General features: G+C 57.2%; 46 protein-coding genes and 5 pseudogenes (2 of these 51 cut by a window edge). 26 read left to right on the forward strand and 25 right to left on the reverse strand.

Translation table 11 applies throughout. The annotated features are described in order from the left end of the window. Positions 1-435: the 3' portion of a HupE/UreJ family protein gene (locus THL1_RS20350; RefSeq protein WP_069084928.1), read on the forward strand. Its footprint begins 303 nt before the window's first position; 435 of the gene's 738 nt are visible here — the last part of the coding sequence; its start codon lies beyond the left edge, outside the window; its stop codon occupies positions 433-435. A gap of 12 nt (positions 436-447) precedes the next feature. Beyond that, a complete protein-coding gene (locus tag THL1_RS20355; protein WP_069084929.1) occupies positions 448-1,158 on the forward strand; it encodes a transmembrane anchor protein in 711 nt (236 codons plus the stop codon). A 259-nt stretch (positions 1,159-1,417) separates the two neighbouring features. Here the strand turns inward: THL1_RS20355 and THL1_RS20360 are convergent, their stop codons facing one another. Both THL1_RS20360 and THL1_RS20365 read right to left on the reverse strand, forming a co-directional pair. Beyond that, positions 1,418-2,077 carry an SCO family protein gene (locus THL1_RS20360; RefSeq protein WP_069084930.1) on the reverse strand — a complete coding sequence of 220 codons (660 nt, stop codon included), beginning with the start codon at positions 2,075-2,077 and terminating at the stop codon, positions 1,418-1,420. A gap of 12 nt (positions 2,078-2,089) precedes the next feature. Next, positions 2,090-3,943: a multicopper oxidase family protein gene (locus THL1_RS20365; protein ID WP_069084931.1), complete on the reverse strand. Its 1,854-nt coding sequence runs from the start codon at positions 3,941-3,943 to the stop codon at positions 2,090-2,092. Between the two features lie 418 nt (positions 3,944-4,361). Between THL1_RS20365 and THL1_RS20370 the strand changes: the two genes are divergently transcribed. Together THL1_RS20370 and THL1_RS20375 are read left to right on the forward strand one after the other, a co-directional pair. Beyond that, positions 4,362-4,679 carry a hypothetical protein gene (locus tag THL1_RS20370; RefSeq protein WP_069084932.1) on the forward strand — a complete coding sequence of 106 codons (318 nt, stop codon included), beginning with the start codon at positions 4,362-4,364 and terminating at the stop codon, positions 4,677-4,679. Between the two features lie 260 nt (positions 4,680-4,939). After that, complete coding sequence (locus THL1_RS20375; protein WP_069084933.1) at positions 4,940-6,151, forward strand: site-specific integrase; 1,212 nt, start codon at positions 4,940-4,942, stop codon at positions 6,149-6,151. Positions 6,152-6,420: 269 nt separating this feature from the next. Here THL1_RS20375 and THL1_RS20380 read toward each other — a convergent pair whose 3' ends face one another. The 3 genes from THL1_RS20380 to THL1_RS20390 form a co-directional block, all read right to left on the reverse strand. Next, positions 6,421-7,773 carry a hypothetical protein gene (locus tag THL1_RS20380; protein WP_069084934.1) on the reverse strand — a complete coding sequence of 451 codons (1,353 nt, stop codon included), beginning with the start codon at positions 7,771-7,773 and terminating at the stop codon, positions 6,421-6,423. A 246-nt stretch (positions 7,774-8,019) separates the two neighbouring features. Then, entirely contained in the window at positions 8,020-8,562 is a 543-nt protein-coding gene (locus THL1_RS20385) for a hypothetical protein (RefSeq protein ID WP_069084935.1), read from the reverse strand. Between the two features lie 64 nt (positions 8,563-8,626). After that, positions 8,627-8,821: a Cro/CI family transcriptional regulator gene (locus THL1_RS20390; RefSeq protein WP_069084936.1), complete on the reverse strand. Its 195-nt coding sequence runs from the start codon at positions 8,819-8,821 to the stop codon at positions 8,627-8,629. A gap of 109 nt (positions 8,822-8,930) precedes the next feature. Here THL1_RS20390 and THL1_RS20395 point away from each other — a divergent pair, with 109 nt between their 5' ends. From THL1_RS20395 to THL1_RS20410, 4 genes and pseudogenes are all read left to right on the forward strand, one after another. Next, complete coding sequence (locus THL1_RS20395) at positions 8,931-9,605, forward strand: LexA family transcriptional regulator (protein WP_069086579.1); 675 nt, start codon at positions 8,931-8,933, stop codon at positions 9,603-9,605. Positions 9,606-10,196: 591 nt separating this feature from the next. After that, positions 10,197-10,430 (forward strand): annotated as a pseudogene (locus tag THL1_RS20400) (transposase); the annotation flags it as partial. A gap of 219 nt (positions 10,431-10,649) precedes the next feature. Beyond that, the gene (locus tag THL1_RS20405) at positions 10,650-12,467 is read left to right on the forward strand and encodes a putative bifunctional diguanylate cyclase/phosphodiesterase (RefSeq protein ID WP_145928351.1); all 1,818 of its coding nucleotides are present in this window, start codon (positions 10,650-10,652) and stop codon (positions 12,465-12,467) included. Positions 12,468-12,518: 51 nt separating this feature from the next. After that, a pseudogene (locus THL1_RS20410) lies at positions 12,519-13,084 on the forward strand (IS3 family transposase); the annotation flags it as partial. Positions 13,085-13,111: 27 nt separating this feature from the next. Here the strand turns inward: THL1_RS20410 and THL1_RS20415 are convergent. Continuing rightward, positions 13,112-14,248, reverse strand: coding sequence for an LLM class flavin-dependent oxidoreductase (locus THL1_RS20415; RefSeq protein WP_069084939.1), 1,137 nt, complete (start codon positions 14,246-14,248; stop codon positions 13,112-13,114). Positions 14,249-14,545: 297 nt separating this feature from the next. Here THL1_RS20415 and THL1_RS20420 point away from each other — a divergent pair, with 297 nt between their 5' ends. Next, positions 14,546-15,151 (forward strand): TetR/AcrR family transcriptional regulator, encoded by a 606-nt coding sequence (locus THL1_RS20420; RefSeq protein WP_069084940.1) that lies wholly within the window; start codon positions 14,546-14,548, stop codon positions 15,149-15,151. Positions 15,152-15,373: 222 nt separating this feature from the next. Here the strand turns inward: THL1_RS20420 and THL1_RS29185 are convergent. Continuing rightward, a pseudogene (locus THL1_RS29185) lies at positions 15,374-16,225 on the reverse strand (IS5 family transposase). A 714-nt stretch (positions 16,226-16,939) separates the two neighbouring features. Here THL1_RS29185 and THL1_RS20430 point away from each other — a divergent pair. The 10 genes and pseudogenes from THL1_RS20430 to THL1_RS20465 all read left to right on the forward strand — a co-directional run bounded on the left by THL1_RS20430 (position 16,940) and on the right by THL1_RS20465 (position 26,646). Continuing rightward, positions 16,940-17,683, forward strand: a complete 744-nt coding sequence (locus THL1_RS20430; protein ID WP_069086580.1) for a dienelactone hydrolase family protein — start codon at positions 16,940-16,942, stop codon at positions 17,681-17,683. A 315-nt stretch (positions 17,684-17,998) separates the two neighbouring features. Then, a pseudogene (locus THL1_RS29190) lies at positions 17,999-18,994 on the forward strand (PAS domain-containing protein); the annotation flags it as partial. A 99-nt stretch (positions 18,995-19,093) separates the two neighbouring features. After that, positions 19,094-19,235 (forward strand): annotated as a pseudogene (locus tag THL1_RS31445) (methyl-accepting chemotaxis protein); the annotation flags it as partial. A gap of 496 nt (positions 19,236-19,731) precedes the next feature. Next, complete coding sequence (locus tag THL1_RS29830; protein ID WP_145928352.1) at positions 19,732-20,298, forward strand: MHS family MFS transporter; 567 nt, start codon at positions 19,732-19,734, stop codon at positions 20,296-20,298. Beyond that, a complete protein-coding gene (locus tag THL1_RS20440; protein ID WP_069084943.1) occupies positions 20,279-21,784 on the forward strand; it encodes a CoA-acylating methylmalonate-semialdehyde dehydrogenase in 1,506 nt (501 codons plus the stop codon). Before THL1_RS29830 ends, THL1_RS20440 begins: the two co-directional genes overlap by 20 nt. Positions 21,785-21,832: 48 nt before the next feature. Then, positions 21,833-22,606, forward strand: coding sequence for an enoyl-CoA hydratase (locus THL1_RS20445; protein ID WP_069084944.1), 774 nt, complete (start codon positions 21,833-21,835; stop codon positions 22,604-22,606). A gap of 32 nt (positions 22,607-22,638) precedes the next feature. Continuing rightward, the gene (mmsB, locus tag THL1_RS20450; RefSeq protein ID WP_069084945.1) at positions 22,639-23,529 is read left to right on the forward strand and encodes a 3-hydroxyisobutyrate dehydrogenase; all 891 of its coding nucleotides are present in this window, start codon (positions 22,639-22,641) and stop codon (positions 23,527-23,529) included. A gap of 2 nt (positions 23,530-23,531) precedes the next feature. Beyond that, complete coding sequence (locus THL1_RS20455) at positions 23,532-24,635, forward strand: enoyl-CoA hydratase/isomerase family protein (protein ID WP_069084946.1); 1,104 nt, start codon at positions 23,532-23,534, stop codon at positions 24,633-24,635. A 33-nt stretch (positions 24,636-24,668) separates the two neighbouring features. Then, entirely contained in the window at positions 24,669-25,820 is a 1,152-nt protein-coding gene (locus THL1_RS20460) for an acyl-CoA dehydrogenase family protein (RefSeq protein WP_069084947.1), read from the forward strand. Between the two features lie 142 nt (positions 25,821-25,962). Then, entirely contained in the window at positions 25,963-26,646 is a 684-nt protein-coding gene (locus THL1_RS20465) for a TetR/AcrR family transcriptional regulator (RefSeq protein ID WP_237234736.1), read from the forward strand. Here the strand turns inward: THL1_RS20465 and THL1_RS20470 are convergent. From THL1_RS20470 to THL1_RS20505, 8 genes are all read right to left on the reverse strand, one after another. Continuing rightward, on the reverse strand, positions 26,628-27,578 hold the full coding sequence (locus THL1_RS20470; RefSeq protein ID WP_069084948.1) for a LysR family transcriptional regulator: 951 nt from the start codon (positions 27,576-27,578) through the stop codon (positions 26,628-26,630). The two genes, THL1_RS20465 and THL1_RS20470, sit on opposite strands and share 19 nt — an antisense overlap. Positions 27,579-27,889: 311 nt before the next feature. Continuing rightward, positions 27,890-28,684, reverse strand: a complete 795-nt coding sequence (locus THL1_RS20475; RefSeq protein WP_069084949.1) for an SDR family oxidoreductase — start codon at positions 28,682-28,684, stop codon at positions 27,890-27,892. Between the two features lie 175 nt (positions 28,685-28,859). Beyond that, a complete protein-coding gene (locus THL1_RS20480; protein ID WP_069084950.1) occupies positions 28,860-29,951 on the reverse strand; it encodes an LLM class flavin-dependent oxidoreductase in 1,092 nt (363 codons plus the stop codon). A 68-nt stretch (positions 29,952-30,019) separates the two neighbouring features. Further along, positions 30,020-31,174: an LLM class flavin-dependent oxidoreductase gene (locus THL1_RS20485; RefSeq protein WP_069084951.1), complete on the reverse strand. Its 1,155-nt coding sequence runs from the start codon at positions 31,172-31,174 to the stop codon at positions 30,020-30,022. A 216-nt stretch (positions 31,175-31,390) separates the two neighbouring features. Next, positions 31,391-33,844: an efflux RND transporter permease subunit gene (locus THL1_RS20490; RefSeq protein WP_069084952.1), complete on the reverse strand. Its 2,454-nt coding sequence runs from the start codon at positions 33,842-33,844 to the stop codon at positions 31,391-31,393. Positions 33,845-33,850: 6 nt separating this feature from the next. Beyond that, the gene (locus THL1_RS20495; protein ID WP_069084953.1) at positions 33,851-34,960 is read right to left on the reverse strand and encodes a WD40/YVTN/BNR-like repeat-containing protein; all 1,110 of its coding nucleotides are present in this window, start codon (positions 34,958-34,960) and stop codon (positions 33,851-33,853) included. 154 nt (positions 34,961-35,114) lie between these two features. Continuing rightward, complete coding sequence (locus THL1_RS20500) at positions 35,115-36,518, reverse strand: DUF1329 domain-containing protein (RefSeq protein ID WP_069084954.1); 1,404 nt, start codon at positions 36,516-36,518, stop codon at positions 35,115-35,117. Between the two features lie 92 nt (positions 36,519-36,610). Continuing rightward, positions 36,611-38,251: a DUF1302 domain-containing protein gene (locus THL1_RS20505; protein ID WP_069084955.1), complete on the reverse strand. Its 1,641-nt coding sequence runs from the start codon at positions 38,249-38,251 to the stop codon at positions 36,611-36,613. 1,333 nt (positions 38,252-39,584) lie between these two features. On the opposite strand from THL1_RS20505, the gene THL1_RS20510 reads away from it, so the two are divergent. The 4 genes from THL1_RS20510 (at position 39,585) to THL1_RS20525 (ending at position 45,048) form a co-directional block, all read left to right on the forward strand. Then, positions 39,585-40,046 carry a nuclear transport factor 2 family protein gene (locus THL1_RS20510; protein ID WP_069084956.1) on the forward strand — a complete coding sequence of 154 codons (462 nt, stop codon included), beginning with the start codon at positions 39,585-39,587 and terminating at the stop codon, positions 40,044-40,046. A 1-nt stretch (position 40,047) separates the two neighbouring features. Then, complete coding sequence (locus THL1_RS20515) at positions 40,048-40,914, forward strand: enoyl-CoA hydratase-related protein (protein WP_069084957.1); 867 nt, start codon at positions 40,048-40,050, stop codon at positions 40,912-40,914. Between the two features lie 5 nt (positions 40,915-40,919). Beyond that, the gene (locus THL1_RS20520) at positions 40,920-41,690 is read left to right on the forward strand and encodes an enoyl-CoA hydratase-related protein (protein ID WP_069084958.1); all 771 of its coding nucleotides are present in this window, start codon (positions 40,920-40,922) and stop codon (positions 41,688-41,690) included. 67 nt (positions 41,691-41,757) lie between these two features. Then, positions 41,758-45,048, forward strand: a complete 3,291-nt coding sequence (locus THL1_RS20525) for a carboxyl transferase domain-containing protein (protein WP_069084959.1) — start codon at positions 41,758-41,760, stop codon at positions 45,046-45,048. Between the two features lie 1,030 nt (positions 45,049-46,078). Here the strand turns inward: THL1_RS20525 and THL1_RS20530 are convergent. From THL1_RS20530 to THL1_RS20570, 9 genes are all read right to left on the reverse strand, one after another. Then, positions 46,079-46,732, reverse strand: coding sequence for a hypothetical protein (locus THL1_RS20530; RefSeq protein WP_069084960.1), 654 nt, complete (start codon positions 46,730-46,732; stop codon positions 46,079-46,081). 83 nt (positions 46,733-46,815) lie between these two features. Further along, positions 46,816-48,450, reverse strand: coding sequence for a class I adenylate-forming enzyme family protein (locus THL1_RS20535; protein WP_069084961.1), 1,635 nt, complete (start codon positions 48,448-48,450; stop codon positions 46,816-46,818). Between the two features lie 289 nt (positions 48,451-48,739). Further along, positions 48,740-49,222 carry a 6,7-dimethyl-8-ribityllumazine synthase gene (gene ribE, locus THL1_RS20540; RefSeq protein ID WP_069084962.1) on the reverse strand — a complete coding sequence of 161 codons (483 nt, stop codon included), beginning with the start codon at positions 49,220-49,222 and terminating at the stop codon, positions 48,740-48,742. Between the two features lie 98 nt (positions 49,223-49,320). Beyond that, a complete protein-coding gene (locus tag THL1_RS20545; protein ID WP_083245964.1) occupies positions 49,321-49,950 on the reverse strand; it encodes a riboflavin synthase in 630 nt (209 codons plus the stop codon). A gap of 103 nt (positions 49,951-50,053) precedes the next feature. Next, positions 50,054-50,566, reverse strand: a complete 513-nt coding sequence (locus THL1_RS20550; protein WP_069084963.1) for a flavin reductase family protein — start codon at positions 50,564-50,566, stop codon at positions 50,054-50,056. A 130-nt stretch (positions 50,567-50,696) separates the two neighbouring features. Beyond that, entirely contained in the window at positions 50,697-51,851 is a 1,155-nt protein-coding gene (locus THL1_RS20555; RefSeq protein ID WP_069084951.1) for an LLM class flavin-dependent oxidoreductase, read from the reverse strand. A 277-nt stretch (positions 51,852-52,128) separates the two neighbouring features. Continuing rightward, a complete protein-coding gene (gene ribA / locus THL1_RS20560) occupies positions 52,129-52,731 on the reverse strand; it encodes a GTP cyclohydrolase II (RefSeq protein WP_069084964.1) in 603 nt (200 codons plus the stop codon). 140 nt (positions 52,732-52,871) lie between these two features. Further along, positions 52,872-53,975: a bifunctional 3,4-dihydroxy-2-butanone-4-phosphate synthase/GTP cyclohydrolase II gene (gene ribBA / locus THL1_RS20565; RefSeq protein WP_069084965.1), complete on the reverse strand. Its 1,104-nt coding sequence runs from the start codon at positions 53,973-53,975 to the stop codon at positions 52,872-52,874. A gap of 40 nt (positions 53,976-54,015) precedes the next feature. Continuing rightward, positions 54,016-54,534: a nuclear transport factor 2 family protein gene (locus THL1_RS20570; RefSeq protein ID WP_069084966.1), complete on the reverse strand. Its 519-nt coding sequence runs from the start codon at positions 54,532-54,534 to the stop codon at positions 54,016-54,018. 268 nt (positions 54,535-54,802) lie between these two features. Here THL1_RS20570 and THL1_RS20575 point away from each other — a divergent pair, with 268 nt between their 5' ends. Next, positions 54,803-55,801: an NADPH:quinone oxidoreductase family protein gene (locus THL1_RS20575; RefSeq protein ID WP_069084967.1), complete on the forward strand. Its 999-nt coding sequence runs from the start codon at positions 54,803-54,805 to the stop codon at positions 55,799-55,801. Between the two features lie 28 nt (positions 55,802-55,829). Here THL1_RS20575 and THL1_RS20580 read toward each other — a convergent pair whose 3' ends face one another. Beyond that, positions 55,830-56,357, reverse strand: coding sequence for a nuclear transport factor 2 family protein (locus THL1_RS20580; RefSeq protein ID WP_069084968.1), 528 nt, complete (start codon positions 56,355-56,357; stop codon positions 55,830-55,832). A 248-nt stretch (positions 56,358-56,605) separates the two neighbouring features. Here THL1_RS20580 and THL1_RS20585 point away from each other — a divergent pair, with 248 nt between their 5' ends. Both THL1_RS20585 and THL1_RS20590 read left to right on the forward strand, forming a co-directional pair. Further along, complete coding sequence (locus tag THL1_RS20585) at positions 56,606-57,022, forward strand: nuclear transport factor 2 family protein (RefSeq protein WP_202969609.1); 417 nt, start codon at positions 56,606-56,608, stop codon at positions 57,020-57,022. A gap of 60 nt (positions 57,023-57,082) precedes the next feature. Further along, on the forward strand, positions 57,083-57,671 hold the 5' portion of the coding sequence (locus tag THL1_RS20590; RefSeq protein WP_069084970.1) for an SDR family NAD(P)-dependent oxidoreductase. 158 nt of this gene lie beyond the right edge of the window; the window shows 589 of its 747 coding nt (coding positions 1-589); its start codon is at positions 57,083-57,085; its stop codon lies beyond the right edge, outside the window.

A 57,671-nucleotide genomic window follows, 5' to 3' on the forward strand; every position in this document is an offset into this window, starting at 1 on the left:
GGCCACTCGATCACCCTGCTGTTCGGCGTGCTGACCAGCGTCAGCATCAGTGCCTACGTCATCGACGCCATCATTGGTTTCTCGGTGGTCTACAAGGCACTCGACAATCTGGGCGCCTTCCAGCGCTGGTTCGGCTACCAGCCGGATACGCGAGCGGCCACGCTGATCTTCGGCCTGCTCCACGGCTTCGGCCTGGCCACCAAGATCCAGGAGTTCGAGATCTCCCCGGATGGCCTGGTTGCCAACCTGATCGCCTTCAACGTCGGCGTCGAGATCGGCCAGCTGCTGGCCCTCGGCGCCATCCTCATTCTCATGGGCTACTGGCGGCGTACGGCCAGCTTCTGGCGCCACGCCTACACCACCAACGTCGCCATGATGAGCGCCGGTTTCCTCCTGATGGGCTACCAGCTCACCGGCCTCATCGTCTCCCAGTAAGGACTCCTGATCATGTTCAATACCCAGCTTCCGACCCTCAACGAACTTCCCTCTTCGGTCCAACTGCTGCGCTCCACGGTGATCGCGCTGATCACCGCTGGTGCGCTGCTGGTCACCGTGGTCATGCCCTCGGAATACGCCATTGACCCCACCGGGGTCGGCCGCGTCCTGGGCTTGACCCAGATGGGTGAGATCAAGCTGCAACTGGCTGAAGAAGCCGTTGCCGACGAAGCAGCCGCCGCCAGCACCGAACGGGCACCTGCAGTCACGGCCCCGGCAGCGGTGGCTGTCGCCCCGGCGGCTCCGGCTCCCGAGCCTGCTCAAGCCAAACCCGCCGTGGTCGAGCCCCAGACTGCTACACCGACCGAACCGGCGCCCTCCAAACCAGAAGTCGCCGGGCAACAGCATGAAATGAGCATCACCCTGAAGCCGAACCAGGGGGCCGAGATCAAGCTGGAAATGAAGAAAGGGGCCAAGGTGAACTACCTCTGGACCGCCAACGGCAGCGTGGTGAACTACGATACCCACGGCGACCCATACGGCGCTCCGCGCGACTTCTACCATGGCTACGGCAAGGGCCGCGCTACCCCCGAAGACTCAGGCATGCTGGAAGCCGCCTTCGACGGCAAGCACGGCTGGTTCTGGCGCAACCGCACCAACAAGCCGGTTACCGTCACCCTGCGCACCCAAGGCGACTACATCAGCATCAAGCGGGTGATCTAAAAGCAAGACCGGCCCCGCAAGGGGCCGGTCTCTTTCTCACTGTCGCATCCGAGATCCTCAGTTCAAACAACATTACAACTGCGGGCCGGACGGCACAGGCGCCGCACAGGAAAAACCGAGCCGCCGAAAGAGTGTTGTTCGCCCGACATCTGGACAAAGTGACCGCAAAGGCCTCCCATGAGAAAGCCCTGGAGGACTGTCGCCAAGGCCTCAAGAGTCGGCGCTGCCCGCGAGTGCCACGCCGCGGGCAGTTCCATGCCTAGACAAAGGGCGTAGGTGCAGAATGCCGCTTCACCTGATGTCGATAGGAAAACGCCGGGTCTACATGGTCGATGGTACCCAGGATCTGCTCAGGTGAACCCAGTGCCGGCGCCATGGTCCAGCGCTCGTAGAGGTCGTTGCCGATACGCAGCATGCCGGAGTGCGAGTTCTTGTCCCGATCCACTTCGGGCTCCGGATCGTAGAAACCCAGGCTGAAACGCACCCGTTCAATGTCTGCTGGAACACCCGTCAGGAACAACCAGCCAGGCCCCACGCCGTGTCGCTCGGCATACGCCCGAAGGGTTTGCGGGGTATCCAGTTCGGGGGCCAGAGTGATGGAGTACAGGTGCACCTGTCGTCCAAGACGCGCTCCCAAAAGCCGCTGCACCTTCAGCAGGTTCGCAGTGGCGGTTGGGCAGATGCCGGCGCAGGAGGTGTACATCATGTTGATCGCCACAACCTTGCCGCGAATCAGATCATCGTAGAAACGCACGGACTTGCCGTACTGGTCGGTGAGCAGCACGTTGGGCAATTGGCTGGCGGTGCGGTTGGGACGATCCGTCCGCCCGCCGCTGGACGCGCCCAATCCGAGCGCCGCCCCTACTCCAACCACGCCCAGCAGGCCGGCACCTACCAACAGATTTCTTCTCGTGTTCATGAGGCGGCACTCCTAGGCATTTGGCTCTTCGTCGTCGTCCTGGTCGTCTTCAATGTCCCAGCGGACCATCATCGCGTGGTCCTCATGGATCACGTTGTGACAATGCATGACGTACTTGCCTGTGAAGTCTCGGAAGCGGAACAGCACGACCATCGTCATCGTCTGATCGAGCACGAAGACATCCTTGCGCCCTCGCTCGTGCGGCGGAATCGGGACTTCGACGTCATCGACCAGCTTCTTCAGAATGATCCCTTCCTCGAAGTGCGAGTGGATGGGGTGCGACCAGCCCCCTCCCGTACTGGCGAACTCCCAGATCTCCGCACCGCCCTGGCGAACTCGCGCCCGCGGTCGGTTGACATCCGCCAGTTGCCGATTGACCTGCCACAGCCCATTGCGCCGATCAAACTCCCACCGCCGCACAGGCAACGTCTCCAGCTCCTCGGGCGTCGGCAGGTCCGGCAACGGCCGGAGGAACCTCGGCACCTGGCTCAGGTCCTGTTCCGGCGGCTCTCGGTCGATGACCAGCTTCAGCACGCGGGTACCGGGGGCTCTGGAATCCCCGGGCTTGCGCGTGCTGTCCTGCCGCAGCCGATTGACCAGATAAAGCTCGGTGCCGAGCGAGTACTTGGCAAAGTCCACGACAATGTCGGCGCGCTCGGCCACGCCTAGCCGGACGTGGGTCTGATTGAGCAGCGCTTCGGGCAGCAGGTTGCCGTCGTTGGCGATATAGGTGAACCGCTGCACGCGGTTGCGCGCGTCCACCAGATAGAAGTCGTAGAAGCGGCTGGGGCCGCTGTTGAGCAGGCGCAAGCGGTATTTGCGTCGGGCTACCCGCAGCACCGGCTCGATCTTGCCGTTGACCACCACCTTGTCGCCCAGCACGCCTTCGGCGTGGAGCTGGTCGTAAAACAGCTGCCCGTCCGGCATCGGCGTGAAGCGGCGGTCGCCAAATGCCAATGGATAGTCGTAAGGATGGCTGGGCAGTCTCAAAGCACTGGGACGTGGATCGCGCTCATCGCCTGAATCGATGTGATCGAACAGCAGGTAGAAGCCGATCAGCCCGCGATAGACGTTGGGGGCGGTGTAGTCCAGGGTGTGGTCGTGATAGAACAGCGTGCCCAGAGCTTCGCGCTCGTCGCCAATGCCATTTTGCAACTGGTCGTAGCCGGCATAGATGTTGGGGTAGAAATGATCCTTGAACTGCCCACACCCCTGGTTCGGACCCGATCTGTCCAGGGTCGGTCCCGCCTCGTTGACACTGTAGAAGTCGCCGGGAAACCCATCGCTCTCCGAGGGAGTGTGGGCGTTGTGCAGGTGCGTGGATATCTCCGGCGTACCGAAGCCGACATGATCCTGGGGTAGATCGTTATGGATGCGACAGATCACCGGATGCCCATAGGTGGCGAAGATGGTTGCGGGAACGGTCGCATCAGCATTGCTTCCCCGATACGCCCAGACTTTCTGCCTGGGCAAATCGGGGTGAGTCACCCACTCCGTATTCTGTACGACACGAAGCTCGTACAACTCGGGAGCCCCTAGCACACCGGTCAATTCCTCGTAGCGCTGGTGCGCATCGCGCCCCGCTTCACCTGCCTCGATGTTGGGCTCGAGGGTCGGCGCAGGATTGAATGCCTCGGTATGCGCCACCGGGACGATGACCGGCGGCAGCGCTTCCATCCAGGGGCGGGTAGCCGGGCTGGGCGGAAAGATCGGTTGCGGCGTGGTAACCCATTCGACTGCTTGACCAGGCTGGCTTGCAGGGAGCCACGGAGCCGCCAGGCTAGTTGCTGATAACTTGAGAAAAGTTCTCCGTGTGGTGTCGCTATTGTTCTGCTGTCTCGAAAAATTGCCCTTGCTGGTTCGCATTTGGTCGTTCCATCACCCCATCCTCAACGCACGCCCTCTCTTTCCGCCCTAGCCACGGTTTGTTGAATATCCTCTCCCCGGCGCCAAATCTGACTACTGCATGATCGCTTCTTGTTGAGCGAATGATGTCGCTTCCTTCATTAAAAGCAGCTTTTCCGGAGCTAGAGAGCCGTTTGTCTGGCAATGCGCCATACAGCAATATCCAGCAACAAATCAACGAGTTATAGAAAAATAAATGACAGAGAAATTAAATAGTCAATTTAATGACGAGCCATTATCCCAGCTAATGGCCCTGAAAAATTTTCGGAAGACGAGAGAGCAAACACACGACTTCGGTGTCTGAAATTGCACTTGGCCAGCACCATCGAAATGAACCTGATGGCGGCCGTTCAGAAGCGATATCAGCCGAGGTTATGACATGAAAGTCGGTTCACTCGTGGGGGCGTTGATGCTGATTACCGCCGCTAGCGGAGCAGGCAGTGTTTTGGCGGATCATCAGTGGGATCGCGATGAGGACTGGGAGGACGAATACCGAGACGGGCCGTGCCGGGTCAAGGAAGTCTCCGATGACGGCGAGTACAAGAAGGAGATCAAGTGCCCGGATGGTAGGGGCAAGACCTGGAGGCGCGGCGAGTGGAAACGCGAGTTCTGGGATGGCCCGTGCCGCGTCAAGATCGAAGCCAAGCGCGATGAGTACAAGGAAGAGGTGAAATGCGAGGGGCAAGATGACGACTAGCCGAGCGGGAAGCAGTAACCGACGTCGTTGCAGGAGTCGGCACTCCAACCTGGCAGGACACATGGAAAATCCATGAAAGCCACGAAAACAATGGCGTCCCAGAGTGGGTTCGAACCACCAACCTTCCCCTTAGGAGGGCCATTTACAGCCCTACCTGCACTAGCCATCCTCAGAAAAACCAAGCTCTAGAGCCCTGTTCTACCCAACCGGATAAAACGATATAGTTCTTTTTGCACCCACAATGCACCCACGAGGGAACGGTGAAAGAGAAACTGACGATCCGGCGACTCGCATCCCTTGAGGTCACAGGGACGGAGTACGAGATTCACGATACTACGGTACCGGGCTTGTTCGTCCGCGTGACCAAGGCAGGTGCCAAGTCGTTCCTAGTGACCTGGGGTCGAGCCAGGAAGAAGACCCTTGGCCGCGTGGGCATCATGACCCTCGATCAGGCGCGCGAAGAAGCCCTCCTCTACCTAAATGAGGCCCGAAAGCATGGTGAGCCTCTGGCGATTACCCAAGGGCGCACGGCGGCGACCTCTCCTACCCTGCACAACTTTGTAGAAAATACCTACCTGCCGTGGTTCAAGGCCCACCACCGCGGCCACGACAAGACCGCTCACACCTTGTCGACCAGCTTTGAACCGATATTGGCCCTGCGCCTGGCGGAGATCACTGGCCGCGAGCTGGAACAGATCCGAACCAACTGGCTCAGCTCTGGTAACAAACCCGCCACCGCCAATCGCAAGATGGGAACCATCAGCGGTGTCTTCAGCCGAGCCGTGGACTGGGGTTATCTGGAATCCTCGCCACTAGATAAGGTGAAGGCCCTGAAAGTCGACGCCAAGGGACGCATCCGCTACCTGTCCAAGGATGAAACCAAGGCGCTCAAAGACGCTTTGGACAGGCGGGAGGAACGGATGCGGGCCGAGCGCACGAGTGCCAACCAATGGCGTTCAGAGCGCAAGATGAAGCTACTGCCGGACCTGCATGCAGTCGCCTTCACCGACCACCTCAAGCCCATGGTCGTTCTCACCCTGAACACCGGACTGCGTCGCGGAGAACTGTTCAACCTGCGCTGGCAAGACGTGAACCTGCAGGGGAAGAACATCACTGTCGCCGCCGAAGGAACCAAGACGGCGGAGACGCGGCACATCCCGCTGAATACCGAAGCCCTGGCCACGCTGAAGGCGTGGAAGAAACAGGGCGACGGCACCGGCTATACCTTCCCCGGTCAGGATGGCGAGCGTATCACAGACGTGAAAACAGCCTGGTTGGAGTTGCTCAAAAATGCCGGGATCGACGATTTCCGCTGGCATGATTTGCGACACGACTTCGCGTCACGCTTGGTGATGGCCGGAGTTCCGCTGAACACCGTTCGCGAACTGCTGGGGCACAGCGACATCAAGATGACGCTTCGCTATGCGCATCTGGCGCCGGAAAGCAAAGCAGCGGCAGTGGAATTGATCTAGTGATGGACTGGACCGACATTAAGCAATATCCCTTTAAGATCAAGGTCTTACAAACAGCAAATTCATTGCTTTAGCAAAATTCAAGCAACTCCTGGATTCGCACAGTCAGGTTCGGTGAGATTGGCCTTGGCGAGGAAGAGTGATGAGCTGGAACGTCCGATCCCCCGCGGCTATTCCCACGTTCCAGCCCTGAACAGCGCTCGGCAAAACCCGACACTCCTCGCGCGAGTGCCGGGCGTGCCACTGCTGTAGACGACAGCCGTCGACGGCTAATCCAAAATTGACCTCGAGGCTGCCATGGCCGGATGGGTACCAAAGATCTCGTCGATTGCGTCGGCCACATCGAAACCGCTGCGGACCAATTCGGTGAATCTGAGCATCACATTGGCGCCCACATCGTGGGACAAGGCCGCCGCCATAAAACGGCGTACCGGTTGAGCGAGCCTGGCCTCAACCTCGCTGGCAGGCGCCCGGAGCGCGTCCCGCAGGGAAAACACAGCCATCACATCTGAGCCGAGCGAGTCCTCATCCAAGCCGAAGAGTTCGTAAAAGAGCTGCCCCAACGTACCGGCAGGCTGACGTTCCGGCCGATCCCACTGTTTAACCGGCTTCATGTCTTTCCGGATCGACTCCAAATGCCGCCGAAGCTTGCCCGGAAGCGTCGTTGCTGCTCTACGTTTGTTGTAATACTCACGACTGGCCAGACTGGATGCATCCTTGATCACTTTCCACGCCAGCGACCAGACCTGCGAAATGCTGTAAGTCCCCAACGCTACCCTGATGATGCTTTTTATTTCGCCCTCATCTTCCGCTGAGATGCTCAGACCATACACATCACACTGGCCAAAGAAGTAACACATGCAATCAGCCACCGCATAATCCAACCAAAGCTGCAGCAGGCTGGAATGATCGCCATAAGTTCTTCCCAGCAATTTCTTAAGAGCATCTTCCCCTGCCCCTACTCCCCCATCAGGGACTAAAAAGAAAGTGGCAAGGCTGTTTTTCAACCGCAGCTCTTCATTCCTCAAGAAATAAGCGCCCGGCGGCGACCTGCCAGGATCATCAAGAATCACGCCCGCCTGCCAAAGCTGATCGATAAAATTATCCACGTAGTACGGCGAAAGGCCGCGGCAGTCACCACGTGTGAACGTGCCGTTGCTCAAGCGCGGTTCGATCGCTCGGCCCAAGGCCCGCAACAGTAATGCTATTTCATCGGAAATGGCCCCATAGTCAACGGTCCAGGACGCCACTGCCGCAGTACGTTTTCGCAATTGGCTTTGAAGCTCGGCTTCCATTTCGGCCTGCGCCGCACGCTTAACTTCGTCGAGCGCATACTGACAAGCCGCACACGGCTTGGTCGCTATCAGGGGAAACTTTTTCGTCTCTGAACGGTTGTTGATGACGATACCTTCTCCACACTGCGGGCAGCGATGATTTTCATCTACGGCCTGACAGTGTTGCCTGACAAAGCCGGCTAACACGGCGCTTTTGGTTATATTTCGAAACGGCAAGAGCGCATTGACCTTTTCGACGAATCCACCAATTTCATCCTGCGCCCAGTACCGCTCAATCAGCCGGACCTCTTCGGGATCGGCGGATGAAATTTTCAGTTTGATTGCCACGTCTTACCCAACTCTCCGGCCCGGACGATAAATGTTCAGTTTCATTATTGGAGCGGCCAGTCATTCCAAGGCAGCGCCAATGAACATCCCTGAACCACCTGAGTGACTGTGGCACTCCTACCTAATGACGCGTGAGCACGGCTTATTGCCTGTGGCGAACCACTCGCGGGGCCACAGGCTGCTGCGAGAGAGGCAACAACTCGCCAAAACCATTGGACGTCAGCCGGCATCGCCCCGCGCAGCCGTTCATTGCGCAACTAACCTCTTCTTGATTGCCGCCGATGCGGACTGGCTCCAAGCGATGAGTGCCTCCCGAGCTTTCGCTCGCGACACGGACTGCTCGATTGCACCAATCGAACAAAGCATCTCGACAAGATCAAGGTCAGAAGGAGTCGACTTGGTCCACGTTACCCCCGCGCTCCTCAGATGGTCTTTAGCCAGCCGGCGGGCTACTGCGTCTGCACGGGACGAAAGTCCCTTGCCCTTCTTCGCCGATGCAACGCCCGCGTAGCGTTCTGCAGCCGAATCAGTTATCCAGTGTTTCTGGGATAACCGCAGCTTGTGAAGAATCCTCAAGCCGAACTTCCCCTGCGCCGAGGTCAGGGTGAAGTCCTTGTCGGCCTCAACCGCCGCCAGCATGTCATACACAAAGTACATTTCCCGGGGGCTCACCATCTGTGTCCAGGGAAATGCTCCATCCTTGCTCTTCACAAGCTGCTGAAATTGTGCAATCACCGGGCTATGGGTGGCCGAGGTAAAAACCCGGTCACCTGACTTCTTCTTCGCCATTCTTGCTCACATTGACTCGCCGTTCTGGCGGCAGATATTGGGGGGCATCAGGCGCAGTGAGCTGTCACTGCGCGTCATCCATGGCTGTCTTGGGGGGCGGGCCCGCCTTCAGGGCTCCACTGGTAAGGACTTCGATCTGGTACTGACGTGCCCACGGGACCTCCTCGCCCCACTGGGTAACGGCGCTCGGCTGAATGTGCAGCGCCTCCGCCAGTTTTTTCTTACTGCCGAAGTAGTCGGCGGCATCTTGAGTGCGCATGGAGAGCTCCTCTGGGATACAACGGAATTTCAGCACACTTAAATAAAGCCTGCAAGAGAAGGGATGACTAATTCAGCACGCTTAAATTAAGCTCGCTTAATCTATGGACATGCAGCAGAACGAACGAATCAGCCGGGCCATTCAGCTCTCAGGCAAGCGGAAGCGAGAGATTGCCGACGAGTGCGGAGTCGCCCCATCCGCGATTACTCAGTGGATAAATGGCGAGACCAAAGCCCTGAAAGCGGAAAGCGTGTTTGCGCTGGCCAAGGCAACCGGCTTCCGCGCTGAGTGGCTAGCGAATGGGACCGGGCCAGAGCGAGAAGACGAACCCTCAGCAGCATCACCTGGGCCATCTAGCGATTCGATGCAGGTAAGGACAGGAAGCGTTCCAGTTGTGGGCAAGGCCATGCTCAGCCCGGAAGGCTACTTCGAGGATGTGGGGTACCCCGTCGAGTGCAACATGGGTTTCCTGAACATCGACAGCTCGGATCTGGAAGCCTACGGGCTGATGGTTGTAGGCAATAGCATGAATCCCAGGATCAAGAATAACGAGTTCGTCTTGGTCGAGCCCAGCAAGGACTATGTCGCCGGCGATGAAGTCCTAGTGAAAACCACCAAGGGCCGGGCCATGATCAAGGAGTTCATATACTACCGCGATGGACAGTACCGATTCGACAGCGTCAACACCGACTGTGAGCCGATCTTTATCCGTGAAGATGAAGTGGTCGCAGTGCAGTACGTTGGCGCAATCGTGAAGAGCTCTCGATTCATCCCAGCAACATAAGCGCAGCGGCCAGGGAAGCGAGTACCTGAAGACCTAGGGAGTGTGTTGGGACTACCGCGGAGAAGACATATGCTCGCTCCACTAGGTCATGCGGTGTACTGGGCCATGAACGCCGCGATGATGGTCTTAATCGACCGCCGCCCCACCTAGATCACCTACCTGAAAAAGTAATACGAGGGTGCCATCAACTCGCCCCCCTAGATGTCCCAAGGTCCTCAAGAAAGAGAAGAACTTCTTCTAAACGCGCGTGATCGAGTAGCAAAGCGGCGCGCTGAGCTGGCGTAGTTTTTCAACAAACACTGAAACTTTTTCACTGAATGTTGAAACGGATGCACCGAGAAGGTGCAGAACCGCTGCCCTGGGGAGGGCAGCGGCGCCAGCCATCCAAGGCTGGCTGTAGCAACAGGGCAAGGCCATTAGCCCCAAAGGAACTGGGGTAGAAGGGAGTAAACAAAAGGGCCGGCGAGCAATGCTCACCGGCCCTTTTTCATTGCTGGGTAGTTCCGCTTTGGGCCGATTCTGTTGAAAAAGTAGCTGCCACTCCATGCCGCCGGCAAAATCACGCCGTCAGCGAGCATGGGGGCAGGCAGCATGATGGGACGGTTACCGGGTGGGCAGCAGCGCCTGTTTTACTCGTTCAATCTGGAAGACCACGTCCCGCCCCAACACCTCCTGCGCAGCATCGACCAGTGCCTGGATCTCAGCGACCTGCGGGCCCACCTGGCCGACTTCTATAGCCCCATCGGGCGCCCGTCGATTGATCCGGAGTTGATGGTGCGCATGCTGGTCGTCGGTTACTGCTACGGCATCCGTTCCGAGCAGCGCTATGCGAGCATTAGCTCTTAGCTACCTGTCCACCAGCTCCGGGACAGACCACACATCCAGGGCTAACCTGAGTGTATTCCTCTCGGACCAAGCTCAATGACTTCCCCTCGCAACGCCCCTCGCGCAGATAGGGCTTCCATGGTAACTGAGGCAGGCTGCAGTCTTCGGGAGCTGGAGCGACTAAACCGGACGCTCAAGACCCTTAGTGCAGGTAATCGTATGCTCCTGCGCTGCTCAGATGAGCAAGAGTTACTGAACGGAATGTGCCGAGTGATAGTGGTAAAAGGCCATTATCGCTACGCCGGTGTTTGGTATTCGCTAAACGACGATGGCTATTCCCTAGTCCATATGGCGTATGCACTCAGCTCTACACATAGCCATCAGGAGGCTGATTTTTTTAGAAGCATTTCGCTTTCGTGGGCTAATTCAGAAGAGGGAGGTGCCGCAGCTATCGCTGTTATTACAGGTAAAGCCTGTGTCGGCCGTAATCTTCTCACCGACCCTGACCACGCTAAATGGCGCGAAGACATGGTTCGCCTTGGCTATGGATCGGTTACTGCCTTTCCATTACGGGTAGGTTCAGTTGTCGTAGGCTCTCTGTGCATTACTGCTACCGAGCCTGACGCATTTAATGAGTCTGAAGTTTCTCTTTTAGGTGAACTGGCTGATGATTTGACGTTTGGAATAGAAAATCTACGCATACGCGCAAAGCATCAGGCTGCAGAGGAAAGAATTCATCAAATAGCTTACTACGACTCACTTACTGGACTACCTAATCGAGAGATGTTTTATACAAAAGCCAAGTCAGTCATTACAGAACTCAGAGAGCAACACCGTCCGCTAGCAGTACTGCTTCTTAAGGCCGAAAATCATCACGAAATCAACGACACCCTTGGATACCTACAGGGCGACAAATTACTACAAGAGATTGCGAGCCTACTCTGCGCAACAATTCTCTCCAGCGGAGTTATTTTTCGCGCAGGCGAGGCCGAATTCGCAATTCTTTATGCAAATGCAGACGCAGACGCTGCTGTCCAAATGGCGCAAAGACTGAGTTCTTTATTTCATGGTGCGACTGACTCTTCTGGGCTAAACCACTATGCAAGGATGACGATAGGAGTTGCGTTATTCCCCGGCCATGGTGTTGAGCCGGACACATTATTTAGGCATGCACGGGCTGCCATGTCTGAGGCGAGGCGTACAGGACGCGACTTTTTGGTATTCGCTCCTAGCCTTGAAGAGGCGTGCACCAACCGACTATTACTGACGGCGGATTTGCGCGATGCGATCAAACTCGACCAGTTAATTCTCCATTGCCAGCCTCAGCTCAGCTTAATCTCCTCGCATATATGTGGCGCCGAGGCACTATTGCGTTGGCGGCATCCGGTTCGAAATATGGTGCCTCCCAGTGAGTTTGTAGCGCTTGCCGAATTTACCGGACTAATTACTCCGCTAACATTTTGGGTTCTTGAAGCTGCATTTAGACAACGCTTTGCGTGGAATGAATCAGGCTTAAACGTGCCTTTATCCATAAATCTTTCGGCACAAGACTTACGCGATGCTAGGCTAGTCACCAAGATCGAAGGGCTGATCGCGACTTGGGGGGCGGCGTCGAATTGGATTCAGTTTGAGGTTACTGAAAGTGCGCTCATGGAAGACCCAGCAAGTGCATTAGAAACACTGCGAAAATTGAAAGATGCCGGGATTCAACTAGCTATCGATGATTTTGGAATTGGCTATTCCAGCTTGAGCTATCTCCAGAACCTACCGGTAGATGCAATCAAGATCGATCAGTCCTTCGTTAAGCAAATAACCGAGCACCCAAAGCCAGCTGCCATTGTTCACTCTACAATTGAGCTAGCTCACAGATTAAATTTAAAGGTAGTTGCTGAGGGAATTGAAAACCAGGAGGTCCTGGGGCGCCTAATGGAGATGGGATGTGATATAGCTCAAGGATATCTGATAGGAGCGCCAATGCCGACAGAAGATTTTGTAGATTGGCTGCAGTGCTCTAGCTGGAAGTTATTGGAGAAGTGAGTCCCCAGTCGCTTATATCTGACACGGTCTACCCACCAAAACTAGTGCGCCATGAAATGCCGCGTGCGCCTCAAGAAATACCGCGCCTACAGAGGTGAAGTAGGCCAGGTAGCGCCGAATTTGCTGGAGCGAAAATTCGATGCCAAGCGACCGAACCAGAAGTTGGTAACCGATGTGACGGAGTTTAAAGTCGGAGGCGAAAATCTTTACCTTTCACCGATACGTGACCTCTACAACGGCGAAATCATTGCCTACGAAACATCCAGGCGTCCTCTGTTCGACATGGTCGATGCGATTCTACGGAAAGCATTTTCGCGGCTACGGCCGCGAGACAAACTGATCTTGCATTCCGATCAGGGATGGCAGTATCGGATGCCCATCTACCGTCGCGTCCGTAACGAACATGCAGTGAAACCAAGCATCTCCGCAAAGGTAACTGCTATGACATTGCGGCTATGGAAAGCTTTTTCGGCACGTTGAAATCCGAATTCTTTTACCTGAGCAAATTCAACAGCCCCAATGAGCTTGAAGCAGGGCCGCGGGACTACATCCACTACTACAATCATTCGCGCATCAGGCTGAAACAAAGCGGCCTGAGCCCTGTTGAATACAGGACTCCAGCCGCCGGGCCCGCTTACCTATGTTCAGCGATTAGGAAGCGCAATCTTGGGAGCGACCTCTTTAGCGATCAACTCTAGAGACTGAAACCAGGGCGCAGGATCATCATAGTAATCATGTGCTTCTACCTGCAGCGTACCCCAACCACCTGTTGCCTCAAAAAGCGCATTGATCTTCTCCTTCACGGTATCGGGCGAACCGACCAAAAAGACGCGATCCACCAGGAACTCGAGATCAGCATCAGCCGGATCAATACCTGCATCCTTGGCATAGCCGTCCATCATGCCAAAACGACGCCAGATCGGGATCAGGTAGTGCTGGAAGCAGTAGCCGATCGGCCCCTCCATGACCAAGCGCTTGGCTTCCTTGTCAGTTTCAGCACAAAATACGGTGTGGGATACCGCATGACGCGAACGGTCCGGGGAATGGCCCGCTTGAATGGCTGCTTCGGAATAGACTTCCCAGTGTTTCTTCAGCGCATCTAGACCAGAGAAGATCGAAACCGGCTTGAAGTTGCGCTCACCTGCCAAACGCATGGACGGCGAGTTGTAGCTGAAACCGGTCACCGCAATCTCAGGTGCCTTGCTCCCCCAAGGGCTGAAATCAGCCAACTTATGCTGCTCATCACCCTCTGCGCCTTCAATCTCTTCCGGATAACCCGCGTCCCAGTACTTACCTTCATAGAAGAATGGCTCACGCTTCCAGATCTTCTCCATGATGTACAGGGACTCTCGCACCATGTCGTTCAGGTTCTTGGTTTCGTCCCCACCGTCAGCCGTGTTGGACTGACCGGCGTTGCGAATTCCGTGCATGTAGGAGGCCTGCGGATAGGCGCCAGCACCAATACCGAGGAAATAGCGGCCTTCCAGAATCTGTGACAACCAGCCGATCATGGTCGCCAGCTTGGCCGGATGCTGATGCGGCAGCAGGTGGGCCATGGGCGCGAACTTGATGTTCTTGGTTTGCAGGGCTGCCGCGGCGATTAACAGTTCAGGGTTGGGAATGTTTTCCCAGATCTGCGAGGCGTGCTCGGAGATCATCATCGAATCGATACCGACGCTGTCCGCCTGCACGGCACTCTGGATGCCCCAATCAAAGGTTTGCTTGGCTGTCCGACCAGGACGCATGTAGGGATGAAAGATCAAACCAGTTTCCATTGCCATGATTGTTATCTCCTCTAGATGGGTAATAGGCAAGGGAGGCATTAGCCTGTGTCTGCGGGCAGATGCCAGCAGTGGTGAATATAACGGCGTTATAGAGATCGGTCAACCCATGCGTTGATAGATTTTTGATGCTTGTCATCCCGACATTCGCTAAGCTGGAGCCCTGTCGCTCCTAGAATGTGCTTGGTGCCAAATGCCGCACGAGCAGGGGGAGAGCCCTCAAGATGCCTTTTATCCACAAGGATTGACCCAAATCGGCTCAGGGAGCCTATTGAATTTTATGAACAGGTTGGTCAGATGAAATCGATGGCTTCTCGCAGCATGAAGGATCGCGGCAGCGACACTCTCGAGGTAAAGAAGCGCTTGCTGCAGGTAGCTCGGCACCTACTGAGTACCGAGGGACGTGAGGGAGCAAGCTCACGCGCAATCTGCGCCCTTGCAGGGGTCGGCGCACCAACGATCTATCATTACTTCGGCGATCTGACAGGACTGCACCGGGCTGCCATTGATGAAACCTATGAACAAGTGGCTGAAGCCTATCAACAGGGAGCGAAAGAGCGCGGCCCCCAACAAGGATTGAGAAACGGCTGGGGCGCTTTTAATCACTTTGCTCATCAAGAGCCACTTATGTGCAGGATAGTTATCCAACAAATCCTAGCTGGCGAGCCACCTGCCACCGTTGCGGAAACGCTACGCACGGTAGAGAGCGACCTATCGCGACTATATGACGAAGGCGTCCTGAACTGCCCCGCTCATGAAGCAGTCCAGTTGCTTTGGATAGGCACGTTGGGCACCGCTTGTTTTACATCGAGCAAAAGAAATGACGAGCAGGAAAGGTATCCAGCATTACAAGAAAGGATGGTGGGTATAGTACTTAACGCTTTGTTTTCAAATGAAGACTAATCGATTTTTATTTTTATGAACTAGGGATGTCCTGAATTACCCCAACCTTTCCAGCCTGATAGCTCAGTTGCCTCAAAAACAGTTTACGCAGCAGGCGGCAGCACTAACTGCCTCGAGTTCCGTCCCATACGTTGGCTCGGCTTGGGGCACTTTCCATTACTGACGAACCACTCCTGCTGGTGGCCAGCAAATGTCGGCGAGCGATCAATAAGCGCGACAGGGCTAGGTTCTGTACGAAAAGTAATGCCGTAGGCATCGCAGCGTGCAAGCCAGTGTGACCATCGCGCCCGAACTGCTGGCCAACTTGTCGTAGCGGGTGCCGATTCTCCGGCTCTCTTTCAGCCAGCCAACATTCGCTCGATGATGTTCCGCTGTCGGTGCTTCGGACGGTCAAACTGCCGCCCCACCTGGCTTGGGCTCGCGCTTGATGGTGCGCTGCGGCATCACCGGCTGCATGCGGTAGCGATCACAGTAGAGACGTAGGTGTTCGGCATCGTAGCTCTTGTCGGCCAGTAACCAGCGGCAGCGTTTACGAGGCCGCCCCGGTTTTCCGGGGATGCATACCTGCTCCAACAGAGGCTGAGCATGTGAAATGTCGCTGGCTTGCCCCCGGTGACAGCATGAAACGCCGAGGAACACCATTGGCATCGCAGATCAGGTGAATCTTGGTGGTCAGGCCGCCTCGGCTGCGTCCCAAGGCATGGTCTAGCGGTTCTTCCGGCCCCCCTTTTTCCCGGCGCCGGAGGAGGCTCGGGTTGCACGCACCACGGTGGAGTCGATCATCCAGGTGTCCAGGTCAATCAGGCCTTCCTGATTCAGCCGGACGTGCAATCGCTCAAGTACCTGATCGAACGTGCCGTCGTCTCGCCAGTCGCGAAAACGCTGATACACCGTCGCCCCAGGGCCGAAACGTTCCGGCAGATCCCGCCAGGCTGCCCCAGAGCACAGGATCCAGAAGATGCCATTGAGCACCAGTCGATTATCACTGCGCGGTCGCCCCATCTTCTGCTCCGGGAAACCAGATCCTGGATCAACTCCCAATGCCGCATCGGGGAGTTCGTAGCGCCTTGCCATGCGGGCCTCCAGCCAATCATGGCGGCGATTCTACCTGCACCGACTTTTCGTACAGAACCTAACAGCATCACCAACTGCGTCATACTCTTAGGCAGGCCACAGAAGCACACCTCGCCATACAGCAATTTATCGATCTGAGTAACCTCCGCGGCATTGGCCACCGTGACCACCTCACTGTGCGCCAATCCCGATTCATCGCCGGCGCCAATTTTCACTTTCGCGCCGAAGCATTACTGGTTGCCCTTCATCGCCTGGTTCATTACCGCCTCGATTTAGCCGGTGGCGGATCGTTCACCGGGCGATGCTTGCAACTGACTCAGACCGCAATCAACTTGCCCCACAGACCGGCAGGCCCAAACAGCTAAGCCACTCCCTGCCCAATGCGACGCAATGGCCCTAACGGCTGCCTGCTTCGTCGCACATCCAGCCCTGCAAACGATCGGAGACTCACATCACCTAGAGCTTCGACCTGCCCCATATCAACACATTCGTTGACCGGAAAGGAACCTCGATGCTAGTGTGCTAGACGAGGATTACGCACGTCTCCGTCGTCGCAAGGTTTTTCAACGGAATAGTGAGTGAGCCTGCCCGATCCGGCTTTCCGGCGGCACCGCTGGAAAATCGCTATAGGCACCATTCTTGGAACCAATACGTCAATTGGCCATGGTCGAATTCGAATGCAGACAATCGAATAATAGTAAGGATTGCATCACTTTGAATCACGAACAGGTTTCAATAGAAACACGCGATGGCAGGTGCCAGGCGCACATCTTCACGCCAGAGGGTCAGGGACCCTGGCCCTCCGTGATCTTCTGCATGGATGGCTTTGGCATCCGTCCCACATTGTTCCAAATGGCCGAACGGCTCGCACAACGCGGCTATGTCGTGTTACTGCCTGACCTGTTTTATCGAGCCGGCCCCTATGGGCCATTGGCACCTGCAGAGATATTCAGAAGCAGCGATGTCATGGGCGCAATTGGTCATCTCCTCGCCTCAACCGACAATCACAAGGCGGCACGGGATGCACAGGCATTCATAGACTACTTGGATACCCGCACCGATGTTTCTAGTCCCAATATTGGGACAATCGGATATTGCATGGGCGGTGGCATTGCTCTCTCCATTGCGGGCACCTATCCGGATCGAATTTTGGCTGTAGCGAGCTTCCATGGAGGCAATCTTGCTACGGATGCTGACACCAGCCCCCACTTACTGGCGCCATTGATCAAGGCGCGAGCCTATGTCGCCGGCGCCGATAGAGACGACTACTACTCACCACAAATGGCCAAGCGTCTAGAGAAAGCCCTGTTAGAGGCCGGCGTCGATCACCGATGTGAAATCTATGCTGAGGCCCTACACGGCTTCGCCGTAGCTGACTTTCAAGAGTTCAACGAAGAAGCTGCCGAGCGCCATTGGCGTGAGCTGTTTGACCTGCTTGACACGACACTCATTCGTTAATGGACTCAAAGCAATAATCTCTTATTTGTAGACGAGGGGCGACTCCCCTTAACTGCCATCTGCATTATCGAAACCAGAAGTAACCAGCTCCAAATAATTATTGAGAGGAGTCAAGAAATAAAAGACCACACCTCCCAAGAGAAGTATTTGACCAATAATTTTACAACATTACGGCCACGAACAACCAACCCCGAAATATTATTACCCAACCTACACAATTGTAGCTTTAGCTAAATCTTTAGTTCCGCCTACCCCATTGCAACGGGCGCTAACATGCTGATCTCTAAAAGTCGCCGAGCTACTATTGAATGCTTGATGCATCTAATTGATGCGCTGGAAGGACGCTCCCAATCCAACGCACCAGAAGAGGATGTAGCTGCACCCCCCCTAGTTAAGCGCGCTTACCGCGCATGGCGCGAACATTTTCAAGCTCAAGATCATCAGCAGAAACAACAGATTGCCCTCACCAACCAGATAGCTTCGTTAACTCAGCAGCAGGCCGCTACCACGACCGAACGATTGCATGTCGAACAACGCCTTGAACTGGTCAGCCTAGCCAGCAGCGAAGGGTTTTGGGATCTGCTGGTAAAAAATGGAGACCCTGTGAATGCAAATAACACCCTTTGGTGCTCAACACAGTTTCGCTCATTACTTGGGCTAGATGACGAAAAAGATCTCTCTATACAACTCGACACTTGGATTCAGCGTATACATCCTGACGACTGGGAATCGACTACGGATGCATTGACCCGATATCTGAAAGATAGACGATACGACGTCACACTTCGTATTGAATACCGACTGCGTAACGGTAGAGGTGACTATGTCAAAGTTGAGGTAAATGCCAGGACTTGGTGTGACGCTAAAGGTGTACTGATACGCATGGCCGGTACTATACGTGACGTACACGTACAGCACGAACGTGATTGCGAACTGGGGCGGACGCTTGAGCGATTCGAGATTGCCAGGGAGATAATCAGCGACGGCCTCTGGGATATGGAGGTGATAGGTGGCAACCCACTAAATTCTCACAATCCCCTGTGGTGGTCGCAGCAATTCCTTCAGATGCTCGGCTTCGAAGAGCCAAAAGAATTTCCCAATGTTCTCGAAAGCTGGGCTTCTCGCATCCATCCAGACGACAGACAAAGTGTTTCTGAGTTGTTTGGCGCACACATAAACGACAGCAGCGGTTGCACCCCGTTTGAGGCGACTTACCGGATAAAGTTAAAAAACGGCGAGTATCGCTGGTTCAGCACCCGCTGCAAGACACGACGAAATACTGAAGGAAAGCCGCTCCGGATAGCGGGGGCGTTGGTAGACATGCACTCTCAGCGCCAAGAGGAACAACTACGTGAGGAGCGGGAAATGCAAAGACAGCTCATAGAACGAAACCTAAGTAAACTTACCGAGATTGTTGGTGCCATCCAAGCCATCGCTAGCCGAACAAATTTACTCGCTCTCAACGCGGCAATTGAGGCCGCACGCGCTGGTGAGGCTGGACGGGGTTTTGCAGTAGTTGCCGATGAAATCCGCAAACTTGCCACACAAACAAGTGAGGCCACTCACCAGGCGGCCGAAATGCTTGCCACGCAGAATAATGATCAAAACTCTTCTTACCGATAATACATGCCGGAACGTACCAATAAAACCCTCACCACAAGCCACCCAGGCATCACAGCGGCACTAGTGACTTGGTTAGCTCCTAAATTACTCGCCCCATAGAATAAATTACCTGGATAAGTTTTATCTCACGCAGCCAGGCGACGGAAGTGCGCACATCAGCCCCAACACCAAAATCTTCCAGAATCTGGTTATGTAACCTAAAAATATTCTCGCCACATCTGCTGCAACCTTCAACCTAAGCACGCCACATGCCTAGGGATAGCACCGACCCACCCAACTGACACCTTCAGACGGGGTATTTTTTAATGCACATCGCACAGGTTTTTTTGCTTGTTACATGCTAGATGCCTGCATCCATATACTCGAGGCAGCTAGCTCATCGATGAACGACATATCGGCCACACAAAACAACAAGAGAACCAGCCATGAGAGACGTTGCTCTCAAGAAAGCCCAAGGTAATCCCAAGCATTACCGCAGCGCCGGACCTTCCAGGTTGGAGGGCACGACTATTGAATGGCACGACTTCTTTCTCTACAGCACCGCCGCCGCCCTAGCCTTCAACAAGCTATTCCTTCCTTTGCAAGTCACCTTGACTGCCTTCACCGTCTACGCAGAGGGGGTCGCCGGTCATCTGACGAGCACGATTGCCTCCATTCATGAAGAACGGTTGCTAGCTTGGGGTTGGCGGCTGCCATTTCTGACCAAGATCACTCTACGCATTTTCGGCCGGCTGCACCGAGCAAGCGTCGCTAAGTCTCCGGACCTTAGAAAACTCAAACGACATAGTCTTCGTTCGCAAGTGCCGCCGATTGCCGTAGTTCATAGCTATACGCAAAACGACGACTTACCAGCCTGCTCGAATTCACCACTCCCCTTTACCTCATCCCCTCACTACTTAGTACACGACAGTCAAACCTGGCTGTACGAGCGATCGCTCAACCTCTTTATAAACCACCCACAGGAACATACACATGGGCGCTTCAATTCCTAAAGTAAAACTCTTAATCAACGGTGAATTCGTCGAATCCAAGACCAGTCAATGGCGCGACGTGGTCAACCCGGCTACCCAGGAAGTCCTGGCCCGCGTCCCCTTCGCCACCCAAGACGAGATGGACGCTGCCGTCGCCGCCGCCCAGGCAGCCTTTAAGACCTGGCGCAAGACCCCGATCGGCGCCCGTGCCCGCATCTTCCTCAAGTACCAGCAACTGATCCGCGAGAACATCAAGGAACTGGCCGCGCTGCTCACCGCCGAGCAGGGCAAGACCCTGCCGGACGCCGAAGGCGACGTGTTCCGTGGCCTGGAAGTAGTGGAGCATGCCGCCAACATCGGCACCCTGCAGATGGGCGAGCTGGCCAACAACGTGGCCAATGGCGTGGACACCTACACCCTGCTGCAACCGATCGGCGTCTGCGCCGGCATCACCCCGTTCAACTTCCCGGCGATGATTCCGCTGTGGATGTTCCCCATGGCCATCGCCTGCGGCAACACCTTCGTCCTCAAGCCCTCCGAGCAGGACCCGCTGGTGACCATGCGTCTGGTTGAGCTGGCCCTGGAAGCCGGTATCCCGAAAGGCGTGCTGAACGTGATCCACGGTGGCGTCGACGCAGTGAACCTGCTCTGCGACCACCCGGACATCAAGGCCGTGTCCTTCGTCGGCTCCACCAAGGTGGGCACCCACGTCTACAACCGCGCCACCCTGAACGGCAAGCGTGCGCAGTGCATGATGGGCGCCAAGAACCACGCCATCGTCCTGCCCGACGCCCACAAGCAGCAGACCCTCAACAACCTGCTGGGCGCCTCCTTCGGTGCCGCCGGCCAGCGCTGCATGGCCCTGCCGGTGGTGATCCTGGTGGGCGAGGCCCAGGCCTGGCTGCCGGAGCTGGTGGAAAAGGCCAAGACCCTGAAGGTCAACGCCGGCGTCGAGCCGGGCACCGATATCGGCCCGGTGGTCTCCTGCGCCGCACTGGATCGCATCAGCGGCCTGATCGCCACCGGCATCGAGGAAGGCGCCAGGCTGGAACTGGACGGCCGCAACCCGAGCGTGCCCGGCTACCAGGACGGCAACTTCGTCGGCCCGACTGTCTTCTCCGGCGTGACCACCGAAATGACCATCTACCGCGAAGAGATCTTTGGTCCGGTGCTCTGCGTGGTGAACGCAGCCACCCTGGACGAGGCCATCGCCTTCATCAACGCCAACCCGAACGGCAACGGCACCGCCCTCTTCACCCGCTCCGGCGCCGCCGCGCGGCACTTCCAGGAAGAGATCGATGTCGGCCAAGTCGGCATCAACGTGCCGATCCCGGTGCCGGTGCCGCTGTTCTCTTTCAGCGGTTCGCGCGCCTCCAAGCTGGGCGACCTCGGCCCGTACGGCAAGCAAGTGGTGCTGTTCTACACCCAGACCAAGACCATCACCCAGCGCTGGTTCGACGAGAACGATGTCGGCGGGGCAGTGAACACCACCATCACCCTCAAGTGAGGCATCAGGGGCGGGCTATGCACCGCCCCTGATTCAGGAGACCTCTAGATGGCATACGAATCTCTACTTGTTGAAGTCCACGGCCGCGTTGGCGTGATCACCCTCAACCGTCCCAAGGCGCTCAATGCGTTAAACGTCCAGTTGATCGACGAAATCAACCGGGCACTCGACGGTCTGGATCGAGATCCCAACATCGGTTGCATGGTGATTACCGGTTCTTCCAAGGCCTTCGCTGCCGGAGCGGACATCAAGGAAATGGTCGACATGGCCTATCCGCAAGTCCTCCTTGATGACTTCTTCTCTGCAGCAGATCGCATTGCAGCCCGGCGCAAACCCCTGATCGCAGCAGTCGCCGGTTATGCACTGGGTGGCGGCTGCGAGTTGGCGCTGATGTGCGACCTCATTTATGCCGCTGACAATGCTCGTTTTGCCCTGCCAGAAATCACTCTTGGTGTGTTGCCCGGGATCGGCGGAACCCAACGCTTGGCTCGTGCCATTGGCAAAGCCAAAGCCATGGACATGTGCCTGAGCGGTCGGCAAATGGATGCCCTGGAGGCAGAGCGCACCGGCTTGGTTGCACGTGTACTACCGGTCGACCTCCTCCTCGAGGAAACGCTTAAAAGCGCTGCAGCCATTGCAGAAAAATCTCTGCCGGCGGCCATGTTGATCAAGGAGTCGGTTAATCGCGCCTTCGAAGGTAGCTTGGCGGAAGGTATCCGGTTCGAGCGCCGAGTATTCCACTCCACTTTTGCCAACGCCGATCAGAAGGAAGGCATGAGTGCCTTCGTCGAAAAGCGCGCTCCCAGTTTTATTCACCGCTGACTTTTCCGGCCCTACCTCAAGAGGACGCCAACATGCACATCGGATTCCTTGGCCTCGGCAACATGGGCGGCCCCATGGCCCGCAACCTGCTCAAGGCCGGCCACACCCTCACCGTGTTCGATCCCTCGCCCCTGGCCACCGCCGCCCTGGTGGAACTGGGCGCCCGCGTGGCCAGCAGCCCGGCGGAAGTCGCCCGCGGCGGTGCCGCGGCGATCATCACCATGCTGCCCACCGCGGCCCACGTGAAGCAGGTCTACCTGGGCCAGGATGGCCTTCTGGCCAATATTGGCCAAGGCGTACTACTGATCGACAGCTCCACCATCGACCCGCTGAGCGCCCGCGAAGTCGCCCAGGCCGCCGCCGCCCAGGGCAATCCCATGCTCGACGCACCGGTCTCCGGTGGCACCGGCGGCGCAGCGGCAGGCACCCTGACCTTCATGGTCGGCGGCACCGCCAGCGCCTTCGACCAGGCGCAACCGCTACTCGCCGCCATGGGCAAGAACATCGTCCACTGTGGCGACACCGGCAACGGCCAGGTGGCCAAGATCGCCAACAACATGCTGCTGGGCATTTCCATGGTCGGCGTCGCCGAAGCTATGGCCCTGGGCGTCTCCCTCGGGATGGACGCCAAAGTGCTGGCCGGCATCATCAACACCTCCAGCGGCCGCTGCTGGAGCTCGGAGATCAACAACCCCTTCCCCGGCGTGCTGGAGAATGCACCGGCCTCCCGCGGCTACAGCGGCGGCTTCGGTACCGACCTGATGCTCAAGGACCTGGGCCTGGCCACCGAGGCCGCCCGCCACGCGAAACAGCCGGTGGTGCTGGGCGCAGCGGCCCAGCAGCTCTACCAGACCTTCAGCCTGCAGGGACATGGCGGCCTGGACTTCTCCGCGATCATCAACCTGCTCCGTCGGGAAGCTTGAGCATGAGCGAGCACGAGGCACCGGTCCTGGCCAGCGTGCGCAACCGCGTCGGCCACCTCACCCTCAACCGCCCGGCCGGGCTGAACGCCCTGACCCTGCCCATGGTGCGCCTGCTCCATCGGCACCTCTGGGCCTGGGAACTGGACCCGGACATAGTCGCCGTGGTGATCCGCGGCGCCGGCGAGAAGGCCTTCTGTGCCGGTGGTGACATCCGCATGCTCTACGAGAGCCATGCGGCCGGCGACAACCAGCACGAGCTGTTCCTTGAAGAGGAATATGCCCTGGACGAATACCTGCACGGTTACGCCAAGCCGGTGCTGGCACTGATGGACGGTTTCGTCCTCGGCGGCGGCATGGGCCTGGCCCAGTCCGCCTCGCTGCGGGTCATCACCGAACGCACGCGGATGGGCATGCCGGAAGTCGGCATCGGCTTCTTCCCGGATGTCGGCGGCAGCTACTTCCTGCCGCGCCTGCCCGGTGAACTGGGCGTCTACCTGGGCGTCACCGGCCACCATGTGCGCGCCGCCGACGCGCTCTATGCCGGGCTGGCCGACTACTGCCTGCCCAGTGAACGCCTTGCCGAGCTGGACCGGGCGCTGGACAGCCTGAACTGGAGCTACGCCCCTCGGGAGAACCTCCACCAGTTGCTGGCTGGCCTTGCCACCGAGCGTATTCCGGGTTCGGAGCTGAAGGCTTATCGCCAAGTTATCGACGAAATCTTTTCACTGCCCAATCTCCAGGAGATCCGCACTGCATTGCAGTCCGACAGCCGGCCCGACGTACAAGATTGGGCAGAGGAAACGATTCGCCTCCTCAACAAAAATTCCCCACTCGCCATGGCGGTAACCCTCGAGCTTCTGCGCTGCGGCCGACGTCTTAATCTGGCTGACTGTTTCGATCTTGAGCTGCATCTGGACCGCCAGTGGTTCGACAAGGGCGACCTGATGGAGGGCATCCGTGCCCTGATCATCGACAAGGACAAGAACCCACGCTGGAACCCGCCGAACCTTGAGGAGTTACAGGACGAACAGGTGAAAGCCTTTTTTGCAGGCTTCCATACCCGTCGCACCTCTGCAATAGCTGCTGAACGGCCAGTAACTCAATAGCGCCAGGCACGCCCGATCCGCTGGAGACCTTTAATGCACGATATCGAACTCACCGAAGAACAACGCATGATCCGCGACATGGCGCGCGACTTCGCCCGCGCCGAAGTCGCCCCGCGCGCCCAGGCCTGGGAAAAGGCCGGCTGGATCGACGACGATCTGGTACGGCAGATGGGCGAGCTGGGCCTGCTCGGCATGGTGGTGCCCGAGGAATGGGGCGGCACCTACATCGACTATGTGGCCTATGCCCTGGCGGTGGAGGAAATCTCCGCCGGCGACGGCGCCCTCGGCGCGCTGATGAGCATCCACAACTCGGTGGGCTGCGGGCCCCTCCTCAAGTACGGCAGCGAAGCACAGAAAGGCCGCTGGCTGGCGGAGCTGGCCAGTGGCGCCGCCATCGGCTGCTTCTGCCTTACCGAACCCCAGGCTGGCTCGGAAGCGCACAACCTGCGCACCCGTGCCGAGCTCAAGGACGGCCAGTGGGTGCTGAACGGCGCCAAGCAGTTCGTCAGCAACGGCAAGCGGGCGAAGCTGGCCATCGTCTTCGCGGTGACCGATCCGGAACTGGGCAAGAAAGGCCTGTCCGCCTTCCTGGTGCCCACCGACACCCCCGGCTTCGTGGTCGACCGCAGCGAGCACAAGATGGGGATCAAGGCCTCGGACACCTGCGCGGTGACCCTGAGCGACTGCCGCATCCCGGAAGAGAACCTGCTGGGCCAGCGCGGCAAGGGCCTGGCCATCGCCCTGTCGAACCTGGAAGGCGGGCGCATCGGCATCGCCGCCCAGGCCCTGGGTATCGCCCGCGCGGCCTTCGAGGCGGCGCTGGGCTATGCGCGGGAGCGGGTGCAGTTCGGCAAGCCGATCATCGAGCACCAGAGCATCGGCAACCTGCTGGCGGACATGCAGGTCCGTCTCAATGCCGCGCGCCTGATGATCCTCCACGCCGCGCGCCTGAAGGGCGCCGGCCTGCCCTGCCTGTCCGAAGCCTCCCAGGCCAAGCTGTTCGCTTCAGAAATCGCCGAGCAGGTGTGCTCCAGCGCCATCCAGGTCCATGGCGGTTACGGCTACCTGGAGGACTACCCGGTGGAGAAGTACTACCGCGATGCGCGGATCACGCAGATCTACGAAGGCTCCAGCGAAGTACAGCGGCTTTTGATCACTCGGGAAATGACCAATTACACGCTATGAAACCATTTGTGGGCGCCTCAGCGGCGCCCACAAGCGCCCCAACTACACACCTACGATCATGACAAACATCCAAGACTCGCTAGAAGCGGTATCGCTAGCGGTCAATAACACAGTCAGCTGCAGCCACATCGATGAAGGTCTGATGTCCATGCCCATCGCCTTGCAAAACAAGCTGCCGTCATCCACTCGCAGCCAACCTATAAGTACTACTGGCTCCCCAAAACGCTATCACCAAACACGCGAGAAAGCTCTGGAGTTGTTCGCTCAGCGTGGCTACAGCCGAGTCAGTATGCGCGACTTGGCAGAGTTCATGGGCATTCCTGTCGGCTCCCTCTACAACCACATCGAGAGCAAAGAAGCCTTGCTGTTCGAGCTAATCGAGGAACTATATGAGCAGTTGCTAAATGGCGCGCTGAAACTGTCCCACCGGGACGTCTCCCCCACAGCACGACTGCTTCTCCTCACTGAAGCCCATCTCCAGCTACACAACGGTATGGGCGCACACTTCCGTTTGGCAGAATACGACCTGCACTGCCTCGATAACGATCACCAGGAGCGAATCCTAAAGTTGCGCCAACGCTATGAGGCAGTGCTAATAGAAACCGTGGAGCAACTAACCGGAGAGCCAGCATGCGAGGTCCGCCGTGCCGGCCTAGCTAGCATCGTTTCACAGCTTAATCAGTTACCGGCTTGGCTCGGAGAGGCACCAACTGGCAACACGGCAAAGTTTGAGTTGCTACGCGAAATGATTATCGGATCCATACGAGGCGTGATCCGGGCCACCCAGAGTTTAGCTAACTCGGTAGCTCAGTCCGGCGGCAGATAGCTCATCGACGTTGACTCGCCCAACAGTAGCGGCTGGTTAAGCTCGACGCAAGCCCGCAGATATTCGGCTACCCGAGTAATACGACGGAGTTTACGTAGATCCTCGCTGTAATAGATCCAGAACTGCCGCACTACCTCTATCTCACCCGGAAGAACTTCGCACAGACGCGGGTTATGTCCTGCGAGAAAGCAGGGCAAAATTGCAAGCGCCCTCCCCTCCAGCGCTGCATGGTAATGAGCAATTACGCTGGTGCTACGCAGCTGGCGAACCGCTCCGGGTACAAGATCATTCAAGTAGAGAAGCTTTGGGCTGAAGGCTAAGTCTTCAACGTAGGAGATGAACGTGTGCCCGGCCAGGCTTTCGAGGCTGCGAATCGGCGCATTATTGGCCAAGTACTCAGGAGTGGCATACAAGCGTAGACGGTAGTCGCAGAGCTTAGAGCAGACATAAGGCCCACGTTGCGGACGCTCCAGCGTGATAGCGATATCAGCCTCACGCCTCGACAAGCTGACGAAGTGTGGCACCGGGAGGATATCCAGCGAGATGTGTGGATAGCGGTCCTGGAATCGACTCATATGCGGAGTAATGAAACTGGAGCCGAATCCCTCAGTGCAACCGATGCGCACATGCCCAGACAGTTCCAAACCAGTGCCTGAAACTTGCTCGCAGGCTGCCTGTAGGGTGCTTTCCAGAGTCTCGGCGTAGCGCAGCATGCGCTGCCCTTCAAGCGTGGGCACGAAACCCGCCGCCCTCGATTTCTCGAATAGCAATGCACCCAGGTTCTGTTCCAGAACACGGATTCGACGCGAGACCGTAGTGTAGTCAACGCCCAGCCTTCGAGACGCAGCGCTGGCGGTACCGGTGCGCGCCACTTCTAAGAAGAAGCGAAGGTCGTCCCAATTTAAACGCTCGAGGCTGGCGCAATTTGGCATATTTTTCCTCCAGTTCGCACGATCAGGGCTTAGCGAGCACGGCGCTAATCACGCGCACTACAATTATCAACGTAAATGTTGATTTCCAAAGCATCATTACCCGATATCGATCCAAAAATCAAGGCAGATCGAACGGCGGCTGCCACAGCGGACCTACGCGCGCTTTCAAACAGATTGAGATGTTCTGAGGACGTTGAACAGCGTCACTAGCTGCGCTGTATTCTTGGCAAGGCCAGGGACGGACCAAACCCTCAAACATAACCGAACTGGGGCTTGATCATCCGAAGGACGCTTCACGTCCCGTGTAAGGATCACGGGGCCACTGTCAGACCACCATCAAGGGGGATAATCGTCCCAGTGAGATAGGCACTTGCACGGGAGATCAAATAGATAACGGTGCCGCCAACATCTGCCGCACTGCCAAAGCGATGAGCAGGGATACCATCCAGCACCGCTCGCTCAACCTCTGCATCAGCGATGACTCCTGCGGTGAGATCACTTGGAAAGTAACCCGGAGCAATGGCGTTGACATTGATATTGCGCGAACGTAAATCTGATGCCAGCGTGCGGCTAAGCTGATGCATGGCAGCCTTGCTGCAACCATAGGCATAGGCGCCGCCGTAACTTTTCCCGAGAATGCCACCCACTGAACCGATATTGATTATGCGTGCCGGATCATCAGATGTGCCGGCCTTTTCCAGCAGGGGACACAGCGCCTGGATCAGCAGAAACGGCGACTGCAGGTTGAGGCTCATCACCGCAGACCAGTCTTTCTCAGTGACAGAGCCAAGTGGCGGCGCATGAAATACACCGGCGTTGTTAACCAGTGCGTGCAGTTGCGAACAGCAATCCTGCACCGTGCGAAATAGATCAGCCAACTGATCATCTCGCACAAGGTCACACTCAATGAACTCAAAACCTCCGTACTCCGCCAGTTCATGGTTCAAACTGTCTGCCGCAGCATGGTCCCGCCCAGCGACCAGCACCCGGCAGCCTGCCGCCACCAGACAGCGGGTAATCATTGCACCAATACCCTTGGCCCCACCTGTAACCAATACTGTTTTGCCGGCAACGGAAAACAGTCCAGAGATGTCATTGCAAGACATATACCTGAGCTTCTTGTCAGTCGAATAATATGATCGGTGAAAAATGGCTGCCAAGCAGCAGCCATTTGTGTCGGATCAACACAGCAAAAACAAGGCAACTTGATCCTCAGTGCCACCTGTTTTTATTAGAACTGATCAAGCCAGGTGGAGGAGACCAGAACCTAGCCTTTCGTTCTCAGGATGTTCTGACGTTGGGTACCACTTCTTGCGCCAAGCGCTGCAGCGACTCGAAATAGGGTTCCGGGTTGTCGATATTGTCATGCGAGTTAACGATGACCTGACCGAAGCCGCCGGTGCGCTCGATCATTGCCTCGATCTTGCGCGTCACGGTTTCCGGCGAGCCGCAGAGCCAGACATGGTCAGCAAGGAAGTCCATGTCGATCTGGCTGGGGTCAATATCTACACCAGCATCGGCGATGATGCCCGGGAACAGATTGAACTTCTTGTAGATCGGGAACAGGTAGTGCTCCCAGGTCTTGGCCATGCCGCTGGCTTTGGCGCGCTTGCGGGCCTCGGCATCGGAGTCGGCAATGAAGATTTCCCGGGTCACACGGAAGCGCGAGGCTTCCGGGGTAAAGCCCTTGGACTGCATAGCTGTGGCCCAGGTGTCGTAATGCGAGCGCATGACCTCATGACCACCGAAGAAGGAGATCGGGCTGTAATTGCGCTCACCCGCCCACTTCAGCGACGAGGAGTTTTTGGTCAGACCGGTAACGGCGATTTCCAATGCTTCGCGGCCACCCCAAGGGCTGTTGTCGGCGATTTCCACATCGTATTCGGGCATGGTATCCGGCCCCGGAAATCCGGCCTGGAAGAACTTGCCCTTGTCCATGAAAGGCTTGCGTGCCCAGACCTTCTCCATCAGCTCCAGCGCCTCGAACATTTGTTCCTGCAGCGGGCCAATGCCTTCGAAACCGTGCAGGATGGCATCGGTGTGATGTCCACCGGGCGCCACGCCAAGGAAATAGCGGCCTTCGAGAATCTGTGACAGCCATCCAACCTGAATCGCCAGACTGGCCGGGTTGTGATAGGGCAGCAGGTGGGCCATCGGCGCAAAACGGATATTCTTGGTGATCGGCGCTGCGGCGCCGATGATGATCTCCGGACAGGGAATGTTTTCCCAAGCCAGGGTCGAATGCTCACCGATCATGAAATCGGTAAACCCCGCCTGATCACAGACCTGTGCCAGTTTGAGAGACCAATCGAACATCTCCCGTGCCGTGCGGTGCGGAAGGTTATAGGGAGTATGGAAAAAACCGCATTGCATAGTCGTTACCTCTTGTTTTTGTTTACCTTGTCAGGCTGGCGTGCCAGGCATACCGGCCATGCAATCACTTAAACCAGCGTCCCTTCGGCATCCTTGGTCGCGAACCGAGGGGCCACCAGGCTGGCAAACTTCTCCAACTCTTCATTGTTCTGCTCCGGGTCCAGGTGGCCCTGGCCAAACATCAGGAACAGTTCGTTGAAGCCCAGGCGGTCATGCGCGCGGCCGATCTGCTCGGCGATGTCGTCAGCCGAGCCGATCAGCACGTTCGGCATTTTCTGGCCGAACGGGATGAACCACTTGTCCCAGAACCACTTGTGCTCAGCCATCAACTGCTTGGCCTTGTCCTTGTCATCGGTCAGCATCAGGAAACCACCCCAGGCGGCAACATCCTCGCGGGCAACTTCGCGCTCATGCTGGCGGGCGGTATCGGCATAGCGGTTCCACAGGGCATCGCAGAAGTCCAGGTCGGCAGCCAGCACGATCGGCTTGCCGCCTTCCCGTGCCCACATGTCGACGGTGCGCATGCTGCCGGCAAAGCCGCCGTAAATCTTCGGGTGGGGATTCTGGTAGCACTTCGGCGCAATCCCGATCTGGCGCACGATGCCATCGGCATCCATGCCCTTGCCCATGCTGGCATAGGCCGGGTGACCGGCAGAGCCGCCATTTGGCGGGAACTCCCAGTGCTTGCCCTTGTGGCTGAACACGTCGTTGGCCCAGGCCTTCTTGATGACCTGCAGCGACTCCTCGAAGACTTCGCGGTTCAGCGCATCCTGCTCATCGCGGGCCTTGGCGTTGTCCGGCGTAGTGGCGCTGACCCCCGGACGCGCGGCATAGGAGTCGACCCAGCGCGCATGGTAACCACGGGTGAAACCGACCATCAGCCGCCCTTGGAGCATATGGTCAAGGGTGGCGATTTCTTCGGCGATGCGCACCGGGTTATGGGTCGGCAGGGTGTACCCCATGATGCCGGCCTTCATCCGCTTGGAATGCAGGCCCACATAGAGGCTGAACATGCCGGGATGGTTGTTGATCTCAAAACCCTCGATCTGCAGGTGATGCTCAGGTTGGCAGTAGCCTGCGTAGCCAAGCTCATCCGCCAGACGCACGTAATCGCGCACCTCGGATAGAAAGCGCTGATACAGCTCAGGGCGCTGACCGGCCATGCCCGCTTCCAGCTCATAACGACGACCGATCACACCTGTTTGCATCAAATGAAACTTCATTGGGCCTCCTCGGCTCCTGCTTGGGCTCTTTTCGTCTGACTATCGAACAATCAGACATCGAATGTCAACATTTGCGTTGATTGCAAGTGCGAAAAAATACCACCACTTACTTCATGCGCAAAAGCCGGTGAAATGGGTCAGGGACGCCAGTTTTGACGCATCCGCCCCCTTTCGATACATGCTACGGAGAGAAGCGGGGGCCAAGCCCCCGACAACTCAGACGGCAGACATTTGAGCGACGCGCTTAGTTGCAGAATCGTTATCCGACTCGACCCCAACTGAGTCTTGAGGCAAAACCTTCTTAGGTGCCAGCAAATAAGCGGATAGCGCCGGTACCATAATCAGTGCCGCAAGCATATTCCCGAGGAACATGAAGGCCAGCAGCAGGCCCATGTCGGCCTGGAACTTGATCGGGGACCATATCCAAGTGCCCACTGCGGCTGTCAGGGTAACGCCTACCAGCAGCACCACCTGCCCAGTAGACGCCAGCGCACTAGTGTAAGCACCCTTGACCGACATACCCTGGCGCTGGAACGCTAGGAATACAGTCAGCATGTAGAGCGCATAATCCACGCCGATCCCCACACCCAGCGCCACCACTGGCAAGGTAGCCACCTTGAGCCCGATCCCCAGCAGGACCATCAAGGATTTTGACAGAATGGTCACGACAATCAGCGGCAGAATCGCCACCAACACCGCACGCCAGCTTCGGAAGGTTATCCAGCAGAGCAGAATCACCGCAGCGTAAACTAGCACTTCCATCTCGAAGCTAGCCTTTTCCACTGCTTGATTAGTGGCAGCTTCCACCCCGGCGTTGCCGCCGGCCAGCAGGAACTTCCGATCTTCGTTGTTATTTTCGGCGGCAAACGCCTCAACAACCTTCGTCAAGCGCTGCAGGGTTTCGGCATTGTGATTGCTCAGGTAGACGATGATCGGTGCCACCGTACGAGAATCGTTGATCAACCCTGGACGTGCGGTAAACACGTTGTCCACCGCGTCATTGGTGATATAGCGGCTACGACTGATGGTGTACCACTTGGGCGAGCCTTCAAAGCCTGCTGGGGTGAGCCTGCGAGCTATGCTGGCTGCGGATTCGGTGATCTGTACGCCAGGCAAGTCACTCAGCTGCTGTTCCAGCCGGTCAATCTGCAGCAGGGTTTCAAAGTTACCTAGGCCACCCTCAGGCGTCGTCACGATCACCGCGAACATATCTTTCGACAAACCGTAGTTTTCGCGGATGTAATTTACATCTTTGTTATAGATTGAATCCGCGCGTAACTCGGAGGCACCGGCCCCGGAATCACCAATGCTTATCTTCTGGCCATGGATGAAACTAGCAGTTGTGATAATTGCCACGCTGATCAGCACCAAGCGAGCAACGCGCTTTTCAGCAAGATCACCGAGCCACCTGACCATAAGGTGCTCGCCGTGCAGAACCTTCGAAGCGCGCTGGGCCGCGCGGGCACTGATACCGGTGAAGGACAGTACCACTGGAATGAGCAGCAAGTTGGTGATGATCAGCGCCGCGACGCCAACAGTGGCTTGTAGGGCCAAGTCACGGATAGCAGGAATATCGATCACCGAGATCACGGCAAAACCTAAGGCATCGGCTACCAGCGCAACAAAGCCAGCCAGGCACAGCCGCCTGTAGGTCAGTCGCGCAGCCACATAGCGATCGGCACCCTCGCCAATGTCCTGAATGATGCCACTCATCATCTGCGAGCCATGGGACACACCGATGGCGAAAACCAGGAAAGGCACGAGTACCGAAAAGGGATCCAGCACAAAGCCGAACAGTTGCATGATCCCCAACTGCCAGATCACCCCAATCAGCGAGGTGCCAACCACGATTAAGGTACTGGTCAAGCAACGCGAATACCAGTAAACGATGACCGATACGACCGCGGCAGCCACAACAAAATAGCTGAGCACTTCCATAAGGCCAGAAATCAGGTCACCGACCAGCTTGGCAAAACCGATGACATGGAGCTCGACGCCACGGCTCTGGAATTCTGTGTTGATGGCGTTGATGCTGTCTGTAAAAGCCTTGTAGTCAAGCAGCTGACCGGTTACCGGGTCCCGCTCCATCAAGGGCACGAACATCGCGCTGGAGCGCTCGTCCATGGCCACAAGGGAACCCTTCAGCCCGGCCTTCTCGACGTTGGCACGGAGCTGCTCAAGGCTTTTGGGCGAGCCGTCATAATCCGGTGGCATGACCGGGCCGCCGTCAAAGCCTTCCGCGGTTACCGCCGTCCAGCGCACCGAGGCCATCCACAGGGATTGCACGAATGCCCGGTCGACTCCATTGATCAGGAACACCCGGTCATTGAGCTCGCTCAGCGTCTTCTGATACCCGGCGTCGTAGATAGACCCATTCTTGTTCTCCACCACCACCGTAACTGCGTTGCCTAGACTGCGCAGGTTATTTGCAAAGGCGCGGTAGTTCTGGATGTACTCATGGGATGAGGGCATCATTTTTTCAAAACTTGCGTTTACACCAAGCTTCGCACTCTGAAAACCGAAACAGAGCGTTACAAAAACTCCGATCAGAAGAAACAATATCCGATTGTTAAAAAATAGGCGTTCGTGAAAGGCTCCTGATGAGCGATCAAACGTGCCGGCAGTCACATCCAAACCAGGCCCTGCTGCAGTTTTATTATTACTTAACATCTGACATTACTCCTGAGACGTGACTCTGGTCATCTTGTGATCCACCAGCGAAACTTTCGAAAGCCCCTGCAAGTCAGTAACGAGCAACTCACGATCCGATATTTCAAGAATCGAAGTAAAACTAACGGGCGTGCCGGAGTCGATCACCTCAAGGTTGGCAAAGTTCTTGTCACTGATGATTAACTTGCCTGATTGACTGGCAAAGATATAACCTTTGTCATTGGCCCGTCTGAAAGCATCGTTGATGGTGGAACCCTGCAGATCCTTGACTTCCGCCCATGTATTGCCGCGATCTGTACTGCGGTACGCCGCCCCACCAACGCCATAAGCGATGATCAGCCCATTAGCGCCGGTAATTCCGGTAAAGCTACCGGAATACCCGGTTTCGATAATTTCGAATAACTGCCGATCGGCATTCAGCCTGAACAGCACGCCACGCTCGCTGCCGATAAAGACATCATCACCAATGCCTACCACGCTAGTGAGGTGAAAACCGGACTCATTGGCAATGCGGTCCGTCCATGGTGTCCAAGTCTTCCCACCATCATCGGTGCGCGCAATGTTTCCGAATCCACCTACGGCAAAACCGGTCAACTCGTCACGGAACCAGACATCGAGAAAGGGTAAGGCCGGACCATCGCGATAATTGAGCTCGGTGAGTTCAAGGGCCTTCTCAACACTGCTGTCGCCCTGTTTGAGACGCTTACTGTAGTAATTGATGAACTGCTCGCTGGCCATTCGACCATCAAGCTGCTTGACCCATGTGGCACCTCCATCAGTAGTGGCGAGAATCACGCCATCATGCCCAACTGCCCAACCTTTTGACTCGTTGACCATATCAATGGCAACTAAGTCGCTCTGTACAGGAACCTGGGCTTGAGCCCACTTCCCTCCCCCATCATTGGAATACAGAATCAAGCCTCGCGGCCCAACCACGACTAATGTATGTCCGCTTTTCGCACTGTCAATAAAGGGCTTATTCAGAGGTTTTTCCTGTTCAATGGCGCCATAATCCAGAGGATCTTTGAAATCGGCCATTGATGACGAAGCCAACACGAACAAAATGACAAAAGGTAGGACAAAAACCCTGAGCAGTTTATTCAATAATTTTTTCATACGGGTTTTCTCTTTTTTGCTCAAGCAAAGCTATTAGTGCACGAAAGACTTTTAGATAACTTATGCAACAGCCAGAAGTAAACTCGATGACCTGCGCATTCAAGAAAGGCAGAACCTGGCGGGGTTTACACCTCCGCCAGGGTTCCTTTAGCCGTTAGCGAACGCCCTGAGCCTCAACTGCGCGCGGAGTAAGCGCAATACGCAAACCATCTATAGCGGTATAGGAACGGTTCCAGTGGCCAGGTTGTGAAGCACCGGCATTAATCAGCATGTAGTTGCCTGAAACCAGATCGTTGAAGGCCCACGTGTTGTTATTCACCCCCCCCACGTCGTAGGTCGGGAAACTCTCGATGAAACCGTTTTTCCAGAGCTTACCGGCATTGTCGTAGGTTTCCAGAGCAACGATCTGCCAGCTGTCTTCGTCGATATAGAAGCGGCGCTTGCTGTATACATGGCGGGCACCTGGCTTGCGCTCAGCCTCGACAATCCATACCCGATGCTTTTCGAAGCGCATGGCTTCCGGAGCCAGGTGTTCCTTGCCCAGTACGTCACGCGGGTTGACCTCCTGAGTCAGGGTATAGGCGTTGTAGGGCACGAACCTCTCCTCCTTACCGACCAGCTTGAAGTCAAAGCGATCCATGCGGCCGACGAAGCCGAAGATCTCGTCCCACATCAGTACGCCACCGTAAGAACTGATCGGCAGATCGTAGGCAAAGTCTGGCGCACGACGTGCACGGCGCTGACCCGGAGTGTAGAACCATACCAGCTGACCACCGTTGTCGGCGGTCGGCAGATAGAAGTTCAGGAAGGTCACGCCCGCGGATTGCGGCGGACTGGTTTGCAGTGCCGAGAACGATAGAATTGCGCCGTTTGACTCCTGACGCAGCTTGCCGCTCTGGTCATACCAGGGGCGCATGTGGTACTGGTTTGGGGTGGACAGCACGCTCACACCGCCCTTGGAGTCAACCACGAAGCCCTGATTGTGCTGGTGCATGATCGCCGGGGCAAAGGCCAGCTTGTGGTTCCACATCACCTCATAGCCATTCTTCGGGATCGGGAAGAGAACACCCGGCAGCGGCAGACCATCAGGCCCGGCGCCCTTGACGCCATCTCCCATGATCTCGCCGGTCATTTCGGCAGTTGTCGCATTCACCTGGGTGTTTTTAAGCACCCAGTCCTCATAACGAGCCGAACGGTGGGTTGGGTACACATTGAGCTTGTAGCTGGGATACTTACGCAGCGTAGCCTTGGTACCTTCGGTGAGGAACTGCGAATACTGCTCCATATTGGCGGACGTAATGGCAAACAGAGGCTTCTCATCCTTATAAGGATTGATATAAGTCTGCATCGTCTCCCGGTTGTAGCCAGGAACCGGCTGCAGTCCGCCTGTGTATTCTGGAATGCTACCATCTGCATTACCGGCCTTTTCGGCGCCATGCAGGGTCAGATCCGCACCAAGACGCTTGGCCTCTTCTGCCGATACGGCAGCCAAGGCACTACCTACGAAGCACAGTGCCAGGGCAGGCACGAGCCCGGCAATAATTGTTTTTTTCAGCACGGCTGTCTTCCTTCTTGTGATTATCGGAACAAGTGTGTCTGTAAGGCTTGTAAGTATTACTGGATGCTTGACTCGCTAGGCTGGGCCCTCTTTTAGAACGAGGTGTTGTAGGAAAGCGATACCCAGCCCTTGTCATTCAGACCAGTGGGACCGTTACCACCTGCATATATATCACCGCCGGGTGCGCCGTTAACGATGCGACCAGTGGGATTCCAGTAGTAATCCTGATATTGCAGAGCAAAATAATGCTTTTGGGCTACAGCTGCTTTCACGCCAATAGAGGCAATGACGGAGTCCTCAGCATAAAACCCCCCCGCTGCATAGGCCGGATTTCCGGTAACTCCATACTGGACGAAAATCGGCAGACTTATGTCAGTGGACGGAAGTATTTGCAGCCAGGACGGTTCAAACAGCAGCGCCACTGCAACTGCATTGTCTGTACCACAGCCATCACTCCTGTTACCTTTACAGGCATAACCCTCACCGTTATAGATGTCCTTGTCATGCACTTTAGTCAGATGCGTGTAGGTCACTTCACCGAGGACGGTTGCAGCGTCCCAGAGTGAATTGCCGGGCAGGCTGATCAAAGAGTTCGCTAACACGTTAACCAAGTCACCTTTCGCCACTTCGGAAGGGAAAACGGATTGCAACGCGGTATCCTGACGATAGTTCACTTCGAAGCCGAGGCTGTTAGCCCCAATCGCTGTCTCGTAGGACATCGCGTACATTTTGGACTTTTCGGCGTATTTCAACTCAACTTGAGGGAAGTTCAGAGTTGCAACAGGTTCCGGCTCGTCGTACTGGCGGTAATAAAAGCCAATGCGATCACCATTAGCCCAGGCCGGAGTCCAGTCCAAGCGGACACCGAAGTTGTCGTTGATATCATCGGGATCATCGCTCTTACCAACAACAGCGCCTGGTACTACGCTACCGCCGACATCCGGCCCCTCAAAGAGAATATCGGCAGGTGCCAGATAGGTAGCCCCTTCGGGGAAACGATTGGGACGCCACTCGAGAAAATACTGTGCGGCGATTGACAGTTCATCATTGATATCGAAACTGCCGTAGACCTGCGTACGCGGCAGGATCAACTCTTTGACGGAGGAGCCAGGTTGAGAAAACCCCTTGATGAAGTCAACGGGATGCTGGCCGAACGCAATACCGGAGTAACCGAAGAATACTGCGTTACCCCACTGCTGACTGAAGCGACCTAGCCGTACAGATGCGTTGTGGTCAGCGACTTCGAAGTTGCTGAAAACGAAAGCATCAAGCAACTCAGCACCACGGATGTGGTACTTCTTAGTATGGCTGCTATATTTACCATCGCTATAGGTCGGCAGGTACCCCGGACGTACTTCGACATCATCGTCGTAAGCAAAATCATTCCAAGCCGAAGCAGACACACGGAAACCATAATTATCCTGATAGACACCCTGCAACTCGAACAATCCCTGAACACGGTTCGTAACCATTTCCCCGCGATCAAATTTGTGATCGGCGGCGTGGTTATTCGGATTGTTCGCGATACGTGGGTCGCGCCCCTCAACCCTCCAGCCTGCGAGCCACTGCAGGGACGTATCGAAGTTGATCGTCCAGTCCTGGTCGGCCTTCAGAGTGACTGCCTGCGATGCACCAGATGAGAAAATCGTCGCAAGGGCGATCGCTGCTCTCAGCTTCTTTTGACCAAACTGAATCTTGCCAAACCTTGCAATTTCTTTTTGTTGTTTTTGCATTTCTGCTTCTCCTGTCCACGGACCTTTACTGGCCAACAGCACGCCAGCCTGCGCTTCAGTACGTCACCACTCTCCTCTGGATTGCGCCCACCCCCATCGCAACCGCCACCTCACTTTTTCAACTATGACGTTGATATATCACTCGAGCGGCACCTAGTCAACTGCAGCGTTGATAAAATACCCCCCTCCCAACGCGATTCAGGTGGGAGATGCCTCTCAACTGACGGTGGAGCGGCCGCGCTGCCGAGACGCGCAAAGCGCATGATGGGGGAATGAAGGCTATGGCGTTAGCTGCCCAAAGGGACACAACTCGGGGTATTACTTCATGTAAATCAATGGGTTTATGCGGCTTCCCATAGCTCTCGACCAAACGTTTCCAGCCCAGGCAATTGGCCAAGTGTTTCGTCCTTACCCCCTGGAAGCGAATCATCCAGGCCACCTTCAGACAACTGTCATAGGCGCCGACCTTCTGGATAAGGTAAGCACCGGCAATACGACGCTTCTGGCGCAAACTACGGCGGTGGCGGGTAGCCCCCCTCAGCCCTGGCAGACTGCAGTGGAGCACTGCGCTATCGATTCGCAAAACGCTGCCCGGGTCGAATAATGGCCGTAAGGCCGCACCTATGTGGTGCGCCATAGACTGCATTTCCAAATAGAAGTCTGCATGCTGGCTGCTCCGACACTGCGCACGACCAGAACCGGAATCCGCTCAGCGCCAATGCCCTTTCTCATTGCTATCCCACTGTGCTTGCGAGCAGGGCTTGGCAGCTTACGCGGCCCTGAACGACGCCAAGACGAAGACTTCATCGGCCGACGGTCCTCAACTCATGTTGCGTTCGATGCCCTGCAATCAGGCCGAGAAAATGTAAGCACCAGCGGAACGCAGCGCTCTCACGCCACAGAACGCGGCGCCTTACAGACTGACAGGCATTGGCTTAGCGCTTGGACTTAGCGGCCCTCGTAGGCACCGCTCACGCTACAAGCCCATCTGCACCAAGTAACTGGCATGACAGACCTCTAGCTCTCGGACACATCGCTACAAGCGCAGAAGCTGGCAGCGCTGCAACCAGACACTCGAATAGAACACCTCAGCCTGTCTACTCCACTCAGAACAGCATAGAAGGAATGACCTGAGGTGCCATTCCCCAGCCACTCAAAACACCTTCATCAAGCCCTCCCTACCCGCACCGCCTAACCCCGGCCACAGCATCAGTGATCGCTGCCGCCAAGGAATGCGCAGGCCGCCCCGACAGAAAGCAAGAAATGAAAGTTGACACGCGCGTTGACAAATAAATAGTATCAGTCAACTCTAACGTTGACTGAGGAGAACAACATGACCCAAGAAACCCAGCTGCAAGAACTTATCGACACCCAGGCCATTGAGCGCCTGCTGTTCACCTATGCCTTCCATCTCGACATGAATCAGGCAGCCGAACTGGCTGCCCTATTCACCGAAGACTGTGAGGTCATCTACGGCCCGGGCGGCTTTGGCGCACAGGGGCGCGCAGCCTACGCCAAGACTCTTGAAGGCGTTGGCTCCTTCTTCAAGGCCACTAGCCACCATGTATCGAATATCGTCGTCGACTTCACCGGTCCGGACGAAGCCACTGTGCGCTCTGTTCTCTATGCATGGCACCGCTACAACCGTGAAATGCCTGACAGCCATGTGTGGGGTCAGTATCACGATGTCATCGTGCGCACGGATGGCAAATGGCAGTTCAAGCGCCGCGAGCTGCGCGTGACCGGCGACAAGGACTTTCATGTGAAGAAAACCCTGCCGATAGGACGCAGCTGATATGAGCGCCGCGTCTTCCTACCCGTACGAACACATCCGCATCGAGCACAGGGAGAAAATTTCCTGGCTGATTCTCAATCGGCCTGACAGTGCAAATGCGCTGTCGAACGAGTTGCTCGATGAGTTTTCTGATGCCCTTAAGCGTCTCGCAACCGAAGGCGGCCCGGTGATTGGCATACGGGGAGAAGGACGCGGTTTTTCGGCTGGCTACGACATAGGTCAAGTTGGCAAGGCAAATGGCTACGGCAGTCTCGTACCTGATCCGCTCGCTGATCGCGAGCGTCTGCGCCGGAACGTGGACCGTTATGTGGCGATGTGGGATCACCCCAAACCGATCATCGCCGCTGTTCACGGCTACTGCATCGCGGGAGCCACGCAGATCTGCGTGTATGCGGATATCACTGTTGTGACCGATGACGCCAAGATCGGTGAACCGACCATCCCGATTGGGGGCGGCTACGTGGCCCCCCTCTGGGTACCACTGGTGGGAGCCAAGCGGGCCAAGGAATTGGCTTTCGTACCTGGAAACAGCATTGACGGGAAAACTGCAGTCGAGTGGGGCTGGGCCAATCACAGCGTGGCTCCAGACCAGCTCATAGAGTGTGTCGAAAGTCTCGCCGAGCGCATTGCCCTGACACCTCCGGAAGTTCTGCGTATCAAGAAGCTGTCCATCAACCGTGCCGCCGAAGCGATGGGCTTCCGTTCTGCCGGAGCTGCGGTAGCCGAGATGGACGCACTGCTACACGTGGCGCCCTCGGTGCTGGAAATCAAACAGAAGCTTGCCGAAATAGGTTTGAAGGAGTCGATAAAGCTCTACCGCTCAGAGCGGACGACTCCCCTGACCCCGGCGAAAAAAATACAGGAATAAGAGCCATGTCTAACGTCGACTTCTACATTGAAGGCCATATTGCTCACGTACGGCTGAACCGCCCCAAATCCCTCAACGCCATCAATGGCGATATGGATCAGGCCTTGTTTGATGCGTGGCAGGAAATTAACCGCAATCCGGAAGTCTGGGTAGCCGTGCTTTCTGCAGAGGGTGACCGCGCTTTCTGTGTTGGCGGTGATATCAGTGGCGGCACCGAACGTGCATCGCGCATGGCTGTCGGTGGTGGCCTGACCGGTATCGGTGGCCCGCTGGTGAAACTGAAGAAGCCACTGGTTGCCGCTGTTCAGGGCTATGCGCTAGGCGGTGGTTTCGAGCTGGCCTTGTGTGCCGACATTATCGTTGCGGCAGACAATGCTCAATTCGGCCTGCCGGAGACGAAGGCTGGCATCATCGGCGAATGCGGCGTCGTTCACCGCGCAATTCGTCAGCTCCCGCAGCGCGTTGCCATGGCCATGATCCTGACGGGGGATCGCATGTCCGCCCAGGACGCCTTCAGCTATGGCCTGGTGAATGAAGTGGTCGAGCCGGCCAACCTGGCAGAAGCAGCCACGCGCTGGGCGGAAAAGGTCGCAGCCGCTTCCCCGCTAGCCAACCAAGCCGCCAAGGACGCAGCAATGAGCCGCCTCGACTACCCGCTTGAAGTTGCCCTGGCAACCCGTTTCGAGTCGATCGAGGAATATGCCTCCAGCGAAGACGTACTCGAGGGCCGTAACGCCTTTATCGAGAAACGTAAAGCGGAATGGAAGGGACGCTGAGCCTAGCCTGTCGCACCGGGGCCGGGCGCTAAGCGTTCGGCCTTTTTTGTATTTAGAAGGGCAAAACATGATCAACAAGCTTCTGATCGCCAATCGCGGAGAGGTGGCCATCCGTATTGCCCGTGCTGCAGCCGACCTAGGTATCACCAGCGTCGCAGTCTACCCGCAGGATGATGCGCGATGCCTACATACCCGTATCGCCGACCAGGCCATCCCGCTCGAAGGCGTTGGCGCAGCGGCCTATCTGGATGCGCAGCAACTGATTACCCTGGCCCGCCAGCATGGCTGTGATGCCATCCACCCTGGGTACGGTTTCCTCAGTGAACAGCCGGATTTTGCCAGACGATGTGAAGCCGCCAATATCCGCTTCGTCGGTCCGTCCGCAGATGTCCTCGCCAGACTTGGCAACAAGGCCAGCGCCAGAGTGTTGGCCAAGCAGTGCGCAGTTCCGGTGATTCCCGGAACCGACGGCGCAATCGATCTAGAACAAGCTCGCGCTTTTCTTGCCAACTTGCCAGCGGGAAACCCAGCGCTGCTCAAGGCGATTGCCGGTGGCGGTGGCCGTGGCATGCGAATACTGCTCGATGCCGATCAGCTGGAGGATGCCTTCCATCAGTGCAGCGCCGAGGCTCTGTCGGCCTTTGGCGATCATGAGCTGTACATCGAGGAAATGGTGGCCCGCGCACGACATATAGAAGTGCAAGTGATCGGTGACGGCACAGAAGTGAGCCACTTGTGGGAAAGGGAATGCAGCCTGCAACGCAAGCACCAGAAGATGTTGGAAATTGCCCCGAGTCCGTCGCTCAGCAGCGACCTGCGCGAAGCACTGGTTGATGCCGCACTCAGGCTGGCCCGCACGGTTGGCCTCAGCAGCCTGAGCACCTTCGAATTTCTGCTCGATGAGCAGACCGGCCGCTTCTTCTTTATAGAAGCCAACCCGCGACTGCAGGTGGAACACACCATCACCGAGGCCGTCACCGGGATTGATCTAGTGCAGGCGCAATTGCGTCTGGCTGGCGGCGAGACATTACGCAGCCTGCATCTGCAACAGGCGGACATTCCTCCTGCGCAGGGCTTTGCCATGCAACTACGCATCAATATGGAAAGCATGCAGCCTGACGGCAGTGTACTGCCGAGTGGCGGCACACTCAGCATCTTCGAACCGCCGGGCGGCCCCGGCATTCGGGTCGACAGTTTTGGCTACGCCGGGTACAGCATCAATCCCCGCTACGATTCGCTGCTGGCTAAACTGATAGTGCACAGCCCTTCCGGAAGCTTCAGCGAGCTCGCTCAGCGCGTCTATCGCACCCTTTGTCAGACGCGCATACAAGGTGTCGAAACCAATATCGAGTTCCTCAAGAACCTGCTTTGCCACCCTGCCGTGGTCGAGGGCCAGGTGTATACCCGCTTTATTGATGAGCACCTGGGGCAGCTAATTCGCAGCCCAAGCCAGAAGCATCCACAACAGTTCTTTACCGAGTCATCCGGTCCTGCTCCCACAGCACATCCAGATGAGCATTTTCTGGATGGCCTGAGAATGATTACCGCCCCCATGAGCGGCCTGCTGATTGAACTGCATGTCGCCGAGGATCAGCCGGTGCACAAGGGCCAGGCGCTGGCGATGATCGAATCGATGAAGATGCAGCATGTGATCAGCGCGCCAGCTAGCGGGATCATCCGTCGCGTCAGTGTGGACATGCATTCGGCCGTTACCGCAAACCAAGCCCTGCTCTATCTTCAAGAGGCCGATGTCGATTCGGTCGATAGCGGATCGCTGCAGGCGGTTGACCTGGATACGGCCAGAGCGGACCTCTCCGAGGTCCTATCACGCCACGCCCTCGGCCAGGATGCGTCGCGTCCGCAGGCGGTGGCGCGCCGGCATGCAAAAGGCAAGCGCACTGCTCGCGAAAACATAGCAGACCTGTGTGATGCAGACAGTTTCATTGAGTACGGGGCCCTGACCTTTGCCGCCCAGCGCAGCCGTTTTTCCGAACAGGAACTGGCCATCTCGACACCTGCGGACGGTCTGATTGCAGGGGTTGCCAGCGTCAATGGCAATCAGTTCCAGCCCGCACAAGCCCGGTGCATGGTGCTGGCCTACGACTACACCGTGCTGGCCGGCACACAGGGCATCATGAGCCACAAGAAGCTTTCGCGCATGCTCGGTATTGCCAACGAGCTGGAAATTCCCCTGATCATCTATGCCGAGGGGGGAGGCGGCCGGCCAGGGGACAGCGACGATGCCACCCGGGCAACCGGGCTGAACATGCCCAGCTTCCTGCAGTATGCCCGCCTCAGTGGTCTGGCGCCGCGAATCAGCATCGTCAGCGGCCGCTGCTTTGCCGGCAATGCGGTGCTGGCCGGTTGCAGTGACATCATCGTTGCCACCCGGGATGCCAATATCGGCATGGCTGGGCCAGCGATGATCGAGGGCGCGGGACTCGGTGTGCATGCGCCGGAGGACATTGGCCCGGTCAATCTGCAGGCTAAGAACGGCGTGGTCGATTGTTTGGTAGATGACGAGGCGCAGGCCACAGCGCTGGCCAAAAAGCTGCTGGGCTATTTTCAGGGGTCGCTCGGGCACTGGGAATCTGCTGACCAGCGCGGGTTGCGTCACAGCGTGCCGGACAACCGCCTGCGCTCCTATGACGTGTGGTCAGTAATCGAGACCCTATCGGATAGCGGCTCGGCCATACAGCTGCGCGAGCAGTTTGCCGCCAATATGATCACCGCGCTGATACGCATTGAAGGGCGTCCGCTCGGAGTGATAGCCAACAATCCGCACATCCTCGGCGGAGCCATCGATACCGATGCTGCAGACAAAGCCTCGCGCTTCCTGCAGCTCTGTGATGCCTTTGATTTGCCGGTGCTCAGCCTGTGCGATACCCCCGGTTTCATGGTCGGTCCGGAGAGCGAGAAAACTGCGCTTGTGCGCCACTCCAGCCGGCTATTCGCGGTGGCAGCGAATATGGCCACGCCGCTGTTCAGCCTGATACTGCGCAAGGGCTATGGCCTTGGCGCCATGGCGATGACCGGCGGTTCCTTCCACGCACCGCTATTCATTGCTTCCTGGCCGACCGGCGAGTTTGGCGGCATGGGTTTTGAAGGCGCGGTCAGACTGGCCTATCGCGACGAACTGGAAGCCATTGCCGACCAGCAGGAGCGGAAGACCCTGTTCGACAAGTTGGTCAACGACTATTACCAGCGCGGGAAGGCCAGCAGTGTTGCCGCATCGCTTGAGTTTGATGCAGTGATAGATCCGGCCGCATCACGTCAGTGGCTAGTACGTTGCCTGCAGTCGTTAAAGATGGTGGGGCCCAGGCAGGGCAAGAAGCGCCCCTTCATCGACACGTGGTGACGCTAGCGCACTCTGCACTCTTGAAGCTCAGCCGTCGCCCCGACAACCCTGCGGTCGCCCACCGAGGCACTCAGCCGCAGGCGTCGCGGCGAGGTGCTGTGTGCGCAGAACTCAGCAACACAGTCAGAGCACTCTCCGACGAATACATTGTCGAAGAATCGGGCCTTGATTGACTTGTCGATTCCCCAACCCTAGCGCCTCGACGGCCCGGTCACCCCCAGTGGATCGGGTTCGGTTCATCCATCAGTGCGGCGATCACCTTCATGGTGACGGGGGCCTTTTGGGTGGTACCCACGTCGCGCTTCATAGCGTTTCTCCAAGGTTCATGTTGATAGGATGACTAACCACTGCTGTCCTACGGTGGTCAACGGATGTCCACCATCAGCCAGAATCCGGTATTCCAGCGTGACACGGTCGAACAGGGCATAACGCCAACCCTCCTTGCGCTCAATGGTGGTTATGGCAGTCGGCACCCGATAGCTGCTACGACGACGAAGGGCTCATCGAAACTGAAAGCAATCTCGTCGAACAACACTTTTTCGGCTCAATCCTGGGAAGGCTCATCAATTCACCGATCGACGCACCGGCACGTCGAAAGGCTATCAGGCACGCAATGCCCGGGTTATTGCCCAACTTGGAGGAGCATTGCACCGCATCGTGCTAAAGAGCTACATGGTGCTCGTGCAGGTTGAACATCCCCTCCCGGAACCGCGCAAATGCAAGCGGATCGGGGGCTGGCGGCGCAAATAGCATGACCTCGCCTTCTTCGGCGGAGGGAACTGACAGACTGGCGGTTCAGGCCCAGCGATCACTCCCCCGTGCGTCGATCGGCCGCCAGACAGCGGCTGGGCGGTGAAGGATTCAGCTTCTAGCCCAACACACTGGTGGGCCTATTGCCAACCCTGCCCTCCAGGCCACACCCATGCTGGAAACACCACGCCACCCGCAGCCGGGGACAGAAGTTCAGGACCTGGGCTTGATTATCGCTGCGCACCTGCTGCCCCCTCTTCCGCCCCTGCCTAGCTCAGACTCAGGCGATCCCGCGGTGCAGCGGGGCATCCGAGGCAATCGCCAGAGCTTGCAGAATAGCTTTGCGCCCGACGCCCAACTGCACTGCGTTGGCCAGGTGCAGGCGCAGACCCGGCATGAAGCGATGCGATGGTGCGGCATCCACCGCCAGGGAGATCAGCTCCTTGAGGTAGGCACGCAGTGCCGCGGTTTTCCAAGGCACTGCGCAGTACATGAAGAATGCCTCAAAGGCCTCGGGCGATTGACGAAGCAGGGCGTCCAAAAAACCGGGCACCTGCTGCTCCATGCTGTCCCAGAACGGATCATCACCGACATACTGATCCCAGAGCTGCTGGCGTAGGCTATCCAGCGGCGCGCTGATGGACAGGTCGCCCCGCTCACGCAGAACCGCGGCCACAGTACTCGAGCCCACCATGAGGGTGTGCACGCCCAGACCGGAGACCAGCACCAGTACTTCGTGCACCTGTGCGGCGCTCGCACCGGCATCCAACGCCCGCCGCACATAGTCTTGCGTGCCCTGCATATCCAGGGCCGATGGCGAGGCTCGGACCGCAAGGCCAATCAGCGCGGCATCCCGCTCGGATAAGGGCTCGCCGTCCAGCACGGACTCGAGAAAGCCCTCTGCGTAGGTTCCGATCTCTTCGAGTGTCAACATTCGCTACCCTGGCCCATATCCGTCTACCCCGTTCGGTTCTACTGTGACCGGGGTGCAACAGCGCCCCGGCGCGACACTGCGGCCTAGTCGGTCAGCATGCTGCGCAGCGCGCGCTTGTTGACCTTTGTTGCGGACATGGGCCAGGTACCCGGCTCAACGAAATGCACAGCCCGAGGGACCTTGAAGTTAGCGATTTTTCCTTTACAGAAAGCGATCAGCTCTTCAGCGTCGACAGTCTTGCCCGGCTTAAGCTCGACGAAGGCCACCGGCACTTCGTCCAGGCGCGGATCAGGCTTGCCAACCACTTCCGCAATGGCCACGCAGGGATGCTCGCAGAGGTAGGATTCGATCTCGATGGCTGCGACGTTTTCACCGCCGACCTTGAGCATGTCCTTGAGGCGACCATTGAAAACCAGGCTGCCGTCTTCGGTGCGCAGATACAGGTCGCCGGTATGCAACCAGCCATCCTTGTCCAGGGTGTCTGCAGTCTTCTCCGGGTCGCGATAGTAGCCTTCCATTACGCAGAAGCCACGCACCAGAATTTCACCTACTTCGCCGGGTGCGGCATCGCCTTTTCCGTCAAGGCTGGAAATGCGCACCTCCATACCGACGGCAGGACGGCCCTGGGTGTTGGCGCGCTGTTCTGCCGTTTCGCCTGCGTCGGTCAGGGCAAAGATACCGGCAGTCTCGGTCATACCGCAGGCCTGGAAAAGTTCAGCGTCGGGAAAGGTCTTCTGAACCTTTTTTACCAGTGCAGGTGGGCCGATCAGCATAATCTTGCGCAGCGACGCCAGCTTGCCGGCATCAAAATCAGGGTGATCAAGCACGCCTTGCACGATGGCAGGGAACCAAGGCCAGGCCATGCTCACCCCTTCCCGTTCCATCAAGGTGATGGCCCGCCCGGGCTCGAAGAAGGTATCGGTCAGGTAGGTGCCAAGGGTTCCAATCACGCCGAGGAAGGGGGCGATCGCTGCAATGTGGAACAGCGGACCTGGGTTCCAGGCAACATGGTGTTCACCTGTGGCAAACCGTGAACGGGCGCGCTGCACTGAGCCGCGCACAATGGCTTCATGGGTCAGCATGCAACCCTTGGGGTTGGCCGTTGTGCCAGAGGTGTAGACCAACAGTGCCAGATCGCGAATACGCACGCGCAGGCGAGCCTCATGCACTAGGTTCGCATCGATGCTCTGTGCCAAACGATCGAACTCCGAACGTCCGACAAACCCCTTACGGCACTCGCCCTTCAGCAACACGGTACTGCGCAGGCAGGGTACTTCTGGCAGGACCAAGGCTGCTGGGTTCACAGCCTTAGGCAATGAGGGCAATGCATCGCAGAACAGCGCGGTGAAATTGGTGTATTCGTTATCGTCCGCAGTGGTCAGCAAAGCGACGAGGTTGGCGTTTTGGATGATATAGCCAATCTCGCTGGCCTTGTGCCGGGCATTGATCGGCACCGCTACACAACCGAGCATCACCGCGCCGAGAAAACCTTCAATGAATTCAGGGCAGTTGGCGGACATCAGACCAACATGCTGACCAGGACGAACGCCGAGAGCGATAAGACCGCGGGCCACCTGTATGGCGTTGTCACACAGCTGACGGTAGGTGCGCCTTTCCTCAGGGAAAACTATCGCATCCCGCGCTGGCTGCAAATGCGCCCCTCGTACGATGAGGTCGCCTATTGGGGAAACCTCAAACCATTCTGTTGTTTTTGTCATTGAACGTCCTCCGCTACGGACAGAAGGCAGTTGTTACTCTGGTAGCCCTCTGCACGTTTTTAATTATGTGCACGGCACTGTTTGAATAACAAAAAGATCGCACTGCGCACACTAGAAGTCAACACAATCGTTGAAAACCAGCAGATCAGAATTCAGAATTCTGCATTGCAGGCGCATCACAAGTTGTCTGATTCAGCCTGCATTTACAGCCACTGGCAAAGATCAACGGGGGGGCAACTGAGCGCAGCTCCCACCCTTCAACATCATCTGGCCGTTTTGCCGGAAAGACTTACTTCTCGGCGGCCAACGCAGCCATTAGGCTGACCATTTCCATTGCCGACATGGCGGCTTCTTCCCCCTTATTACCGGCTTTGGTGCCGGAGCGCTCGATAGCCTGCTCGATAGAGTCGACCGTCAGCACGCCAAAGACAACGGGGACAGCAAATTCGAGGGCGAGCTGACCAATGCCCTTGATGCATTCGCCGGCCACATGTTCAAAGTGAGGTGTACCGCCGCGAATCACCCCCCCTAATGCGATGATGGCTTCAAACTGCCTGCGCTCGGCGACCTTCTTGACCACCAGCGGGATTTCGAAGGCGCCAGGCACGCGCACGATGGTAATGTCCTTCCCCTTGATACCGTGACGCTTCAGTGCATCTAGGGCACCGGACAACAGACTTTCCACCACAAAACTGTTAAAGCGCCCCACCACCAGCGCATAACGCCCCTGCACGGATGCCAAATCACCTTCGATGGTACGAATGGAATACATCCTTCAGCTCCATAACCCGTAAGTGGCCGCCGGAAAGCTAAATGTCGGCCGCAGCGCTGAATTCGCTTGGCTTCCAGCCTCTGCCAACTAGATATCAATCATCTACGCCTAGCATCCTTGCCCAGCCTTTCCTGCTTATCGCCAACCAGAAGGCGCTCCACATACCGCGCAATCAGATCGATTTCGAGGTTGACCTGCTGGCCGACTCGGTAGTCGGACATATTGGTCATTTTCATAGTGTGCGGCACGATATTCAGATCAAAGCAGTCATCGGCCACCGCATTGACCGTCAAACTGACACCATCCACGGTAATCGAACCTTTCTCCGCGATGTAGCGGGAGAGCGCCGCAGGCGTCTGGATGCGCATCAGCCATGAGCGCGCGTCACATGACAACAAAACCACCTTGCCGAGCCCGTCGACATGGCCACTGACCATATGACCACCCAACCGCGAGTTCGCCCTGAGCGCTTTTTCCAGATTGACGCGAGCGCCCTGCTTCAACCCGGCCAGACTGCTGCGGCTAAGCGTTTCCTGACTGACATCGGCCCAGAAGCCATCCTGCAGCAGACGGACGACTGTCAGGCAGACACCGTTGACGGCGACACTGTCCCCTAGCCCCAGATCAATCAAATCCAACGTACCGGTCTGAACGAAGATCCTGAGATCCCCATTGCAGGGCTCGATCGAGCCAATCAAACCAACCGCTTCAATAATTCCGGTAAACATCTATGCACCTAGATGGCCCGACTCAAGCGACCTACCCGCAACCTTGCCTAGGTTCGGCCGAGCCTTGCGCATAACCGACTTGCAGCAGCTTGCCAATTCCGAGTTACAGAGATGCAAAGCCACCATATCCGCCACGGTAGAAGAGCAGTGCAGAACCTTCGGACTCGATCTGCAACTCACGCACAGCACCAATGACGATATAGTGATCACCTGCGTCCTGAACGGAATGTAGGTCACAATCGATCCACGCCACCACGCCCTCAAGGATCGGGGAGCCATTGTCTGACAGCTGGTATGCCAGTCCAGCAAACTTGTCTTCCGCCTTGGAGGCAAAGCGTTTACAGACACCCAGTTGCTGATCGCTTAGCACATTGACGCAGAACTTGCCGGCACTCTCAATCTTCGGCCAACTGGTGGAACTGCGGTCGGGCAGAAAGGCCACCAACGGCGGATTAAGTGAAACCGAGGTGAAAGACCCAACTGCCATACCCGACACCCTGCCGTCCCGATCCATCGCGGTAATGGCACATACGCCGGTGGGATATTGGCCCAGAACGGTTCTGAACCATTGCGGGTCGATCACGTCTCGTACTATCTCTGTCGCGACTTCAGTCATGATGCATCTCCAGATAAATTCGCGTGGCGTTCACTCCTGATACCTTCACTGCATCTCAGGTTGATCAGGTGATGACGTTTGAAGCAGGGAGGACTGGTGCCGACCTGCTCCAATGGTGCTCTAGCTGGCGTTAAACCAGCGTCCCTTCGGCATCCTTGGTCGCGAACCGAGGGGCCACCAGGCTGGCAAACTTCTCCAACTCTTCATTGTTCTGCTCCGGGTCCAGGTGGCCCTGGCCAAACATCAGGAACAGTTCGTTGAAGCCCAGGCGGTCATGCGCGCGGCCGATCTGCTCGGCGATGTCGTCAGCCGAGCCGATCAGCACGTTCGGCATTTTCTGGCCGAACGGGATGAACCACTTGTCCCAGAACCACTTGTGCTCAGCCATCAACTGCTTGGCCTTGTCCTTGTCATCGGTCAGCATCAGGAAACCACCCCAGGCGGCAACATCCTCGCGGGCAACTTCGCGCTCATGCTGGCGGGCGGTATCGGCATAGCGGTTCCACAGGGCATCGCAGAAGTCCAGGTCGGCAGCCAGCACGATCGGCTTGCCGCCTTCCCGTGCCCACATGTCGACGGTGCGCATGCTGCCGGCAAAGCCGCCGTAAATCTTCGGGTGGGGATTCTGGTAGCACTTCGGCGCAATCCCGATCTGGCGCACGATGCCATCGGCATCCATGCCCTTGCCCATGCTGGCATAGGCCGGGTGACCGGCAGAGCCGCCATTTGGCGGGAACTCCCAGTGCTTGCCCTTGTGGCTGAACACGTCGTTGGCCCAGGCCTTCTTGATGACCTGCAGCGACTCCTCGAAGACTTCGCGGTTCAGCGCATCCTGCTCATCGCGGGCCTTGGCGTTGTCCGGCGTAGTGGCGCTGACCCCCGGACGCGCGGCATAGGAGTCGACCCAGCGCGCATGGTAACCACGGGTGAAACCGACCATCAGCCGCCCTTGGAGCATATGGTCAAGGGTGGCGATTTCTTCGGCGATGCGCACCGGGTTATGGGTCGGCAGGGTGTACCCCATGATGCCGGCCTTCATCCGCTTGGAATGCAGGCCCACATAGAGGCTGAACATGCCGGGATGGTTGTTGATCTCAAAACCCTCGATCTGCAGGTGATGCTCAGGTTGGCAGTAGCCTGCGTAGCCAAGCTCATCCGCCAGACGCACGTAATCGCGCACCTCGGATAGAAAGCGCTGATACAGCTCAGGGCGCTGACCGGCCATGCCCGCTTCCAGCTCATAACGACGACCGATCACACCTGTTTGCATCAAATGAAACTTCATTGGGCCACCTCCTGTTCGTTGGTTTAGCAAAACTAATCAGCTCCGAACCATCTGTCAACACAAATGTTGATAAACTGGACGAAGCAATAAGCGGCAACCTGAGTCGCCAACCATGAAATCAATAACTTATTGATTTAAATCAAATAACCCTGGGGGGTCGGCGCAGAAGGCCCGAAGTGGCATATCGCAGATTCCGGGCGCGAAGGAACATCGCACACAGCGATGCGGCGTAAGCTGTAGGCGCGCACGGATCAACCGATGACAATAGGGTCCGGGATCACTTCAATTTGAGATGGGAGAGCATATGCCCCAACTTGATTGCCTTGGTTTGCAGGTAATGTGCATTGCAGGGAGTCAGGTCTGACTGCAACTTGACCCTCTCTACAACGGTGATGCCGTCATGCCTCAGGGCATCCACCTTCCGTGGGTTGTTCGTCATCAGGCGCACAGACTCAATGCCAAAATGACCGAGCATCTGTGCACCAATCAGGTAGTTGCGCATGTCCGCTTCGAATCCCAGTTGCTCATTGGCCTCGACAGTGTCGGCCCCCTGATCCTGGAGTTCGTAGGCCCGGAGCTTGTTGATCAAACCAATGCCCCGCCCTTCCTGGCGCAGGTAGAGCAAAATGCCTCGCCCTTTCTCAGCAATCAGTTTCAGCGCGATATTCAACTGCGATCCACAATCGCAGCGCTGACTGAACAACGCATCTCCAGTCAGACACTCGGAGTGCACCCGGCACAGGATAGGCTCGCCGGAACGGACATCGCCTAGGGTAAGGGCAACATGCTCCTTGCCGGTCTCGGGGTCTTCAAACCCGTGAATATCAAAAGTCGCAAAGGGCGTTGGCAGACGCGTGGATACCGCATACTTCAAGCTCATTTCGTGCTCCCGATATGTCCAGTCATCATCAACGCCCCCTTTCTTGCGCAGCACCACGCCCTGGACAACGGCTCAGTTGCTACCTTGCAGCAATGGCTGATAATTGGCCCAGGCTTGGCAACCTGGGCGCCAGAGAAGAATCAGCTGCAGACGACGTATTCCGAAACCTGCAAGTTGAATCCGGAGATACCGTGATATTTGGCCGGCCCCGCCATCAGTCGCATATCACCCAGGCCAAGGTCGCGAAGAATTTGCGAACCCACACCAATCATCAGAGGATCACCATCTGCCGACGCTCGAGGCAGCTTGGATTTGCCGTTCAGGGCATCTATTTTGTGTTTCATGTCGGCGGAGGTCTCGGTACCAGCTAGAAGCACCAGCACCCCTTTCTTCTCCGCAGCAATGCGCGCAAGGCAGCGCTGTATATTCCAGCCGCTGCTGCCGGGAATCTGGATGCCGAGTAGATCGCGGAGGCAAACCGACTGCTGCACCCGAACCAGCGTGGGCGAGCCATCCAGTTCTCCCAGGGTCAGGGCTAGATGGATATCCCCATTAATACGGTCTCGATAGGAAAGCATCATGAACTGACCATGATCGGTCATCACCGACTGCTGCCCCAGCCGCTCAACGGTCGTTTCATGGACGGCCCGGTAATGGATCAGATCGGCAATGGTACCGATCCGGAGCCCGTGTTCCTTGGCAAACTCGATCAGCTCGGGCAGGCGTGCCATGGAGCCGTCTTCGTTCATCACCTCACAGATCACACCGGTTTCGTTCAGACCAGCCAGCCTGGCGAGATCGCAGGAGGCTTCTGTATGCCCGGCTCGTACCAGCACACCACCCGGCTCCGCGACAAGCGGAAAAATATGCCCAGGCTGGACAACGTCCTCTGCCCGCGCGTTGGGCGCCGCTGCGGCCTGAACGGTTAGAGCTCGATCCGCGGCGGAGATCCCCGTGGTGACCCCCGCCGCCGCCTCGATCGAGGTGGTGAACTTGGTGCCGAACCCTGACCCGTTGCGTTCGACCATCAGCCGCAACCCCAAGCGCTCGGCCTGGGACTTGCTCATTGGCATGCAAATCAGACCGCGGGCAAAACGGGCCATGAAGTTGATGTGCTCAGCCTTCACATGCTGAGCAGCCATGACGAGGTCGCCCTCGTTTTCGCGATCCTCATCGTCAATCAATACGACCATTTTACCGAGGCGGATGTCTTCGATGATGTCTTCAATCTTGTCTAACTGCATAGCTGCACCCTTAATGGCCGTTTGATGGGATTCCCCCTAGCTACAGGCTTTCCCGGCGTGCCGGCAAATCGGCCGGCTGCGGATCGCTACCCGGCCACCGGACCCGCAGATCGGCGGTGAGTGAGGTCGCAACCTGCTCCCAAGGCCCCACATGTACTGCCAGCATTTCCCTTTTAGAAAAATGCCATTTGCCGTGCAGACGTTGGTATTTGTCGTTATAACGCACAGCCCCAAACAGGCTCTGCCCAGCCATGGCAATTTCGAGATGCGCGCCAACCACCCCCGTTGCCGTGTCTTCTCCGGTGAAGGTGATTAGGCAGTAATGGGGGGTATGGATAGTGACGCCCATGTTCGCTCTGGCACTTCGCAGGAAAGCCATGATGGCGGCCCGATCAGTACCGCCAGTGAACCCGCCGGCACGGAATACGGCCTCAGGCGTAAAAAGCGCTTCTAAAGTGGCGTAGTCATCATCGTCCGTGGCAACGAAGTAGCGGACCGCCAAATCCTGCAATTCGGCGCGGTCTTCCAGGGCTTTCAGCCTGCGTTCGATATCCGACATGGTGCATACCTTCTTGTTGTTTCAGGCAATCGTGCAGCCTTTGTCGACACCAGTCAACTAAAGAGTTGATAAATCCTGTTGACGACAGAACCTCCAGATCCGATCCCCGGGCAACCTCCCATGCGCGGCAGCCAACATGGCGACATCGGAATGAATAAATTCCAGCCTCAGCCTGCAGATCCGCGGCCGCATATTCAACACCAAAGTTGACTAAATGACCTTGCCAGCCGACATTCGGAGCAGATGAACAACACCAGGAGATGCGCACATGCGAGCAATCATTTGCAGAGAATACGGCCCGGCAGACATGCTGACCCAGGGCGAGATGGACAGTCCGGCCATAGGGCCCGACGACATTCGGATCAGGGTCTATGGGGCGGCGATCAACTTTCCGGACAATCTGATCATCCAGGGGAAATACCAAGCCAAGCCTCCGATGCCCTTTGCACCCGGCTTCGAGATCGCGGGGGAGGTGATTGAAACCGGCACCAATGTCAGCACATTACACCCGGGTGACCACGTCATGGCCCTGACCCGAGACGGCTATGGCGGCTTCGCCGAAGAGGCTGCGGCCCGGGCCGAACTGGCGGTTCCGGTACCGGAGGGCATGGACTGTATCACCGCATCAGGTTTTTATTCCTCGTACGGCACCAGCTACTACGCCCTGGTTCGCCGCGGCCGGATTCAGGCAAAGGAGACCCTGGTTGTGCTTGGCGCTGCGGGCGGCGTGGGCCTGGCAAGTATTGAAATTGCCAAGGCGCTGGGTGCAACGGTCATCGCCGTCGCCAGCTCTCCCCACAAGCTGGAGACTGCCAGGGCGCACGGCGCCGACCATCTGATTGATTACGGCCGCGAGGATCTGAAGCAGCGGGTGCTGGAGCTGACCGACGGCCAGGGGGCGGATCTGTGCATGGACACGGTGGGCGGCGAAGCCTTCAACAGTATGTCGCGCTGCATGAGACATGACGGCAGGCTGTTGATTGTCGGCTTCGCCAGCGGACAAATTCCGCAGATACCGGCCAACCTGCTGTTGCTGAAAAACTTCCAGGTGGCCGGCATCTTCTGGTGGCCTGCCGTGCAACGCAATCCAGCGCAGCACCAGGCCAGCTTCAGGCACCTATCGGAACTTTACAGGGCGGGCAAACTGAGGCCGCTGATTGCGCAGACCTACCCCTTGGAGAAGACTCCGGATGCCCTCAAGATGGTATTGTCGCGCAACCTGACCGGCAAACTGGTTATTACGCCGACCGCCGAGCCACGCAACTAGAACCAGTCGTCCCGGTCGCCAACCCCGCTTAACTGGGTTGTTCTGTCGCCATCTGCCGGTGCCGATAGACGGGATCGGCCGGGAAGCGGGAACCGCGCATGAACCCGTCGAGAGGGATCGGCGCCTGCGCGTCGGCCCAGGCTTCAACCTTGTGCCAGTCCAGCACCACGGTGCGCTCATCAATCTTCCATTCGCCATTGCGCCGGGACAGTCGATCCAGATAACGGGCGCCCATTACATCGGCCAACTGCGGACTGCCCTTGCGCACAAGGGTCGCCATGACCTGCGACTCCGATTGGGCGGTATCCCCGTGAACCTCAATTAGCACGTTGGTGATTGAATGCGTGGTCGCTAGGTTGGCAGCTGTCAGGCGTGCAGATACAAAACGGGCAAAGTCGCTACCGGATCCCCGCCAGTAACCATGATCATCATAGGCATCGTCATGGTAGACGGAGCGGATCAGCTCCTCATCGCAGCGATCCACACCACGGCAGTAACGGATCAGCACTTCATAAATCGCCTGCTTGTCCAGCAGCACCTGCATGTCGTTGTTCATCTATCAACCCTTACTGTCACTGTGATCCCGGCCATAAGCCAACGCTCGGACAGCCCGAACGGCTTACAGCGACACTTGTAGCTAACGACTTAGCATCGTTCATCCGAAAGCATCAATCAACACAATTGTTGACACAAGTAAAACAGGAATGCTACTGATAGCCACACCACACAAGAGGTGGGCTAGGCCGAGCGACATTAGGCAAGCTGGCGATCGGATCAGCCAATCCAAGTCACAGGAGTAGCACAGTGAACACAGCCAACAACCTGCTCGAACGCAATAAGGAGTTGGTGCGCCACTTCCTGAGGGTCTTCTCGTCCGGCGATGTGACCGACATTCTCGACTGCCTGGACGATGAATGTACCTGGTGGATATCCGGCAACATACCCGGCATTTCAGGCAGCTACAGCAAACAACAGATGGGCGAGCTACTGGCTGGCATCGTCACCGTCTACAAGCAAGGCGCCCTGCCCATCACCCCCGGTGGCATGACCGCCGAAGGCAATCGTGTCGCGGTGGAAGCCGAGTCTTGCTCGGAACTGAACAATGGACGGGTGTTCAAGAACACCTATCACTTCCTGTTCGAAACGGACGGCAAGCGCATCACCGGCATACGGGAATACAGCGACACGCTGCACATGTACGAAACCTTCATCGTCGAGTAGATCAGAGCCCTCACCAGCATCGCAGGGCTGCCCCTGCACAACACAACAAGAGGAAGAACCGTGGGTAGACTAACAGGCAAAGTGGCGTTGATTACCGGAGCTGCCAGGGGCATGGGCGAGTCCCATGCCAGATGTTTCATTGCGGAAGGCGCCAAGGTGGTGCTGACCGATCTGTCGGAAGAAGCCGGCCAGGCCCTGGCCGATGAACTGGGCGGCAATGCGCTGTTCCTCAGACACGACGTCACCAGCGCCAACTCCTGGGCAGAGGTGGTGGCGAAGGCCGAATCCGCGTTCGGCCCACTCACGGTGCTAGTCAACAATGCAGGCATACTCGGCCCGGTTGCTAACACCCTGGCCCTCAACGAGGCCGACTACCTGAAGGTCTGCGACGTCAACCAGCACTCGGTGTTCCTGGGAATGCGGGCCGTTCTGCCGTCCATGCTCAAGGCCGGCATCGGCTCAATTGTGAACATTTCCTCGATTGCGGGCATGGCCGCCAACTATGGCTTCCCGAATCTGGCCTATGTGGCCAGCAAGTTCGCAGTACGTGGCATGACCAAGGCCACAGCGATTGAATACGGCCCGAAAAAGATCCGCGTCAACTCAGTACACCCCGGCTTCATTCAGACGCCGATGATGGTCGAGGCGA

The organism is Pseudomonas sp. TCU-HL1 (genome assembly GCF_001708505.1).
Classification (GTDB): domain Bacteria; phylum Pseudomonadota; class Gammaproteobacteria; order Pseudomonadales; family Pseudomonadaceae; genus Metapseudomonas.

Bases quoted from the DNA above. Each gene is read 5' to 3' on its own strand.
- THL1_RS20355 (WP_069084929.1), top strand. From the start codon at position 448: ATGTTCAATACCCAGCTTCCGACCCTCAACGAACTTCCCTCTTCGGTC.
- THL1_RS20360 (WP_069084930.1), bottom strand. From the start codon at position 2,077: ATGAACACGAGAAGAAATCTGTTGGTAGGTGCCGGCCTGCTGGGCGTG.
- THL1_RS20365 (WP_069084931.1), bottom strand. From the start codon at position 3,943: ATGCGAACCAGCAAGGGCAATTTTTCGAGACAGCAGAACAATAGCGAC.
- THL1_RS20370 (WP_069084932.1), top strand. From the start codon at position 4,362: ATGAAAGTCGGTTCACTCGTGGGGGCGTTGATGCTGATTACCGCCGCT.
- THL1_RS20385 (WP_069084935.1), bottom strand. From the start codon at position 8,562: ATGGCGAAGAAGAAGTCAGGTGACCGGGTTTTTACCTCGGCCACCCAT.
- THL1_RS20390 (WP_069084936.1), bottom strand. From the start codon at position 8,821: ATGCGCACTCAAGATGCCGCCGACTACTTCGGCAGTAAGAAAAAACTG.
- THL1_RS20395 (WP_069086579.1), top strand. From the start codon at position 8,931: ATGCAGCAGAACGAACGAATCAGCCGGGCCATTCAGCTCTCAGGCAAG.
- THL1_RS20405 (WP_145928351.1), top strand. From the start codon at position 10,650: ATGCTCCTGCGCTGCTCAGATGAGCAAGAGTTACTGAACGGAATGTGC.
- THL1_RS20415 (WP_069084939.1), bottom strand. From the start codon at position 14,248: ATGGCAATGGAAACTGGTTTGATCTTTCATCCCTACATGCGTCCTGGT.
- THL1_RS20420 (WP_069084940.1), top strand. From the start codon at position 14,546: ATGAAATCGATGGCTTCTCGCAGCATGAAGGATCGCGGCAGCGACACT.
- THL1_RS29830 (WP_145928352.1), top strand. From the start codon at position 19,732: ATGAGAGACGTTGCTCTCAAGAAAGCCCAAGGTAATCCCAAGCATTAC.
- THL1_RS20440 (WP_069084943.1), top strand. From the start codon at position 20,279: ATGGGCGCTTCAATTCCTAAAGTAAAACTCTTAATCAACGGTGAATTC.
- THL1_RS20445 (WP_069084944.1), top strand. From the start codon at position 21,833: ATGGCATACGAATCTCTACTTGTTGAAGTCCACGGCCGCGTTGGCGTG.
- mmsB (WP_069084945.1), top strand. From the start codon at position 22,639: ATGCACATCGGATTCCTTGGCCTCGGCAACATGGGCGGCCCCATGGCC.
- THL1_RS20455 (WP_069084946.1), top strand. From the start codon at position 23,532: ATGAGCGAGCACGAGGCACCGGTCCTGGCCAGCGTGCGCAACCGCGTC.
- THL1_RS20460 (WP_069084947.1), top strand. From the start codon at position 24,669: ATGCACGATATCGAACTCACCGAAGAACAACGCATGATCCGCGACATG.
- THL1_RS20465 (WP_237234736.1), top strand. From the start codon at position 25,963: ATGTCCATGCCCATCGCCTTGCAAAACAAGCTGCCGTCATCCACTCGC.
- THL1_RS20470 (WP_069084948.1), bottom strand. From the start codon at position 27,578: ATGCCAAATTGCGCCAGCCTCGAGCGTTTAAATTGGGACGACCTTCGC.
- THL1_RS20475 (WP_069084949.1), bottom strand. From the start codon at position 28,684: ATGTCTTGCAATGACATCTCTGGACTGTTTTCCGTTGCCGGCAAAACA.
- THL1_RS20480 (WP_069084950.1), bottom strand. From the start codon at position 29,951: ATGCAATGCGGTTTTTTCCATACTCCCTATAACCTTCCGCACCGCACG.
- THL1_RS20485 (WP_069084951.1), bottom strand. From the start codon at position 31,174: ATGAAGTTTCATTTGATGCAAACAGGTGTGATCGGTCGTCGTTATGAG.
- THL1_RS20490 (WP_069084952.1), bottom strand. From the start codon at position 33,844: ATGTTAAGTAATAATAAAACTGCAGCAGGGCCTGGTTTGGATGTGACT.
- THL1_RS20495 (WP_069084953.1), bottom strand. From the start codon at position 34,960: ATGAAAAAATTATTGAATAAACTGCTCAGGGTTTTTGTCCTACCTTTT.
- THL1_RS20505 (WP_069084955.1), bottom strand. From the start codon at position 38,251: ATGCAAAAACAACAAAAAGAAATTGCAAGGTTTGGCAAGATTCAGTTT.
- THL1_RS20510 (WP_069084956.1), top strand. From the start codon at position 39,585: ATGACCCAAGAAACCCAGCTGCAAGAACTTATCGACACCCAGGCCATT.
- THL1_RS20515 (WP_069084957.1), top strand. From the start codon at position 40,048: ATGAGCGCCGCGTCTTCCTACCCGTACGAACACATCCGCATCGAGCAC.
- THL1_RS20520 (WP_069084958.1), top strand. From the start codon at position 40,920: ATGTCTAACGTCGACTTCTACATTGAAGGCCATATTGCTCACGTACGG.
- THL1_RS20525 (WP_069084959.1), top strand. From the start codon at position 41,758: ATGATCAACAAGCTTCTGATCGCCAATCGCGGAGAGGTGGCCATCCGT.
- THL1_RS20530 (WP_069084960.1), bottom strand. From the start codon at position 46,732: ATGTTGACACTCGAAGAGATCGGAACCTACGCAGAGGGCTTTCTCGAG.
- THL1_RS20535 (WP_069084961.1), bottom strand. From the start codon at position 48,450: ATGACAAAAACAACAGAATGGTTTGAGGTTTCCCCAATAGGCGACCTC.
- ribE (WP_069084962.1), bottom strand. From the start codon at position 49,222: ATGTATTCCATTCGTACCATCGAAGGTGATTTGGCATCCGTGCAGGGG.
- THL1_RS20545 (WP_083245964.1), bottom strand. From the start codon at position 49,950: ATGTTTACCGGAATTATTGAAGCGGTTGGTTTGATTGGCTCGATCGAG.
- THL1_RS20550 (WP_069084963.1), bottom strand. From the start codon at position 50,566: ATGACTGAAGTCGCGACAGAGATAGTACGAGACGTGATCGACCCGCAA.
- THL1_RS20555 (WP_069084951.1), bottom strand. From the start codon at position 51,851: ATGAAGTTTCATTTGATGCAAACAGGTGTGATCGGTCGTCGTTATGAG.
- ribA (WP_069084964.1), bottom strand. From the start codon at position 52,731: ATGAGCTTGAAGTATGCGGTATCCACGCGTCTGCCAACGCCCTTTGCG.
- ribBA (WP_069084965.1), bottom strand. From the start codon at position 53,975: ATGCAGTTAGACAAGATTGAAGACATCATCGAAGACATCCGCCTCGGT.
- THL1_RS20570 (WP_069084966.1), bottom strand. From the start codon at position 54,534: ATGTCGGATATCGAACGCAGGCTGAAAGCCCTGGAAGACCGCGCCGAA.
- THL1_RS20575 (WP_069084967.1), top strand. From the start codon at position 54,803: ATGCGAGCAATCATTTGCAGAGAATACGGCCCGGCAGACATGCTGACC.
- THL1_RS20580 (WP_069084968.1), bottom strand. From the start codon at position 56,357: ATGAACAACGACATGCAGGTGCTGCTGGACAAGCAGGCGATTTATGAA.